This is a genomic window from Aureimonas endophytica, assembly GCF_014642635.1.
GTDB lineage: Bacteria > Pseudomonadota > Alphaproteobacteria > Rhizobiales > Rhizobiaceae > Plantimonas > Plantimonas endophytica.
Map to the genome: position 1 here is coordinate 281,820 of NZ_BMIQ01000002.1, position 56,218 is coordinate 338,037.

50 protein-coding genes and 1 tRNA gene (2 of these 51 only partly in view) are annotated in these 56,218 nt (G+C 69.3%); 15 read left to right on the forward strand and 36 right to left on the reverse strand.

The features are described 5' to 3' along the window. Positions 1-95, forward strand: the end of a protein-coding gene (locus IEY14_RS07635) for an ABC transporter permease (protein ID WP_188907624.1). It extends 736 nt beyond the left edge of the window; only the last 95 of its 831 coding nucleotides appear in the window; the start codon falls outside the window, past its left edge; the stop codon is at positions 93-95. Positions 96-111: 16 nt separating this feature from the next. Here the strand turns inward: IEY14_RS07635 and IEY14_RS07640 are convergent, their stop codons facing one another. After that, on the reverse strand, positions 112-1,221 hold the full coding sequence (locus IEY14_RS07640; protein ID WP_188907625.1) for a hypothetical protein: 1,110 nt from the start codon (positions 1,219-1,221) through the stop codon (positions 112-114). Between the two features lie 180 nt (positions 1,222-1,401). Between IEY14_RS07640 and IEY14_RS07645 the strand changes: the two genes are divergently transcribed. After that, positions 1,402-3,354, forward strand: a complete 1,953-nt coding sequence (locus IEY14_RS07645) for an acetoacetate--CoA ligase (RefSeq protein ID WP_188907626.1) — start codon at positions 1,402-1,404, stop codon at positions 3,352-3,354. A 314-nt stretch (positions 3,355-3,668) separates the two neighbouring features. Here IEY14_RS07645 and IEY14_RS07650 read toward each other — a convergent pair whose 3' ends face one another. Further along, on the reverse strand, positions 3,669-6,992 hold the full coding sequence (locus tag IEY14_RS07650; protein WP_188907627.1) for a PAS domain S-box protein: 3,324 nt from the start codon (positions 6,990-6,992) through the stop codon (positions 3,669-3,671). A 229-nt stretch (positions 6,993-7,221) separates the two neighbouring features. On the opposite strand from IEY14_RS07650, the gene IEY14_RS07655 reads away from it, so the two are divergent. The 3 genes from IEY14_RS07655 to IEY14_RS07665 all read left to right on the forward strand — a co-directional run bounded on the left by IEY14_RS07655 (position 7,222) and on the right by IEY14_RS07665 (position 8,537). Next, complete coding sequence (locus IEY14_RS07655) at positions 7,222-7,722, forward strand: phasin (protein ID WP_244639383.1); 501 nt, start codon at positions 7,222-7,224, stop codon at positions 7,720-7,722. Positions 7,723-7,825: 103 nt separating this feature from the next. Continuing rightward, positions 7,826-7,902: transfer RNA gene (locus IEY14_RS07660), tRNA-His, on the forward strand. A 296-nt stretch (positions 7,903-8,198) separates the two neighbouring features. Beyond that, positions 8,199-8,537: a type II toxin-antitoxin system PemK/MazF family toxin gene (locus IEY14_RS07665; protein WP_210318308.1), complete on the forward strand. Its 339-nt coding sequence runs from the start codon at positions 8,199-8,201 to the stop codon at positions 8,535-8,537. Between the two features lie 247 nt (positions 8,538-8,784). Here the strand turns inward: IEY14_RS07665 and dinB are convergent, their stop codons facing one another. Both dinB and IEY14_RS07675 read right to left on the reverse strand, forming a co-directional pair. Further along, entirely contained in the window at positions 8,785-9,921 is a 1,137-nt protein-coding gene (gene dinB, locus IEY14_RS07670) for a DNA polymerase IV (RefSeq protein WP_188908104.1), read from the reverse strand. Between the two features lie 172 nt (positions 9,922-10,093). Further along, entirely contained in the window at positions 10,094-10,528 is a 435-nt protein-coding gene (locus tag IEY14_RS07675) for a hypothetical protein (protein WP_188907628.1), read from the reverse strand. Positions 10,529-10,661: 133 nt separating this feature from the next. Here IEY14_RS07675 and chrA point away from each other — a divergent pair, with 133 nt between their 5' ends. After that, positions 10,662-12,035 carry a chromate efflux transporter gene (gene chrA, locus IEY14_RS07680; RefSeq protein WP_188907629.1) on the forward strand — a complete coding sequence of 458 codons (1,374 nt, stop codon included), beginning with the start codon at positions 10,662-10,664 and terminating at the stop codon, positions 12,033-12,035. 9 nt (positions 12,036-12,044) lie between these two features. Here the strand turns inward: chrA and xseA are convergent, their stop codons facing one another. Next, complete coding sequence (xseA, locus tag IEY14_RS07685) at positions 12,045-13,628, reverse strand: exodeoxyribonuclease VII large subunit (protein WP_188907630.1); 1,584 nt, start codon at positions 13,626-13,628, stop codon at positions 12,045-12,047. 5 nt (positions 13,629-13,633) lie between these two features. Further along, the gene (locus tag IEY14_RS07690) at positions 13,634-14,584 is read right to left on the reverse strand and encodes a LysR family transcriptional regulator (protein ID WP_188907631.1); all 951 of its coding nucleotides are present in this window, start codon (positions 14,582-14,584) and stop codon (positions 13,634-13,636) included. A 180-nt stretch (positions 14,585-14,764) separates the two neighbouring features. On the opposite strand from IEY14_RS07690, the gene IEY14_RS07695 reads away from it, so the two are divergent. Further along, positions 14,765-15,034, forward strand: coding sequence for a YjiS-like domain-containing protein (locus tag IEY14_RS07695; protein WP_244639384.1), 270 nt, complete (start codon positions 14,765-14,767; stop codon positions 15,032-15,034). An 81-nt stretch (positions 15,035-15,115) separates the two neighbouring features. Here the strand turns inward: IEY14_RS07695 and IEY14_RS07700 are convergent, their stop codons facing one another. From IEY14_RS07700 to IEY14_RS07715, 4 genes are all read right to left on the reverse strand, one after another. Further along, positions 15,116-16,441 (reverse strand): hemolysin family protein, encoded by a 1,326-nt coding sequence (locus IEY14_RS07700; protein WP_188907632.1) that lies wholly within the window; start codon positions 16,439-16,441, stop codon positions 15,116-15,118. 306 nt (positions 16,442-16,747) lie between these two features. Then, a complete protein-coding gene (locus IEY14_RS07705; protein ID WP_188907633.1) occupies positions 16,748-17,668 on the reverse strand; it encodes a hypothetical protein in 921 nt (306 codons plus the stop codon). A gap of 54 nt (positions 17,669-17,722) precedes the next feature. After that, a complete protein-coding gene (locus IEY14_RS07710; RefSeq protein WP_188907634.1) occupies positions 17,723-19,096 on the reverse strand; it encodes a glutamate--cysteine ligase in 1,374 nt (457 codons plus the stop codon). Between the two features lie 103 nt (positions 19,097-19,199). Further along, positions 19,200-19,964 (reverse strand): 16S rRNA (uracil(1498)-N(3))-methyltransferase, encoded by a 765-nt coding sequence (locus IEY14_RS07715; RefSeq protein WP_188907635.1) that lies wholly within the window; start codon positions 19,962-19,964, stop codon positions 19,200-19,202. 87 nt (positions 19,965-20,051) lie between these two features. On the opposite strand from IEY14_RS07715, the gene IEY14_RS07720 reads away from it, so the two are divergent. From IEY14_RS07720 to IEY14_RS07740, 5 genes are all read left to right on the forward strand, one after another. After that, positions 20,052-20,849 carry an SDR family NAD(P)-dependent oxidoreductase gene (locus IEY14_RS07720; RefSeq protein WP_188907636.1) on the forward strand — a complete coding sequence of 266 codons (798 nt, stop codon included), beginning with the start codon at positions 20,052-20,054 and terminating at the stop codon, positions 20,847-20,849. A 77-nt stretch (positions 20,850-20,926) separates the two neighbouring features. After that, a complete protein-coding gene (locus tag IEY14_RS07725) occupies positions 20,927-21,697 on the forward strand; it encodes a sulfite exporter TauE/SafE family protein (protein WP_188907637.1) in 771 nt (256 codons plus the stop codon). A 100-nt stretch (positions 21,698-21,797) separates the two neighbouring features. Further along, a complete protein-coding gene (locus tag IEY14_RS07730; RefSeq protein WP_188907638.1) occupies positions 21,798-21,983 on the forward strand; it encodes a CsbD family protein in 186 nt (61 codons plus the stop codon). Positions 21,984-22,121: 138 nt separating this feature from the next. Next, the gene (gene fumC, locus IEY14_RS07735) at positions 22,122-23,513 is read left to right on the forward strand and encodes a class II fumarate hydratase (RefSeq protein WP_188907639.1); all 1,392 of its coding nucleotides are present in this window, start codon (positions 22,122-22,124) and stop codon (positions 23,511-23,513) included. Positions 23,514-23,662: 149 nt separating this feature from the next. Next, a complete protein-coding gene (locus tag IEY14_RS07740; protein WP_188907640.1) occupies positions 23,663-24,547 on the forward strand; it encodes a glycosyltransferase family A protein in 885 nt (294 codons plus the stop codon). A 40-nt stretch (positions 24,548-24,587) separates the two neighbouring features. Here IEY14_RS07740 and hisG read toward each other — a convergent pair whose 3' ends face one another. The 4 genes from hisG to IEY14_RS07760 all read right to left on the reverse strand — a co-directional run bounded on the left by hisG (position 24,588) and on the right by IEY14_RS07760 (position 29,237). Then, positions 24,588-25,289, reverse strand: a complete 702-nt coding sequence (gene hisG / locus IEY14_RS07745; RefSeq protein ID WP_188907641.1) for an ATP phosphoribosyltransferase — start codon at positions 25,287-25,289, stop codon at positions 24,588-24,590. Further along, complete coding sequence (locus tag IEY14_RS07750) at positions 25,286-26,392, reverse strand: ATP phosphoribosyltransferase regulatory subunit (protein ID WP_244639385.1); 1,107 nt, start codon at positions 26,390-26,392, stop codon at positions 25,286-25,288. Before IEY14_RS07750 ends, hisG begins: the two co-directional genes overlap by 4 nt. Positions 26,393-26,397: 5 nt before the next feature. Then, a complete protein-coding gene (gene hisS / locus IEY14_RS07755; RefSeq protein ID WP_188907643.1) occupies positions 26,398-27,894 on the reverse strand; it encodes a histidine--tRNA ligase in 1,497 nt (498 codons plus the stop codon). A gap of 734 nt (positions 27,895-28,628) precedes the next feature. Beyond that, entirely contained in the window at positions 28,629-29,237 is a 609-nt protein-coding gene (locus IEY14_RS07760; RefSeq protein WP_188907644.1) for a DNA-3-methyladenine glycosylase I, read from the reverse strand. Positions 29,238-29,413: 176 nt separating this feature from the next. Here IEY14_RS07760 and IEY14_RS07765 point away from each other — a divergent pair, with 176 nt between their 5' ends. Both IEY14_RS07765 and IEY14_RS07770 read left to right on the forward strand, forming a co-directional pair. Then, positions 29,414-30,292 carry a L,D-transpeptidase gene (locus IEY14_RS07765; protein WP_188907645.1) on the forward strand — a complete coding sequence of 293 codons (879 nt, stop codon included), beginning with the start codon at positions 29,414-29,416 and terminating at the stop codon, positions 30,290-30,292. Between the two features lie 181 nt (positions 30,293-30,473). Continuing rightward, complete coding sequence (locus IEY14_RS07770; RefSeq protein WP_188907646.1) at positions 30,474-31,193, forward strand: L,D-transpeptidase; 720 nt, start codon at positions 30,474-30,476, stop codon at positions 31,191-31,193. Between the two features lie 52 nt (positions 31,194-31,245). Here the strand turns inward: IEY14_RS07770 and glcF are convergent, their stop codons facing one another. Beyond that, entirely contained in the window at positions 31,246-32,568 is a 1,323-nt protein-coding gene (gene glcF / locus IEY14_RS07775) for a glycolate oxidase subunit GlcF (RefSeq protein WP_188907647.1), read from the reverse strand. Between the two features lie 248 nt (positions 32,569-32,816). Here glcF and IEY14_RS07780 point away from each other — a divergent pair, with 248 nt between their 5' ends. After that, the gene (locus IEY14_RS07780; RefSeq protein ID WP_188907648.1) at positions 32,817-32,999 is read left to right on the forward strand and encodes a DUF2934 domain-containing protein; all 183 of its coding nucleotides are present in this window, start codon (positions 32,817-32,819) and stop codon (positions 32,997-32,999) included. Positions 33,000-33,052: 53 nt separating this feature from the next. Here the strand turns inward: IEY14_RS07780 and kdsA are convergent, their stop codons facing one another. The 21 genes from kdsA to IEY14_RS07885 form a co-directional block, all read right to left on the reverse strand. Further along, entirely contained in the window at positions 33,053-33,889 is an 837-nt protein-coding gene (gene kdsA, locus IEY14_RS07785) for a 3-deoxy-8-phosphooctulonate synthase (RefSeq protein WP_188907649.1), read from the reverse strand. A gap of 437 nt (positions 33,890-34,326) precedes the next feature. Next, on the reverse strand, positions 34,327-35,664 hold the full coding sequence (locus tag IEY14_RS07790) for a nucleotide sugar dehydrogenase (RefSeq protein WP_188907650.1): 1,338 nt from the start codon (positions 35,662-35,664) through the stop codon (positions 34,327-34,329). Positions 35,665-35,771: 107 nt separating this feature from the next. Continuing rightward, the gene (locus IEY14_RS07795; RefSeq protein WP_188907651.1) at positions 35,772-37,187 is read right to left on the reverse strand and encodes a mannose-1-phosphate guanylyltransferase/mannose-6-phosphate isomerase; all 1,416 of its coding nucleotides are present in this window, start codon (positions 37,185-37,187) and stop codon (positions 35,772-35,774) included. A gap of 129 nt (positions 37,188-37,316) precedes the next feature. Continuing rightward, positions 37,317-38,147: a DUF2793 domain-containing protein gene (locus tag IEY14_RS07800; RefSeq protein ID WP_188907652.1), complete on the reverse strand. Its 831-nt coding sequence runs from the start codon at positions 38,145-38,147 to the stop codon at positions 37,317-37,319. Between the two features lie 68 nt (positions 38,148-38,215). Next, complete coding sequence (locus IEY14_RS07805) at positions 38,216-38,971, reverse strand: endonuclease III domain-containing protein (RefSeq protein WP_188907653.1); 756 nt, start codon at positions 38,969-38,971, stop codon at positions 38,216-38,218. 63 nt (positions 38,972-39,034) lie between these two features. Further along, a complete protein-coding gene (locus IEY14_RS07810) occupies positions 39,035-40,252 on the reverse strand; it encodes a TIGR03862 family flavoprotein (RefSeq protein WP_188908106.1) in 1,218 nt (405 codons plus the stop codon). Next, positions 40,249-41,487, reverse strand: coding sequence for a cytochrome b/b6 domain-containing protein (locus tag IEY14_RS07815; RefSeq protein WP_188907654.1), 1,239 nt, complete (start codon positions 41,485-41,487; stop codon positions 40,249-40,251). Before IEY14_RS07815 ends, IEY14_RS07810 begins: the two co-directional genes overlap by 4 nt. A 63-nt stretch (positions 41,488-41,550) precedes the next feature. Next, entirely contained in the window at positions 41,551-42,159 is a 609-nt protein-coding gene (locus IEY14_RS07820; RefSeq protein ID WP_188907655.1) for a YceI family protein, read from the reverse strand. A gap of 373 nt (positions 42,160-42,532) precedes the next feature. After that, on the reverse strand, positions 42,533-43,519 hold the full coding sequence (locus IEY14_RS07825; RefSeq protein WP_188907656.1) for an aldo/keto reductase: 987 nt from the start codon (positions 43,517-43,519) through the stop codon (positions 42,533-42,535). A 114-nt stretch (positions 43,520-43,633) separates the two neighbouring features. Further along, positions 43,634-46,825, reverse strand: coding sequence for an efflux RND transporter permease subunit (locus tag IEY14_RS07830; RefSeq protein ID WP_188907657.1), 3,192 nt, complete (start codon positions 46,823-46,825; stop codon positions 43,634-43,636). 8 nt (positions 46,826-46,833) lie between these two features. Further along, positions 46,834-48,057, reverse strand: a complete 1,224-nt coding sequence (locus tag IEY14_RS07835) for an efflux RND transporter periplasmic adaptor subunit (RefSeq protein WP_188907658.1) — start codon at positions 48,055-48,057, stop codon at positions 46,834-46,836. Positions 48,058-48,190: 133 nt separating this feature from the next. Next, the gene (locus tag IEY14_RS07840; RefSeq protein WP_188907659.1) at positions 48,191-48,775 is read right to left on the reverse strand and encodes a Dps family protein; all 585 of its coding nucleotides are present in this window, start codon (positions 48,773-48,775) and stop codon (positions 48,191-48,193) included. A gap of 88 nt (positions 48,776-48,863) precedes the next feature. After that, entirely contained in the window at positions 48,864-49,457 is a 594-nt protein-coding gene (gene phnN, locus IEY14_RS07845; RefSeq protein WP_188907660.1) for a phosphonate metabolism protein/1,5-bisphosphokinase (PRPP-forming) PhnN, read from the reverse strand. Further along, positions 49,450-50,583 (reverse strand): alpha-D-ribose 1-methylphosphonate 5-triphosphate diphosphatase, encoded by a 1,134-nt coding sequence (locus IEY14_RS07850; RefSeq protein ID WP_188907661.1) that lies wholly within the window; start codon positions 50,581-50,583, stop codon positions 49,450-49,452. Before IEY14_RS07850 ends, phnN begins: the two co-directional genes overlap by 8 nt. A 50-nt stretch (positions 50,584-50,633) precedes the next feature. Further along, positions 50,634-51,440: a phosphonate ABC transporter, permease protein PhnE gene (phnE, locus tag IEY14_RS07855; RefSeq protein WP_188907662.1), complete on the reverse strand. Its 807-nt coding sequence runs from the start codon at positions 51,438-51,440 to the stop codon at positions 50,634-50,636. Between the two features lie 70 nt (positions 51,441-51,510). Next, positions 51,511-52,506: a phosphonate ABC transporter substrate-binding protein gene (phnD, locus tag IEY14_RS07860; protein ID WP_188907663.1), complete on the reverse strand. Its 996-nt coding sequence runs from the start codon at positions 52,504-52,506 to the stop codon at positions 51,511-51,513. 35 nt (positions 52,507-52,541) lie between these two features. Then, the gene (phnC, locus tag IEY14_RS07865; protein ID WP_188907664.1) at positions 52,542-53,390 is read right to left on the reverse strand and encodes a phosphonate ABC transporter ATP-binding protein; all 849 of its coding nucleotides are present in this window, start codon (positions 53,388-53,390) and stop codon (positions 52,542-52,544) included. Positions 53,391-53,500: 110 nt separating this feature from the next. Beyond that, positions 53,501-54,115 carry a DapH/DapD/GlmU-related protein gene (locus IEY14_RS07870; RefSeq protein WP_188907665.1) on the reverse strand — a complete coding sequence of 205 codons (615 nt, stop codon included), beginning with the start codon at positions 54,113-54,115 and terminating at the stop codon, positions 53,501-53,503. Continuing rightward, positions 54,115-54,828, reverse strand: a complete 714-nt coding sequence (gene phnL / locus IEY14_RS07875) for a phosphonate C-P lyase system protein PhnL (protein ID WP_188907666.1) — start codon at positions 54,826-54,828, stop codon at positions 54,115-54,117. The genes IEY14_RS07870 and phnL overlap by 1 nt, the downstream gene beginning before the upstream one ends. A gap of 1 nt (position 54,829) precedes the next feature. Beyond that, entirely contained in the window at positions 54,830-55,618 is a 789-nt protein-coding gene (gene phnK, locus IEY14_RS07880; protein WP_188907667.1) for a phosphonate C-P lyase system protein PhnK, read from the reverse strand. Further along, positions 55,615-56,218, reverse strand: the 3' portion of a protein-coding gene (locus IEY14_RS07885; RefSeq protein ID WP_188907668.1) for an alpha-D-ribose 1-methylphosphonate 5-phosphate C-P-lyase PhnJ. 266 nt of this gene lie beyond the right edge of the window; 604 of the gene's 870 nt are visible here — the last part of the coding sequence; the start codon falls outside the window, past its right edge; it ends in the stop codon at positions 55,615-55,617. Before IEY14_RS07885 ends, phnK begins: the two co-directional genes overlap by 4 nt.

Here is a 56,218-nt window from a genome sequence, read left to right on the forward strand (position 1 = left end):
TCGGCGTCGTGATCTCGGGGATCGCCAGCAAGCGGCAGGTGATGCGCCGCGAGCGCGACGAGCGCATGGCCGCGGCCGCCGCCGCGACCGAATAGGATCCCGCCTCGCCCCTTACGGGGCGCAGGTGCATTCGGCGGCGTGGGCGGTCTCGATGTCGTCCAGCGTCCGGTGCAGCGCCGTCGCGACCGGATCGGCGGCCGGCTCCTTCGCCTCCAGGAGATAGGTGAGCATTTCCAGATCGGCGAAGGCGGCCAGCACCTTCAGCCGCGCCGGCTGGTCCTGGATCAGCGGCCGGGCCGAGACGACATAGGGCTTGACGCTCGCGAGCTTCGCCAGGACCGGATGGGCGGCCGGATCGATCGGGGCGGGGGCCGGCTGGGCCGCCGGCGCGTCCTGTTCGACCACGAGATGGGCGGCGCGCGCCTGCGCGACAAGGCCGTCCACGGCGGCGAGCATGTCGCCCGGCCCGGCGAGCTGCGCCGGCAGCGGCGGCGGGACATCGGCCGGGGCCGGATTGGCGGCGGCGGCGTTGGTCGCGACGGGCGCGGCGGTCGGCGGCGCGGCCTCGGCGCCGGGCGGCGGCACGGGCGCCGCCGGGGCGATCGAGCCGGTGACGACCGGCTTGCCGCGCCGGATCGCCTCGGCGGCGGCGACGAGGGCTCGCTCGGCGGATTTTTGCTGCGTCGCGATCCAGCGGGCGCGCTGGTCGGGCGCCGGGCCGAGCTTGGCGGCGAAGCTGCGCAGGGTGCGCAGATAATCGGCGACGCCGCTGCAGAGATAGGGCGTCGGTTTCTGGTTCAGGTAGTCGGAGAGATCCTCCCGCAGCCGCGCGGCGATCGGCCCCTTGTCGCTCGTCACGACGGCGGCGGAGCGGCCCTTGCTGCGCGCCAGGGCGACGGCGGCGGTGAGCGCGCCGATCTCGGCCGGCGAGCGCGGGCGCGGCTGCGCGACGAAGAGCAGCGTGCCCGGCAGCGACGGATCGCCGATCTGGGGCTCCGGGGCCGGCGCCGCTCCGGCGGGCGCCGCCTTCGCGGCGGCCACGATCGGCCCGAGATCCTCGGCGCCGATTCGCTTCAGCGCGGCGCCGTAGCGCGCGGCGCATTCGCCGGCCGCCGGCTGAACCGCGCCCGCCTTCGTCTTCGGGGCGGACACGTCCTCGGCCCCGGCGGGAACGGCGGCGAGCGTCGCGGCGGCGAGCACGAGGAGGGCGGCTTTGGACATGGATGCGGGAACTCTCGGCGGTCGGGCGGCTTCGATCGCCGCATTCTTCGGCATCATCGTGGCAAGGGGTTGCCTCTGCCTTGAGCGGCGGCGCGCCGAGCGCCCTGAAGCGCCGCTCGGCGCGATTGATCGCGTCGCCGGCTCGTGCCACCAGGGAAGGACGCAACGGGGAGCGGTGTCATGAATGGGCGCGTGCTTTGGACTCCTTCGCCGGCGAGGATCGCCCGGCAGCCGCTGACGCGCTTCGCCGAGGCCGCTCGCGCCGCGACGGGGCGCGAGCTTGCCGATTATGCCGCGCTCCATGCCTGGTCGATCGAGGATCGCGACGCCTTCTGGTCGCATGTCTGGGATTTCTGCGAGGTGGTCGGGGCGAAGGGCGGGGCGGCCCTTCGCGACGAAGGCGACATGCGCGACGCCCGCTTTTTCCCGGAGGCGCGGCTGAACGTCGCCGAGACGCTCCTGCGCCGTTGCGGGCCGGAGGAGGCGATCGTCTTCCGCAGCGAGGACAAGGTCGAGCGGCGCCTGTCGGGCGACGAATTGAAGGCCCTGGTCTCGCGCCTGGCGCAGGGCCTCGCGGCGGCGGGTGTCGCCTCCGGCGACCGCGTCGCGGCCATGCTGCCCAACATGCCGGAGGCGGTGGCGCTGATGCTCGCCTGCGCCTCGCTTGGCGCGATCTTCTCCTCATGCTCGCCGGATTTCGGCGAGCGCGGCGTGCTGGACCGGTTCGGGCAGATCGAGCCGAAGCTGTTCTTCGCCTGCGACGGCTATCACTATGCCGGCAAGGTGATCCGCGTCGCCGACAAGCTCGGGCCGATCTCGCGGGCGCTGAAGCCGGAGCGCACGGTGATCGTGCCCCTGATCGGCGAGGCGGAGGCGGTGGCGGCGGGAACCTGGAACGGCGCGACGCTCGACGCCTTCCTCGCCCCCTTCGCGCCGGCGCCGCTCCGCTGCGAGCCGCTGCCCTTCGCCCATCCGCTCTTCATTCTCTATTCCTCCGGCACGACGGGCGTGCCGAAATGCATCGTCCATTCCGCCGGCGGCGCGCTCCTGCAGCTGATGAAGGAGCACCGGCTCCATTGCGGCATCACGCCCGGCGCCCGCGTCTTCTACTTCACCACCTGCGGCTGGATGATGTGGAACTGGCTGGCCTTCGCGCTCGGCTCCGGCGCGACGCTCCTCCTCTACGACGGCTCGCCCTTCCATCCGAACGGCAATGTCCTGTTCGACTATCTCGCGGCCGAACGGGCGACGCTGTTCGGCACCTCGGCGAAGTTCATCGACGCGGTGCGCAAGGAAGGGCTGCGGCCGATCGAGACGCATGACCTCTCCGCGATCGAGACCATCACCTCCACCGGCTCGCCGCTGTCGCCGGAGGGCTTCGACTTCGTCTATGACGGCATCAAGCGCGACGTGCATCTCGCCTCGATCTCCGGCGGCACCGACATCGTCTCCTGCTTCGTGCTGGGCGTGCCCTGGCTGCCGGTCCACGAGGGTGAGATCCAGGGGGCGGGGCTCGGCATGGCGGTGGACGTCTACGACGACGACGGCCGGCCGGTGCGCGGCGAGAAGGGCGATCTGGTCTGCACCAGGGCCTTCCCCTCGATGCCCGTCGCCTTCTGGAACGATCCCGGCGGCGAGCGCTATCGCGCCGCCTATTTCGAGCGCTTCCCGAATGTCTGGTGCCATGGCGATTTCGCCGAATGGACCGGGCATGACGGCATCGTCATCCATGGCCGCTCGGACGCGACGCTGAATCCGCAAGGCGTGCGCATCGGCACGGCGGAGATCTACAACGTGGTGGAATCCCTGCCCGAGATCGCCGAGGCGATCTGCGTCGGTCAGGATTTCGACGGCGACGTGCGGGTGGTGCTCTTCGTGCGCCCGAAGCCGGGCTTCGATCTGGACGAGGCGCTGACGCGGCGCATCCGGGACGAGATCCGGCGCAACACCTCGCCGCGCCATGTGCCGGCCAAGGTGCTGGCCGTGCCGGACATCCCGCGCACCAAGTCCGGCAAGATCGTCGAGCTCGCGGTGCGCGAGGTGATCCATGGCCGCCCGGTGAAGAACAAGGAGGCGCTCGCCAATCCGGAAGCGCTCGACCATTTCGCCGACCGGGCCGAACTGAAGGATTGAAGCGACGGAAGGGAACGGGCGCGGGCGCCCGTTCCGGCCGGACCCTGGCTCATACCGACGCGCCCTTGAATTGACCTGTTTCGCCGGAGCGGCCTTCGTCGTGGACAAGGAGGGCGACGGGAGTGGCCTTTCGGCCACGACCTGAGCCCGACGACGCTCCACGGCGGAGGAGGCCCGGCCCTTCGGGTGGGCCTTGGACGCCGTCCGGAGTGCGTCGCGGAGCTTGGCCATGCCCCCGGCACGCCCGGCGCACCGCTCCTTCCCGGACGACGTCCAAGGCCCACGAAACAGGTCAATTCAAGGGCGCGTCGGTATCAGTCCACCAAAACGCGCTGCGCCGGGAAGGCGATCTCCACCAGCGTGCCTTCGCCGGGGGTCGAGCGGATGGTGAACCTCGCCCGGTTCGCCTCGGCCATGGCCTTGGTCAGCGGCAGGCCGAGGCCGGTGCCCTGGCCGCGCTCCTCGCCCGGCTGATGCACCTGCTGGAACGGCGTCAGGGCGATCTCGATCTCGCGCTCCGTCATGCCGATGCCGCTGTCACGCACCCGCAGCAGCACGTCGCCCTCCGCCGTATAGGCGGTGGAGGCGATGATCTGGCCGCCGGCCGGGGTGAAGCGTACCGAATTGGAGAGGAGATTCAGTGCGATCTGCCGGATGGTGCGGCGGTCGGCCACCACCTGCGGCACGGAGGGCGGCAGGTTGGAGCGCACGATCACCCGCTCGCGATTGGCCTGCGGCTGCATCACCGAGACGACCTCGGCCAGCACCTCGTTCAGCGAGACGGGCTCGAAGGTCAGCTCCATCTTGCCCGCCTCGATCTTGGAAATGTCGAGCAGGTCGTTGACGAGATCGAGCACGTGATGGCCCGAGCGCTTGATGTCGCCGAGATATTCCAGATAGCGCTCGTTGCCGATCGGCCCGAAACATTCCGAGGCCATGACGTCGGCGAAGCCGATGATGGCGTTCAGCGGCGTGCGCAGCTCATGCGTGATATTGGCGAGGAAGCGGCTCTTGTGCAGGCTCGCCGCTTCGGCCGCGCGCCTCGCATTGACGAGATCCTCCTCCACCCGCTTCCAATGGGCGATGTCGCGGATGACGACGCACCAGCCGCGCCCTTCCGACAGGGGGCCGATCGTGATGAAGAGCGGGATGAGCCCGCCCTGCGCGACGCGGCCGGTGACCTCGCGCCCGTCATTGAGGACGGCGGCGATGCCCTTGTCCTTCAGGGATTCCAGATAGTCCTGCACCGCGCGTTGCGAATCCCCGGCGAAGAGGCTGGCGAGCGGCTTGCCCTCCATCGCCTCCGGCTCCTGTCCGAACAGTGCCTGGGCCGAGCCGTTGACGGTGCGGATCTGCGCCTCGGCATCGACCAGGATGACGCCGTCCGTCGCGATGTCGAGCACGGCGCGCAATTCGGCGATCCCCCGCCGCAGATCCTCGGCTTCCGTCCGGTCCTCGACCTCGGCCTCAGCCTCGGCCGGACGCGGCGCGGGCTCGAAGGTCATGAGAAGGGACGAGCGGCCGCCGAAGCTGATCCGCTGCATGCGCACGCGAGCCGGCACGGTCGCGCCGTCCGCCCGGCGCAACGCCATCTCGGCGCCTTCGGTCTCTTCCGGCCGCTCGGCGAAGAGCGCGTCGAGACCCCCGGCGGCATTGAGGGCGGCGATGTCGGCATGGCCCGCCATCTCCAGGAAGGCGGCATTGGCATAGACGATCTCGTCCCGGCCCTGCACCAGGAGCGGCAGCGCGAGCGCGCCGAGAATATTCGTCTCGTCCGCCGAGGGCCGCAGCGCGGCGCCCGCCTCGGGCGCTGCCGCGCCGGCTTCCGCATCCGGTGACGGATCGGCGATGCGCAAGGCGGGCGGAATCTCGGCGCCCGCATCCTCGCCAAGCTTGGCGCCGATGGCGCGGAAGGCGGCTTCCTCGGTTTCGGACAGCATGCCCTCGCGCGCCCGGCGGCGCTCGCCGAGACGCACCACCTTCGGCTCGCCCGCATCCGCCGGGGCGGGCGGCGCCTGCCGCCGGCCGAAGGACACGCCGGGAAGCTCCGCCTCGAAGCTGCGCAGCGTCAGCCCCGTCGCCGGCGACTCGATCACGGGCGGGGCGGGGGGCGGCGCCGGCTCGCCCGGCCGGACGGCGAAGGGATCGCCCATCGCGAGGGCGAGGCCGATGGCCTGCGGGTCCTTTTCCGCATCGGTGGCGCGCAGGATGCCGAAGCCGCGAAAGCCGTCGAAGCTGCGGTCGCGCGCATAGGTCGGCAGAGCCGCGAGATCGATCGGCACGCGCCGGTCCGTGCCTTCGACCGGCCAGGTGATCGTCCGGCCCGACCAGGTGTCGCGCCGGTCGAGCAGGCGGCGGATCTCGCCGCTCGCATCGAGGTCGAAGGCGGTCGCGACATCCACGAAGCTGCGGCCGATGACGTCGGCGGCGCGCGGGCCGACCACGCCGGCGAATTCCGGCGACAGCGAGCGGAAGCGGCCGTCGCGATCGATCTGCCAGACGAAGCGCATCGGCGCGCGGGAAAAGTCCGGCACGAAGCCGGAGGGCGTCGTCCGGGCGGCGGCGGGCGGGGCGGCGGCGGCCGTCTCGGTCGGCTGCGCCGGCACGGATCGCTCCTCGGTGCCCGGAACGAGTTCCTCGGCCTCCGGCCGCTCCTCGTTCTCGACGAGCGGCGCCTCGATCTCCTCCGCCGCGTCCTCGGGCAGATCCGGCAGCGTCACGACATGCGGCTGGTCGGTCGGCTGTTCCTGCGGGGCGCGGGGCGCTTCCGGGTCCTCCGTCGGCGTCGCGGGCCGGTTCTCGGAAGGAGCGTCGCCCGAAGCGACGGATGCCGGCGCACCCCAGAGCGAGCGTAGGGGCTGCTTCAGGCCGCTGGCCGGATCGGCCGGATCGGCCGGACCGTCGCCCTCCCGCCGGCCCTGCCAGCGCTCCACCATCGCGGCGATGTTCGGCGCCGCCGGCTGCGCCGGTATTTCAGGGTTCGCCTCGCCGGGCGGCGCTGGCGGGACTTCGGCCGGCCGCTCGCTCCGTGCGGAGAAGAGGGCGAGAACCAAATCGTTCTCGATGCGCAGCAGCCGGACATCGCTGGATTGGGTTGCGAAGCGGCGCTCGCTGCCGTCCTCGGCAAGGAGGGCGCGCGCCTCGCCGGCCAGCGCCTCGTCTTCCGCGGGAGCGGTCGCGGCGAGACCCGTGCCGGCCGCGATCCGGCCGCCCGCGTCGAAGAGCGCCGCCGGTGCGGCCGAGAGGCCGAGATCGGCGAGGCGGCCTCGGGGATCGGGTTGCGTGTCGCCGGGGGCGAGAGGCGCCGTCAGCAGCGCGGCCCGCGTCTCGCCGTCGGAAAGGCCGATCAGCATGGCCGCGAGGGGATGCAGGCTGCGGCCGGCCGCGACGCTGAGGAGCACGGAGACAGCGCCGCCCTCGGCGACGCGCCGGGCGCTGGAGCGCAATTGCCGCGCGAGGAGCGGGGGCAGCGTTTCGCCGTCGGCACCGAGGCCGAAGGCGCGCCGTCCCGCCGCGTCGCCGAGAAGGATGCGCGTCAGCCCGGCATCGAGCAGCAGCCACGCGCGCCCATGCCGGGCCGAACGTGATTCGGCACTCGCCAGAAGCTCGGGGAGAATCGATCCGGGCGCAGAACTCATCAAACCATACCGCCAAAACACGGCGACTCGCGCAAGCCGCGTTCATTAACAATCGATTAATAACGGCGAGGAAAGGGCTAAGCCAGGAGGTCTGTCATGTCGGCGCGAAATGGTTACGGTAAAGGTTAATCGCCGGCTGCAACGAAGTCGGATGGCGTATCGTTGCTGAGGCGAGAAGGGGCGGCGCCGATTCGGGCGGTCGCAGGCAGGCTATCGAAGGGAGAAGACCATGTCGGATACCGATCAGAATCATGAGACCCCGATGGATGACATGCAGCGCACCGCCGAGGACGCGTTCCGCAACGCCCAGAGCGCGCTCGGAATGGACCCGGCCAAGATGACCGAGACCTTCCGCAACATGACGCAGAAGTCGATGGAACAGTCGCGCGAGGCCTATGGCCGGATGAAATCCGCCGCCGAGGACGCGACCCGCACGCTCGAATCGACCATGGAAAACGCGCATCAGGGCTCGCTGCAGATCTCCAAGCGGGCGATCGACGCGATGCGCCGCAACGCCGATCTCGGCTTCTCGCATCTGGAAAAGCTGATGTCGGCCAAGTCCTTTGCCGAGGTCATCGAGTTGCAGACGAGCTATGTCCGCCAGCAGATCGAAGCCGCGACCGACCAGGTGAAGGAAATGCAGGCGCTGACGCAGTCGCTGGCGCAGGACATGCTGAAGCCCGGCCGCGAGGCCTTCCAGCGCGCGACGGAAGCGACGCGGAACCTCTGATCCGCCTTTGCCGTGGATTGAGGCCGGCACCACGCCGTGCCGGCCTTGCCTTGCGGCGCGAAAAGCATTACTGCGAGCCCCGGAGACGGACTGATGTCCGCATGCGGTTGTAGCTCAGCTGGTTAGAGCGTCGGATTGTGGCTCCGAAGGTCGGTGGTTCGAACCCACCCAACCGTACCATTCCCATTCATTCAGATGACATCGGTCGACCGAGGGCGAAGCCGGTTTCGGTGGTCGAACGGTGAGCAGCATGCTGCCGGCTTGTCGGGTCTGATCGGTGGATCGGCGCGTTCGCAAGTCGGGCTGGCGCGTGCCGAGGCTGGGGGAAGCATCGAGTAAGCCTCGTTCAGAAGGCTTCGCGGAGACCTTTTCCGAGAAATATTGATCGCCTAATGGTTGTAAATGGCTTTGCTCTACCATCCGCAACCGGGCGCCATCGTCCGCGTCGACCTCAACGAAGGTTTCGCCCGCCGGAAATGGTCAAGCGGCGGCCCTGTATCGTCGTATCGCCTAAACTCCCCGACCGGGACAAGCTCTGCACGATCGTCCCGTTGAGTACCACCGCGCCAGCCAAGCCGCGTGCCTATAACTGCGAACTCGTATTGGATCCGCCTTTGCCTGCCCCCTACGATGCGCCGAGCATGTGGGTGAAGGCGGATATGCTGCAGACGGTCGCCTTCCACCGCTTGGCCTTGCTCACCCGAGGGAAGGACGGATCGGGCCAGCGAGTTTACGATACTCGTGTGCTGCCTGCGGATAAGCTGGCGGAGATCCGTGCCTGCATCGCCCATGCTCTCGGCTTCGACGGTTGGTGAGCTTGACACACTGACAGGTAGAACTTATCTTCAAGCCCGGCCCGAGGTTGCACCTCGGATTTAAGTCCTGTCGGTATCGGCAGGCCTCCGTAGATGGCGAAGCAAGCTTTGTACGGTGACAGATGAGGGCCTCGCTTCGGCGGGGCCCTTTTCGTTTCGGGTCTATGTTGCTCTGGCACTATCGTGGCATCGGACGCCGCACCTTGCGGTGTTCATGCCGCGAGGCATCGATCGATTCCCCTGTCCCTCACAAAGGCAGGCTGAATTGCAGCGCGGGCGTTTCCGCCTGCGCGTCGGCGAGGGCCGAGAGGGTGATGCCGAGCAGCCGGACGCCCTTCGCCACCGGCATCAGCGGCTGGAGCAGGCCGAGGCCGAGCCGTTCGAGTTCCGCCCGGTTCGAGACGGCGAGGGGCACGGACTGGCTGCGGGTGATCTGCTGGAAATCGGCGAACTTCACCTTCAGCGTCACCGTGCGGCCGCGAAGGCCGCTCGTCTCGCAATGGCGCCAGACCTTGTCGAGGATCGGCTGGAGGGCGCTCGCCATCGCCTCAAAGGCGAAGAGATCCTCGCTGAACGTGTTCTCCGCCCCGACCGACTTGCGGATGCGGTTCGCCCGCACCGGCCGCTCGTCGATGCCGCGCGAGATCCAGTAGTAATAGGGCCCGGCCTTGCCGAAGCGCTCCTGCAGGAAGGGCAGGGACTTCGCGCGCAGGTCCCGGCCGGTCTGGAGACCGAGCCGTTCCATCTTGGCGGCCGTCGCCGGGCCGATGCCGTGGAAGCGCCCGACCGGCAGGTCCTCCACGAAGGCGGCGCCCATCGCCGGGGGAATGACGAAGAGCCCGTCGGGCTTGCGATGGTCCGAGGCGAGCTTGGCCAGGAACTTGTTGTAGGAGACGCCGGCCGAGGCGGTGAGGCCCGTCACCTCGCGGATGCGCTGGCGGATCGCCTCGGCGATGGCGGTGGCGGACGGGATGTCCTGCAGATTTTCGGTGACGTCGAGATAGGCCTCGTCGAGCGACAGAGGCTCGATGATCGGCGTATGTTCGGCAAAGATCGCCCGGATCTCGGCCGAGACGGCCTTGTAGACCTCGAAGCGCGGCTTGACGAAGACGAGTTCCGGGCAGCGGCGTCTGGCGGTCACCGAGGGCATGGCGGAGCGCACGCCGAAGACCCGCGCCTCGTAGCTCGCCGCCGCGACGACGCCGCGCTGCGACGAGCCGCCCACCGCCACCGGCCTGCCGCGCAGCGAAGGATCGTCGCGCTGTTCCACCGAGGCGAAGAAGGCATCCATGTCGATATGGATGATCTTGCGCGGCCGCGCCGGAGCGGACGCGGCTTCAATCCCGCCGGCCGGCAAACTGCCGGGCCGCTGCGCCGCGTCCATCGCGCTTTCACCGTCCCGCAGCATCATCGCCGGGTGTCCGCCCAAGCCCTTCGTCCCTCCCGTTCCGCCGCGCGGCGCGCCAGCTCGATGCCGGATGGGGCCGACTCGACCAGGAACGGATTAGGAACATAGCGCCAAGCGGCGCCGCATCCAAGAGCGGGACGGGCCGGGATCAGCCGGCCTTCAGGGTCGCGTCGGTGCCCGTCACGGTGCCGAGGCCGTTGTCGCCCGCCTCGATGGCGGTGATCGTGCCGAGACCCGTCACGACCGAGCCGACCTTGATGCGGACGAGCTTCAGCCGGGTCGCCAGGATCGCCTCGTTCTCGAAGATGGAGACGATCGCGTAATCGGCCGGTTGCAGGGGCGCGGCGTCGGTCAGCACGGCGACGGCGAGCGGGCCCTTGTTCTCCTTCTTCGCGGCGGCATGTTCGGGGGCGGGGCTTGCCTCAGAGGCGGTGCCGAAGGCGAAATAGCCGCCGGCACCGGCGCCGCCTGCCAGAACGAGGGCGGCGGCGGCCGCGATGATGCCCTTCTTCTTGCGCGATCTGGCGGGCTTCGCCTCGCCGCCGTCTTCCGGCTTCGGCTCGGCTGTCTTCGCTTTGGCCACGGGGCAACCCTCCTTGCGGATGACGGAGCCAACATGGCGGGCGGGCATGGAGATCGGGTGCAGGAAAAGCCTAAACTTCGAGGCGATTCGCGAGAATGAATTCGGGAAGCCGTCGGGCAGGGGAGAGGGCGCCATGCGAGGGAAAGCGATCTCGACCGGGGCGACCGCGCCAGCGCCGGCGCCAGCACCGGCGGCGGCGGTCGGTTTCGGCGAGGCCCTCAGGGTCTGGATCCGCATCGCCTGCCTGTCCTTCGGCGGGCCGGCCGGGCAGATCGCGCTGATGCATCGCATCCTGGTCGATGAGAAGCGCTGGATCGACGAGGCGCGCTTCCTTCATGCGCTGAATTTCTGCATGCTCCTGCCCGGCCCCGAGGCGCAGCAGCTCGCGACCTATATCGGCTGGCTGCTCCACGGCACGAAGGGCGGCCTGGCCGCCGGCATCCTCTTCGTGCTGCCCGGCGCGGTCTCGATCCTCGCCCTCTCGCTCGTCTATGTCGCCTATGGCGATGCCGGCCTCGTCGCCGGGCTGTTCTTCGGCCTGAAGGCGGCGGTTCTCGCCGTCGTGCTCGAAGCGGTGCAGCGGATCAGCCGGCGGGCGCTCCGGAACGGCGCGATGCGGGCGATCGCCGCCTTCGCCTTCGTCGCGATCTTTCTCCTGCACGTGCCCTTTCCGGCGATCGTCTTCGGCGCCGCGCTGGTCGGCTGGCTCGGCGGCCGCCTCGACCATCCCGCCTTCGCGCCGGGCGGGGCGGAAGCACCCGCCGGGCCGGACATCGCGCAGGCGCGCGCCGGGAGTCTCGAAGCCTTCCGGCTCGGCGCGATCCTCCTTCTCGTCTGGCTCCTGCCGGTGGCGGCGCTTCTGGCGCTTCTCGGCCCGGGCGACACCTTCACCGCGATCGGCCTCTTCTTCAGCAAGATGGCGGTGGTCAGCTTCGGCGGCGCCTATGCCGTCCTCGCCTATGTCGCGCAGCAGGCGGTGGAGCATTACGGCTGGCTGCGGCCGGGCGAGATGCTGAACGGGCTGGGCCTCGCCGAAACGACGCCGGGGCCGCTGATCATGGTCACGCAATTCGTCGGCTTCCTGGCCGCCTTCCGCGACCCGGGCGGGCTGAACCCCTATCTCGCGGGAATCCTCGGCAGCCTGCTCACCACCTGGGTCACCTTCGCGCCCTGCTTTCTCTGGATCTTCCTCGGCGCGCCCTTCGTCGAGCGGCTGCGCGGCAACCGGGCGCTCGCGGCGGCGCTCGCCGCGATCACCGCCGCCATCGTCGGGGTGATCCTCAATCTCGCCGTCTGGTTCGGGCTGCATGTCCTGTTCCGCGAGCTGCGCGTCGCGCGGCTCGGACCCTTCGCCCTCGACCTGCCGGTGCCGGGCAGTCTCGATCCGGCGGCGCTGCTCCTGGCGCTCGCCGCCGGCCTCGCGCTGTTCCGCTTCAAGCTGGGCGTGGTGCCCGTGCTCGTCGGCTGCGCGGCGGCGGGCGCGCTGCGCGTTCTTCTCGCCGGATAAGAAGAGCGGCTAGAACAGCGAGCCCTGATCGACCTTGACCGCGCCGCGCTTGCCGCGCGGCGACTTGGCCACGCTCGGGCGCGGCGCGGCCGTCGTCAGCGCGCTGCGCCGCCCGTCGGCGAATTCCAGATCGAAGGCCATGCCGGGCGACAGGGCCTCGGCGCTGGTGATCGGCGCGTCCTTCGCCTGCGGGTCGCGCACGATGGCATAACCGCGTTGCAGGACTTGGCGCCAGTCGAGGCTCGCCGCGACGCGGGCGATGGCGGAGAGGCGATCGGCGCGGCGCGCATGGCCGTGGGCGAAGGCCCGCTCCAGCCGGTCGGCCAGCACGTCCAGCTTCATGCGCCCTTCCTGGCTGCGCGTGGCGATGCCATGCGGCCGAAGGTCGGAGACGGCGCGCTCGAAGCGCTGCCGGCGCCGCGCCAGGAAACCGTCCAGCGCATGGCGGCTGCGCGTTTCGCCGAGCCGCAGATCGTTGCGCTTGTCGCGCAGGAGCGCATCCAGCCGGTGCGGCGCCAGCCGGCCGCCGGCCTCGCCGAAGAGCCGCCGCTTCTCGCCGACCGCGACGCGGAGCGAGCGGCCGAGCTGGCTCGACGCGTCGTCCAGGCGCCGGCGCGGCAGGGCGAGCAGCATGTCGATCGAGGGAATGGCCCGGGCGAGGCCGGCGACCAAGCGCCGCCCGTCGCCGAGCCGGCGCGAGACGCCGGTGCCGAGCCGCGCGTTGAGGCTGGCGAGCATCAGTTCGAGCTCGGCCTTCACCGGCACCGCCATCTCGGCCGCCCCGGTCGGCGTCGGCGCCCGGCGGTCGCTGGCATGGTCGATCAGCGTCCAGTCGGTCTCGTGGCCGACGGCGGAGATCAGGGGAATGGCGGAAGCGGCCGCGGCGCGCACCACCGCCTCGTCGTTGAAGCCCCAGAGGTCCTCGAGACTGCCGCCGCCGCGCGCGACGATGAGGAGATCCGGGCGCGGGATCGGCCCGCCCTCTTCCAGCGCGTTGAAGCCGGCGATCGCCGCCGCGACCTCGGCGCCGCAGGTCTCGCCCTGGACGCGCACCGGCCAGACGAGGAGATGCAACGGAAAGCGGTCGGCGATGCGGTGGCGGATGTCGCGGATCACCGCGCCGGTCGGCGAGGTGACGACCCCGACGACGCGCGGCAGGAAGGGCAGGGGCCGTTTACGCTCCGCCGCGAAGAGGCCTTCCGCTTCCAGCCGGCGCCGCCGTTCGTCGAGAAGCGCCATCAGCGCCCCGGCGCCCGCCGGCTCCAGATGGTCGATGACGATCTGATATTTGGAGGAGCCGGGATAGGTCGTCAGCTTGCCGGTGGCGATGACCTCCAGCCCCTCCTCGGGCTTGAAGGGCAGCTTCGCCATGGCGGTGCGCCAGACGACGGCTTCCAGCCGGGCCTTGTCGTCCTTCAGGGCGAAATAGGCGTGGCCCGAGGAATGCGGGCCGCGATAGCCTGAAATCTCGCCGCGCACCCGCACATGCTCGAAGGCACTCTCGACCGTGCGCTTCAGGGCGCCCGAGAGTTCGGAAACCGTGTATTCGGCGGCGTTCGATCCGGAAGGCGCCGCATCGGCGAGAGCGCTCAAGCCCGTCACCAGCCGGCGAGCGCGAAGCCGCCGCGCTGGCGCTGCGCCTTGCCCCGCGCCTCGCCGGCCCGCAGCGACGGCTCCATCAGCGTCGGCGCCCCGAGATTGTTCTGGAGGCTCTCGCGGATATGGGCGATCAGCGCCTCGACCACCGGCCGGTCGGCATTCTTGCCGCGCAGCATGCCGATCTCGGCGTCGCGCAGCGTCGGAAAGCCGTCCGCCTCGGTGAGGACGCGCATGCCGGAGCGCAGCGCGCATTCCGGCAGCACGCTGACGGCGAGGCCCGCCAGCACCGCCGAGGCGACGATCGTCGCCGACCAGGAGGTGAAGAGGACGCGGTGCTCGCGGCCGATGCCTTGCAGGGCCTCGATGCACTGCTTGCGCCAGATGCAGTCGGCCCGGCCGATGGCGAGCGGCAGGATGGGCTCCTCGTGTACGCAATGGGCGGCGGAGGTGACGAAATGCAGGGGCTCGCGCCGCACGATCTCGGCATTGCCCGCCTTGCTCGGACAGACCAGCACGACGTCGAGCTGGCCCTTGTCGATCTGCTCCATCAGATTGACCGAGGGCTCGCAGGCGATCTGCAATTCGACGCGCGGATTGGAGCGGGAAAAGCGCGCCATGATCTCCGGCAGGAGGCGCTCGGCATAGTCGTCGGGCAGGCCGATCCGCACATGGCCCTCGATCATGTCCTCGTCGAAGGCGGTCAGCGTTTCGAGGCTGAGGCTCATCAGCTTCCGGGCATAGCCGAGCAGGCGGTCGCCGTCCGGCGTCAGCTTCACGCTGCGCCCGGTGCGCTCGAACAGGGCCGTGTCGAGCCGCTCCTCCAGCTTGCGCATCTGCATGGAGACGGCGGACTGCGTCTTGAACACTTCCTCCGCCGCGCGGGTGAAGCTGCCCGTGTCGACGATGGCGAGAAAGGTGCGGAGCTGGTCGAGATCGAGAGGCGTCGGCATCGCGGCAATCCATCATCCACGGTGATGGACAGTATAAGCAACATTCGTTGGTTTGATCAATCACCGAGGCCTATCTTGGGATCATCGAGACGAGCCGACCGCTGACGGCGCCGAAACCCTCCCGTTCCGGCGAAGGGCGGAGCCTTGTCCGACGAAGCCCGATGAGAGGAGTCCGCCCCCGTGTCCCTGTTTCCCAGAACCTTCGCCGACGAGGTGCTGTCCGGCCTGCCGCGTCCCGATCTCAGGCTCGCCGCCGCCGCGCTCGGCGCGATGGTCCGCACGTTCCGCAACCGCCGCGCCGCCGACCGCGTCGCCGATCTGCCGGACTATCTCCTGACCGATATCGGCCTGAAGCGCGACGACGTCCACGAGGCCCTGTCCCTGCATTGGCGGGAAGACCCGACCTTCCGGCTCGCCCTTCGGGCGGCGGAGCGTCGGCGGGGACGATGAATGCCGACAAAAGCGACATGATCTGAACGGCCCGTCCTCACCGGCGGGCCGTTTTAGTTTCGGGCTCTGGAATCCCGGCCGTCAGAAGGACGTGCCGCCGTCCTCGTCCTCGTTCGCCGCCTCGCGCCGCCGCTCGGCGAGGATCTTGTCGATGCGCCGCCCGTCGAGATCCACGACCTCCAGCCGCCAGTCGCCCCAGTCGGTGCTTTCCCCGACATCCGGGATATGGCCGAAGCGGTCCAGCATGAAGCCGGCCAGCGTCTCGTAGTCGCGATCCTTCGGAAATTTCAGCGGCGCCAGCGTGCGCTCCACCGCGTCGATCGGCAGGCCGGCATCGATCAGCCAGGAGCCGTCGGTGCGCTGGACGATGGAATAGTCCTCGTTCTCGCCTTCCGGCAGCGAGCCGCCGATCGCGGCCAGAATATCGGTCGGCGTGACGATACCCTCGAAGGAGCCGTATTCGTCGAGGACGATCGCCATATGGAGATTGGCCGAGCGGAAGCGTTCCAAGAGCTTCAGGACCGGCATCGTCTCGTTGACGAAGAGCGGTTCGCGGATCGCGGCCGACAGGTCGACCCTGCCGTTGTTGCGCACCTGTTCCAGAAGGTCCTTGGCTTGCACGACGCCGACGATGTCGTCGGAATCCTCGCCCATCACCGGGAAGCGCGAATGGCCGGCCTCGCGGATCTCGTCGAGGATCGTGTCGGCCGAATCGCCCATGGCGAGCCAGTCGGCATCGGGGCGCGGCACCATGATGGAGCGCACGTTGCGGTCGGCGATGCGCAGCACGCCTTCCAGCATTTCGCGCTCCTTCTCCTCGAAGACGCCGGTCTGCGTGCCCTCGGCGATCATCGCCTTCACGTCCTCTTCCGTCACCATGTTGCTTTCCTCGGTCGAGGTGCCGAAGAGGCGGGAAACCGCGACGGTGGAAACGGTGAGGAGCCAGACGACCGGGGCGCCGATCGTGGCGAGGCCGCTCATCACCGGCGCGACGAAGACGGCGATCGCCTCCGAGCGCTTCAGGGCGAAGCCCTTCGGCACGAGCTCGCCGAAGATCAGCGACAGATAGGTGATGACGACGATGACGATCGCGAAGGCCAGCGCGTTGGCCGAGGCGGCCGTGATGCCGGGCATCGTCTCGAGGATGGCGGCGAGCGGCTCGGAGAAGACCGAGCCGCCATAGGCGCCGGCGATGATGCCGACGAGCGTGATGCCGACCTGGACGGTGGACAGGAAGGCGGTCGGGTCCTCGGTCAGGCGCAGCGCCGTCCGCGCCCGCTTGCTGCCCTCGTCGGCGAGCTGCTGGAGCCGGGAGCGCTTGGCCGAAACGAGGGCCAGCTCCGACATCGAGAAGAAGCCGTTGAGCAGGATCAGGAAGATCAGGATCAGCGTGTTGACGAGAAGCATCTAAAACGAGGGGTTGTGGAGGAGAAACGGTCCGCGGGCGGCCGTGGGGCGAAAGAAGGGGCGGGGAGGCACGGAGCCCCCGTCGGTATGATGGGCCCGCGCGGGGCGGGGTGTCGGCAAAGGGTGACGGCCGTCGAAGCGGCCGGGCGTTCCGCTCATCGCATTGCGCTTTGTGTCACCGATCCGAACCGTCCATTCCTGTTTCGCAGAGGCGGAGATAGCACAAACGCGAGGGCTTTCGACAGGGGAACCTGTCGGCGGGGCGGTCGATCCCGCCGCGCCGGCCTCGAAAGGGCGCGGCGCCCGTCAGCCGTTCGCGGCTCCCTTGTCGGAAAAGCGGTCGAAGAGCGCGGCCATTTCCCGCGCATAGTCCTCCTGCATCCGCCGGCCGGTCTGCAGGAAATTGCCGACGAGATCGTCCTCCGGCCGCGGCGGCCGGCTGGCCGCGCCGGGGGCCGGCTGCGGCAGGGGCAGGCGCGTCGCGTCCGCCGCCGCGCGCATGCCCTTGGCGAAGGCGTCGAACATCATGGCGAAGGGCGTGACGGGGTCGGCCGCCGGCCCGCCCCGCGCGGCGAAGCTCGCCGGCGGCGGCGCGACGGGCTTCGCCACGCCGGCCGCCTGGCCCCAGAAGTCGAAGCCGCTGCGCATCGCCTGCGCGAAAGCGTCCGCGAAGAAATTGGCGGGCATCGGCAGCGTGGCGCCCCGCGACGGGCGGCCCTCGTCGGAAGGGCGCGTCAGCGCCTCCACGGCATTGGCGCCGCGCCGCATCATCTCGGCCGTCGCCGCGCCGAGATCGCCGCTGGCGAGCCCCGCCGGCTGCAGCCGGCTCCATTCGGCGAGCGCGCCGCGCATCATCGCCTCCATGCCGATCGTAGCCATCTGCGGCATCATGCGCGACAGGATGTCGGGGGCGATGCCGGTCAGCGCCGCCGCCTGGCGGGAGACCGCGTCGCGCAGGCCCGGCGCGCCGAAGATCGCGCCGAGAAAGGTCTCGCCCGCCGCGCGGGCCGAGGCGTCCGGGCGCGGGGTCATCGCCATGAAGGCCTTCGAAAGTTCCGCCCAGCGCGCCGGGCTTTCGAGCGCCTGGCGCATGCCGAGCGCGAAGGCGGGCTCCAGCGCGGCGCGGGCCTTCTCGAACTCGGCCTGGGTCAGCCGGTAATGTTCGGCGAGGCGGTCGGCGACGAAATTGCCGTCCTCGGCCGCCGGCCGCTCGTCCTGATTCGTCATCCCGCCGTCCACGCGCCTCGCATCCCGTCAGAATGACGGCAGGCGGGCGAGGCTTCAATAGGTCAGATGGCGAAACAGCTCGGGAATGCGCTTTTCCCAGCGGCCGTCGAAGAGCCTGACAAGCTCCTCGGCCGGCGTGCGGCCGCGCGCCAGTGCCTCTTCGAGCGGGGACAGGAAGACCGTCTCGTCGAAGCCCTCGTCGTTGAGCCGGGCCCGGGCGGCCAGACCCTTGCGGGCGATGGCGACCGCCGCCCGCGCCAGTTCGAGCACCGTCCCGTCGCGGAAGCGCGTCGAGAAGCCCTCGCGCGGCACGGCGGCGCGCAGGGCCGCGACCTCCTCGAAGCGCCAGTCCTTCGTCAGGTCGTCGGCTTCGGCGAGCGCCGCGTCGTCGTAGAGGAGCCCGACCCAAAAGGCCGGCAGCGCGCAGATCTCCCGCCACGGGCCGCCATCGGCGCCGCGCATCTCCAGGAAGCGCTTCAGCCGGACATCCGGGAAGAGGGTGGAGAGATGGTTGGTCCAGTCGCCCATCGAGGGCGGCTCGCTGCCCAGCCGATCGGCCAGCGCCCCGTCGAGGAACTGGCGGAAGGTGACATGGGTGGCGTCGATATAACGGCCGTCGCGGATGACGAAATACATCGGCACGTCGAGCGCCCATTCGGCATAGTCGCGATAGGAAAAGCCCGGCTCGAAGACGAAGGGCAGGAGCCCGGAGCGCTGGTTGTCGACATCCGACCAGACCTCGGAGCGCCAGGAGACGAGCCCGTTCGGCCGGCCCTCGGTGAAGGGGGAATTGGCGAAGAGCGCCGAGGCGACGGGCTGGAGCCGCATGCCGATGCGCATCTTGCGCGCCATGTCGGCCTCGGAGGAGAAGTCGAGATTGACCTGGATCGTCGTCGTGCGGAACATCATGTCGAGGCCGCGCGTGCCGACCTTCGGCATGTAGCGGCGCATGATCTCGTAGCGCGACTTCGGCATCATCGGCGTTTCGGCGAGCGTCCAGAGCGGGCTCGAACCGATGCCGAGAAAGGCGATGCCGAGCGGCTCGGTCACCGCCTTCACGTCGGCGAGATGCCGGTTCGATTCGGCGCAGGTGCCGTGGATCGATTCGAGCGGCGCGCCGGAAAGCTCGAACTGGCCGCCCGGCTCCAGCGAGATCGCGCCGCCGCCGGAGCCGCCGGCCAGCCCGATCAGCCGCCCCTCGTCGAGGATCGGCTCCCAGCCCGTGCGCTCCTGCATGCCCTTCAGCACGGCCTCGATGCCGCGCGGCCCCTCGTAGGGCACCGGCGCCAGCGTGTCGCGGTAATAGCCGAACTTCTCGTGCTCGGTGCCGATGCGGAAGGCCGCCTTGGGCTTCTCGCCGTCCCGCAGATGGCCGACGAGGTCGTCCATCGAGGCGATCGGGGTCAGATCGGTCGTATCGCGCGCCATGCCTCTCCTCGACCGGTCGCTGCCGACGCGGCTGTTCCGGATGCGTGTGCTGTCTGCGGCTTTTCCGCGGCGCGCGCAAGGCGGGCGCCGGTGAACAGGCCGGTCATTCCGCCCCGCCTCCATCACGGGCGCCCCAGTCGCCGACCGCCGCCTGGAGCACCGCCAGCGCCGCGACGGCGGCGGTGTCGGCGCGCAGAATGCGCGGCCCGAGCGAGATCACCGTGACGAAATCGCGCGCCCTGAGCATCGCCCGTTCCTCGGCCGAGAAGCCGCCTTCCGGCCCGACGAGAAGATCCGCCGGGCCCGCCGCCTCGGCCCGCAGCACCTCGATCGGGCTCGCCGCGTCCTCGCGCTCGTCGCAGAAGACCAGCCGGCGCCCGGCCGGATAGGCGGCGAGAAGCTCGCCGAGCTTCACCGGCGGATGGCATTCGGGAACATGCAGGATGCCGCATTGCTCGGCCGCCTCCACCGCGTTCGCCCGCATGCGCTCGAGATTGAGGCGCGAGGCCTGGACATGCTGCGTCATCACCGGCTGGAGCCGGCGGGCGCCCATCTCCACCGCCTTCTGCACCATGTAGTCGAGCCGGGCCGATTTCAGCGGCGCGAAGAGATAGCCGAGATCGGGGGCGGCGGGCTGCGGGCGCAGAGGCGTCTCGACATGGAGGAGGACGCGCCGCTTGCCTTCCCGGCCGAGCCGCGCCCCCCATTCGCCGTCGCGGCCGTTGAAGAGGAGCACGCCCTCGCCGTCGCCGAGCCGAAGCACGTTCGCGAGATAGTTGGCCTGCGCCGGCTCGGTCTCCAGAACATGGCCGGCCTGAAGGTCGCCCATCACGAACAGCCGGGGGGTGCGGAAATCATAGGTCGGCATCGATTCGTCACAGCATGGCTTCGGCGGAAACCTAAGATGTTTCGCCCCGTTGTCACTCGCAACGCAACGCGGATGAAGGCACGACCCATGGATCTCGGCATCAAGGATCGCGTCGCGATCGTCACCGGCGCCGATGGCGGCATGGGCCTCGCGACGGCCAAGATCCTGGCCGGGGAGGGCGTGAAGCTCGTCCTGTCCGACAAGGCGACGGCGGGTGTCGAGGCCGAAGCCGCGCGGCTTTCGACCGAAACGCTCTGTGTCGCCGCCGACGTCACCGACCAGGGGGCCGTCGACGCGCTGGCCCGGGCGGCGCTCGACCGGTTCGGCCGGATCGACATCGTTGTCCATACGAGCGGCATCACCGGCGCCAAGGGCGATCCGCTGGACCTGTCCGACGAGGACTATCGCGAGGCCTGGGACACGGACTTCTTCTCCGCCGTGCGGATGGCCCGCGCCACCTTCCCGGCGATGCGCCGGGGAAAATGGGGGCGCTTCGTCTGCATCGCCTCCGAGAACGCCGTCCAGCCCTATTGGGAGGAGGCGACCTACAACGCGGCGAAGGCCGCGCTCGCCGCCTTCGTGAAGAACCTTTCTTACCGCTCCGCCTCGGACGGCATCCTCTGCAACACCGTCTCGCCCGCCTTCATCGCGACGCCGATGACCGACGAGATGATGGGGAAGCGTGCCGAGGAGAAAGGCGTCTCCTTCGACGAGGCGATCGCAAGCTTTCTCGACGAGGAACGGCCGGGCATCGCCCTGAAGCGGCGGGGCCGGGCCGAGGAGGTGGCGGCGGTGATCGCGCTTCTCGTCTCCGAGCGCGCCTCCTTCGTCAACGGCGCGAATTACCGGGTCGATGCCGGTTCGGTCCTGTCCGTCCAGAACTGACGGCGATCGCGGGAGCGGCGCCCCTGGCGATCGGGCGCGCGAAATGCAGATAGTGCGCGCTCGCTTCCGGGGACCGCATGTCTGATTTCCTTCTGTTCCTACTCGTCGGCGGTCTCGCCCAGCTCGTCGACGGCGCCCTCGGCATGGCCTATGGCGTGATCTCCTCGACGGTGCTGATCGCCTTCGGCATTCCCCCGGCCCAGGCCTCGGCCTCCGTCCATGCGGCGGAGCTCTTCACCACCGCCGCCTCGGGCACCGGCCATATCGTCAACCGCAATATCGACTGGAAACTGTTCTGGCGCCTCGTGCCCTTCGGCGTCGTCGGCGGCGCGCTCGGCACCTTCGTCCTCACCGGCATCGACGGCGAGGTGATGAAACCCTTCGTCGCGCTCTATCTCGGCCTGATCGGCCTCTTCCTTCTGGTGCGGTCCTTCCGCCGCGCGCCGCGCCGCCAGATCGGTCCGCGCGTCGTGCCGCCGGTCGCGCTCGCAGGCGGCTTCCTCGATTCGATCGGCGGCGGCGGCTGGGGGCCGATCGTCACCTCAGGCCTGCTCGGGGCCGGCGGCCAGCCGCGCTATGTCATCGGCACGGTGAACACGGCCGAGTTCCTGGTCGCGCTCACCGTCTCGCTCTCCTTCGTCTTCGCGCTCGTCACCGGGCATTGGGAGGACGCGCCCGATCTCACGGCCAATCTGACTGCGGTCGGCGGCCTCGTCGCCGGCGGCATCGTGGTGGCGCCGGTCGCCGGCTATCTCGTGCGGATCATCCCGGAGACGTGGCTCCTGCGGATCGTCTCCGTCCTGATCCTCTGCCTTTGCGGGACGCAGGTCTGGGGCTTGGTGAAATAATCGTAATCTTTCGTGAGCCGGGAACAGGATGACCGCCGCCTCGTTTCTTCCCCGACACCGCGCGAATGAGCGACGCGGACCAGGATGTGAGGTAGGAACCATGGCGATCGAGAAGGAACAGGCCTCGGGCGGTCTCAAGGAAGTCGGCGGCAAGATCAAGGAAGCGGCCGGCAAGCTCGTCGGCAACGAGCGCCTCGAGGCCGAAGGCAAGCTGGACCAGGCCGAAGGCAAGACCGAGAAGAATTACGGCAAGGTCAAGGGCGCCGTGAAGGACCAGCTCCACTAACCGGTTCTTATCCTTGTTGCGTCGGACGGCCGCCTTCGGGCGGCCGTTTCGTTTGGGAAAAGCCTCCCGCGCTTGCGAAGCACGGCGCCGGCATGCCAAAGCGGCGGCCAGCGAAGCTTGCGAAACGGGCGCTTTCCCATGGCCAACACGCGGCGTGAAACCGACACCTTCGGCCCCATCGAGGTCGAGAGCGACAAGTATTGGGGAGCGCAGGCGCAGCGCTCGCTCGGCAATTTCAAGATCGGCTGGGAAAAGCAGCCGCTGCCGATCGTGCGTGCGCTCGGCATCGTCAAGCGCGCCGCCGCCGAGACGAACATGGCGCTCGGCCGCCTCGACCCGAAGCTCGGCCAGACGATCGTCGCCGCCGCGCAGGAAGTGATCGAGGGCAAGCTCGACGCGCATTTCCCGCTCGTCGTCTGGCAGACGGGCTCGGGCACGCAGTCCAACATGAACGCCAACGAGGTGATCTCGAACCGGGCGATCGAGATGCTGGGCGGCGAGATGGGCTCGAAGAAGCCTGTCCATCCGAACGACCACGTCAATATGAGCCAGTCGTCCAACGACACCTATCCGACGGCCATGCACATCGCCTGCGCCGAGGAACTGGTGCACCGGCTGATTCCGGCGCTCCAGGTGCTGCGCAACGCATTGAACGACAAGGCGCAGGGCTTCGCCCATATCATCAAGATCGGCCGCACCCATACCCAGGACGCGACGCCGCTGACGCTCGGCCAGGAATTCTCCGGCTACACGACGCAGGTCGAGAACGGCATCGCCCGGATCGAGCAGACGCTGCCGGCCCTGATGCAGCTCGCCCAGGGCGGCACGGCGGTCGGCACCGGCCTCAACGCGCCGATCGGCTTCGCCGAGAAGGTGGCGGAGCACATCGCCGCGATCACCCAGCTGCCCTTCACCTCCGCGCCCAACAAGTTCGAGGCGCTCGCCGCCCATGACGCGATGGTGTTCAGCCATGGCGCGATCAACACGGTGGCGGCCTCGCTGTTCAAGATCGCCAACGACATCCGCTTCCTCGGCTCCGGCCCGCGCTCCGGCCTCGGCGAATTGCAGCTGCCGGAAAACGAGCCGGGCTCCTCGATCATGCCGGGCAAGGTCAACCCGACCCAGTGCGAGGCGATGACGCAGGTCTGCGTCCAGGTCTTCGGCAATCACGCCGCCCTGACCTTCGCCGGCAGCCAGGGTCATTTCGAGCTGAACGTCTTCAACCCGGTGATGGCCTACAACTTCCTCCAGTCGGTGCGGCTCCTGGCCGACGCGGCGGTCTCCTTCACGGAGAACTGCGTCACCGGCATCGAGGCGCGCGAGGACAACATCAAGGCGGCGCTCGGCCGCTCGCTGATGCTGGTGACGGCGCTCGCCCCGACGATCGGCTACGACAACGCGGCCAAGATCGCCAAGACCGCGCACAAGAACGGCACGACCCTGAAGGAAGAGGCGTTGGCGACGGGCCTCGTCTCGGAAGAGGACTACGACCGCATCGTCGATCCGGCGACGATGACGCGGCCGGGCTGATCCCCGTAGCACGCTTCTCCACGCCGCCATGATCGAGCCATCTCGGATCGTGGCGGCTGGAGGACGTCGTATCGGGCAAACCGTTTGCCGCAAAATAATTTGCCGTCTAACGAACGATCGGGATATTTGGCGCGAGGCGAGTCGCGCCGATGGTTTCTCGTTCCGAGTTCCGCAGATTGCAGCGTATCATCTCGCTTTCGACGATCCCGCCCCGTTTCCGGCTGATCGAACCGACCCTGCGAAGCCTTCTCCGGCAATCCATGCCGGCCGACGAGGTCAGGCTCTACATTCCCCGCTCCTACCGCCGCTTTCCGGACTACGATGGCAGTCTGCCCGATCTGCCGCCGGGCATCACGCTCTGCCGCCCGGCCGAGGATCTCGGACCTGCTTCGAAGATCCTCTTCGCTGCCGACGAGCTGCGTGAACGGGACTGCCAGATCCTTTTCTGCGACGACGACCGGATCTATCAGCCGGACTGGGCTCGATTTCTTTTCGAGCATCAGGCACGCCGTCCGAGGGAATGCGTCAGCCTCGTCGGCAAGCCCATCCATCGGCCGAAGACCGCTGCGGGCCGACGCCGCCGCCGAAGAGAGGAACGGCGGTCGCCGCAAAAGGCGGGCTTCGCCAAGCCGCTGCTCAATCCGCGCCGCGCCGCTCTCCATATCGCTGATTTCTTTGCCCGAACTTGGAAGCCGGCCGATGCCAGGGTGCTGCAACGCTCCCGCATCTATCGCGCCGGCCATGCGGAAATCCTGCAAGGCTATGGCGGGGTGGCGGTACGGCCGCATTTCTTCGATGCGAGCGCGAAGGTCATCCCGGACATCATCTGGGCCGTGGACGATTACTGGTTGTCCGGTCTCCTCGCCAGTCGCAACATTCCGATCTGGCTGCCGGCGCACGCGCCGATGCCGCTGAAATCGGCGACGTCGGGTGTCGAATCGCTTTTGGAAAGCGAGATCGACGGCAGCGGACGCACGGAGGCCAACCAAGCCTGTATCGACTACATGCGCGCCCGCTACGGCATCTGGAACTGACGGGGGACCGGCGGCCGGCGCATTGCGCGCGGCGCCTGTCTCAGCGGGGAAGGGTCGAAAAGCGCCGCCGAACCTCGTCCGCCGTGTCCGCCTCCACCGCCTCGCGCGATTTCCTTGCCATCAGGAGGCAGGCTTCGGATCGCAGGATCAGCCCGTCCGAGAGGATCTTCAGCCGGTTGGCCTTCAGCGTCGAGCCGGTGGAGGTGATGTCGACGATGATGTCGGCGGAGCCGGCCGCCGGCGCGCCTTCGGTGGCGCCGAGGCTTTCGACGATCCGGTAGCTCTGGATGCCGTGGCGCCGCGTGAAGAAGCCCTGGCTCAGGCGCCAATATTTCGTCGCGATGCGCAGGCGGCGGCCGTGCCGGGCGCGATAGCCCGCCGCGACGTCGCCGAGATCCGCCATCGTGTCGACATCGACCCAGGCCTCCGGCACCGCGACGATGACATCCGCCGCGCCGAAGCCGAGCCGCGCCACGAAATCCAGCCGCGCCTCCGGCTCGGCGATGGACTCACGGATGAGGTCCTCGCCGGTGACGCCGAAATCCACCGCGCCGTCGCGCAGTTCGCGAGCGATCTCGGAGGCGGACAGAAGCAGGACGTCGAGCCCGTCGATGCCGGAGACGCTGGTGCGATAGGAGCGGGCGTCCGCTGCCGGCTCGACCCGGATGCCGGCGCGCCCGAGCGCGGCGACGGCATCGTCCTTCATGCGGCCCTTGGAGGGAATGGCGAGAGTCAGCGTCACCGGCGCGCTCCGATGCGGTCGAGCCAGAGGGAGAAGCCGACGGCCGGCACCGGCGCGCTCGCGCCGAGATAGGCGAGAAGATGGTCGTAGCGCCCGCCGCCGGCGACCGGTTCCGGCGCGCCGGGCGCCCGCGCCTCGAAGACGAGGCCGGTATAGTAGTCGATCGCCCGACCGAAGGCGGCGCGGTAGCGGATGCGGCCGAGCGGGACGCCGGCCGCGCCGAGCGCCGCCGCCCGGGCCTCGAAGAAGCCGAGCGCCCGGCCAAGATCGATGTCGTCGCCGCAGACGGCGGCGAGCCGGCCGGCCGCCGCGTCGAGCGGGCAGTCGATGGCGAGGAAGTCGCGTAAGCGGCGGAGCGAGGCCTCCGACAGGGCGGTGGCGGCGAAGGCGACCTTTTCCACGAGCCGCGCCGCGATCTCCGACGCCATGCGCCCGGAATGCGGCGGCAGCCCGCCTTCCGCCTTGAGCCCGTCGATCGCCTCTTCCAGCGCGGCCATGTCGCGCCGCATCGCCAACCGGCGGAGTTCGGGATCGAGGCCCTTCAGCGAGCGCCCGTCATGGCGCGCGAGGTCGTCGAGCGCCGCCTTCAGCGCCGCCTCGTCGCCGAAGGTGCGGATCAGCCGGCGCTGCCAGCTTTCCGGCAGGCCGAGGCCGGCGAGAAAGGCCTCGAACAGGCCCTGGTCGCCGAGGACGACATCGAGGCCGTCCAGCGCGAGGCCGCAGGTGGCGAGCCCTTCCAGCGCATCGGCGAGGACGCGGGCGTCGGCCGCCGCCTTGTCGGCATGGCCGAGATCCTCCAGCCCGGCCTGCCGGAATTCCGGCACGCCCTCGCGGCCCTGGCGGAACACCGTGCCGAGATAGGAATAGCGGCGGGGCAGGGGATTGGTCGCCGCGATATGGGCGAGACAGACCGGAATGGTGAAGTCGGGGCGCAGGCACAGGACCTCGCCCGCCTCGCCGCGCGTCAGGAAGATGCGGCGGCGCAGCGCCTCGCCGGTGGCGTCGAGATAGGGCTCGGCCGGCTGGAGCAGCGGCACGTCGACGGGCCGCGCGCCGAGGCGGTCGAACAGCGCCAGCAGCGCGGCGTCGGGTTCGGCGCTCACGGAAATCAGGCGCCGGCGCGCCGCGCGAGGATGCGGCGCACGGCGTCCACCAGCTCCGCTTCCGGCACGAGGTCCTGGCCGGCGCGCATCGCGCGCCATTCGGCATTGTCCTCGACCCCGGCGGAGAGTTCCTTGCCGAGCGCCAGATCCTTCACCTGCACTTGGCCGGCCGCCTTCTCGTCGCCGCCCTGGATGATGACGCAGGGCGACTGGCGCCGGTCGGCATATTGCAGCTGCTTGCCGAACTGCTTCGGATTGCCCTGGAACACCTCGACCGGCACGACCGGCCGGCCCGGCGCGTTCAAGGCGTTGCGCAGGAGCGTCGCCATCGCCTGGTAATCGGCCATGCGGTCGCGATCCATGACGGTGACGATGACCGGCCCCGGACGCTCCGCGACATCGAGGCGGCCGAGATTCTTCAGCGCCGTCATCAGGCGCGACACGCCGATGGAAAAGCCCGTCGCCGGCACCGGCTGGCTCATGAAGCGCGAGACCAGCCCGTCATAGCGCCCGCCGCCGCCGACCGAGCCGAAGACGACCTTCTCGCCCTTCTCGTTGACGACGGGAAAGAGCAGTTCGGCCTCGAAGACGGGGCCTGTGTAATATTCGAGCCCGCGCACGACGGATGGGTCGATCTGAATGCGTCCTACATAACCTGCTGCAGAACAATAAGCCGCAATCTCGGAAAGTTCTTTGAGCCCTTCCCCAAAACGGCCATCACGGATTTTTCCTTGGAATATCTCCCATAACTCTCCGATCTCTGGAGTATTGAGAAAGCGAACGAGTGTTTCGATGGCGTCTTGTTGGAGCTCCGCGCCCTTCGTGAAGTCGCCGCTCTCGTCCTTGCGGCCGGCGCCGAGCAGCAGGCGCACGCCGTCCGCGCCGAACTTGTCGAACTTGTCGAGCGCGCGCAGCACGGTGAGGCGGCGCGGCTGGTCGCCTTCGAGGCCGATCGCGTCGAGAATGCCGTCGAGCACCTTGCGGTTGTTGACGCGGATCACGTATTGGCCGCGCGGAATGCCGAGCGCCTCCATCGTGTCGGCCATCATCATCGCCATCTCGGCATCGGCCGAGACGTTCGGCGCGCCGACGATGTCGGCGTCGAACTGCATGAACTGGCGGAAGCGGCCGGGGCCTGGCTTCTCGTTGCGGAAGACATAGCCCGCCCGATAGGAGCGATAGGGCTTCGGCAGGTCCTCGAAATTCTCGGCGACATAGCGGGCGAGCGGCGCGGTCAGGTCGTAGCGCAGCGACAGCCATTCCTCGTCGTCGTCCTGCAACGAGAAGACGCCCTCGTTCGGCCGGTCGCTGTCGGGCAGGAACTTGCCGAGCGCATCGGTATATTCGAACATCGGCGTCTCGACCGGCTCGAAGCCGTAGGTCTCGTAGACGCGCCGGATGACGCCGAGCATCCGCTCCTGTGCAATCAGATCGGCGGCGGTGCGGTCGACGAAGCCGCGCGGCTGACGCGCCTTCACTCGTTGAGGCTTCTTGGAGGCCATGATTGCCCGTGTCTACTCGGAACCGGCGGGGACCGTCGAAGAGGCGCCCGGAGCCGGTCATTGGTGATCAATCTGCGCGCGTCGTAGCCGATTTCGCCTCGTCAGGGAAAGGGTGACGACGGCGCCGCCGCGATTCCTCTCCCCGGCGGGGAGAGGGTGGCCGCGCAGCGGCCGGGTGAGGGGCCTGCGGCGGTGGAAAATAAGCGCCGGTGCCGCCGCTACGCGCCCCTCATCCCCTGCCGGACCTTCTCCCCGCAGGGGAGAAGAAGGCTGATCGTCCGTCGTCTGCGCCAGCGGCGCGACGGTCGTCCGTCGAGAACCACCAAAGAGCTTCGAAGGACCTTTGTTCCTGTGAGCTTCAGGAACCGGGAGCGCCGCCGCGATTCCTCTCCCCGGCGGGGAGAGGGTGGCCGCGCAGCGGCCGGGTGAGGGGCCTGCGGCGGTGGAAGATAAGCGCCGGTGCCGCCGCTGCGCGCCCCTCATCCCCTGCCGGACCTTCTCCCCGCAGGGGAGAAGAAGGCTGATCGTCGGCTTATGGAGCCCGGGAAGAGAAGGCGTTGCCGTCGCCACCGCGTCCCTCTCCCGAGTCGGGAGAGGGTGCCGGCAGGCGGGTGAGGGAGCCGTGGGGCGCTGAAATCAGTGATCGGCGCCGTCGGGCGCCCTACGCTTCCCTCATCCCCCTGCCGGGACCTTCTCCCGACTCGGGAGAAGGATGCGGCTTTGCCGCTATGCCCTCACTTCGGGCGGATGAAGGCTTCCCGCTCCGCCTCGCAACCGGCCCGGCAGAAGCAGGTGTCGAGATGGTCGTTGACGATCCCCTCCGACTGCATGAAGGCGTAGCAGGTGGTCGGGCCGACGAAGGCGAAGCCTTTCGCCTTCAGCGCCTTCGACAGGGCGGCCGAGCGCGGCGAGATCGGGTTGGCGCGCAGCCAGTCCGCCGTCATCGCGGCGGGGCGTTCCTCCGGTGGCGGCTCGAAGCTCCAGGCGAGCGCGGCGAGGCTCTCGCCCTTCTCATGCATGGCGCGCAGCGCCCGCGCATTGCCGATGGCGGCGAGGATCTTCGCCCGGTGCCGCACGATGCCGGGATTGCCGAGCAGGCGCTCCACCTCCGCCTCGCCGAAACCCGCCATCCGCTCGGCCTCGAAGCCGGCGAAGGCCTCGCGGAACCCCTCGCGCTTCCTGAGGATCGTCGCCCAGGAGAGGCCCGACTGAAAGCCTTCGAGACAAAGCTTCTCCAGAAGCTTCGTCTCGTTCCCCTCCGGCCGCCCCCATTCGCGGTCGTGATAGGCGAGATAGGCCGGCTCGCCATTCGCCCAGCCGCAGCGCGCCGGGGCTTCCGTCATGGCATCATCCATCGCGGTCGATTCGTCCCTAACCCTTCGTCAACCATAACCGAAGCTTTCCGAAGATGGTTGACGGATCGCGCCCCGTCTTCACCATTCGCTTGCCGTCCCGGTGCCACTTTTGGCTCGGCCCGCTGTCCAGGCGGGCGACTTGCCGAGAGGGTCCCCTGTCCGCCATGTCGATCGCCGCCTTCCGTCTTCGCCGCCCGGCCCCCGCGCTGCTTGCCGCGCTTCTCCTTCTCGCCGCCGCGCCGCCGAGCCTCGCGCGCGACCGCGCCGGTGCGATCACCGGCGTCCAGGTCGCGCCGGACCTCGAACGCGAATGGCTCTTGCAACTCGCGCCCGGCAGCGGCGTCGTGCCCGGCTATCGCCGCCCCGAGCTCCGGCGCAATGCCGGCTATGCCGATCCCTCGACCATCCGGGGCACGGTCGGCTATTCCCGCCTGCCGGAGATGCAGGCCTCGATGGCGAGCCCGGCAAAGGCGCGCGATACGGCGGAACCGCCCGTCGCCCGCCCGGCCGCGACGCCGGTGGCCATGGCCGCCCAGGCGCCCGTGCGCGCCGCCAAGCCGGCGAAGGACGGCGCGGGACGCGGCCTCGATCCGCGCTTCCTGCCGCAGGATGTCGATTACACGTCGCCCGAAAGGCCCGGCACGCTGATCATCGATACGAATCAGCGCTTTCTCTATCTCGTCCAGGGCGACGGCAAGGCGCGGCGCTACGGCGTCGGCGTCGGCAAGCCGGGCTTCGAATGGGCCGGCCGGCATCAGGTGACGCGCAAGAGCGAATGGCCAGTCTGGACGCCGCCCGAGCAGATGCGCGAGCGCGAGCGCGCCAAGGGCCGCATCCTGCCGGTGCGCATGGAGGGCGGCCCGGAAAACCCGCTCGGCGCCCGGGCGATGTATCTCGGCTCGACGCTCTACCGCATCCACGGCACGAACCAGCCCTGGTCGATCGGCAAGGCGGTGTCCTCCGGTTGCATCCGTATGCGCAACGAGGACGTCATGGATCTCTATGGGCGCGTGCCGGTCGGCACGACGGTGATCGTGCTCTGAGGGCAACAGTCGCGTCCGAAACGCATCGGGTGGCGATCACAGCTCGCGGAGGCGCGCGCCGATCGTCCACGGGCGCCTTGCCGAAAGGGTGAGCGCGGCCAAAGCTTTGTTCATGACGGCCGAAAGGGTGACAACCCCATGGAGCCGATCCGCGTATGAGGAAAAGAGGGGACAATCGCATATGAGGACGTTGCGAATCACGCTTGCGCTCGTCGCCGGGCTGGCCGGCCCGGCGCTGCTCGCGCCCGCCGCCGCCAAGGCGGAGGAGATGCGCTACAACTATATCGAGAATCGCTGGGAGCCGGCCTCGGCCGCGCAGCGCCGCATGTCCTCGGCGATGATGCGCAAGCCCGCCAAGGAATTCATGCGCAAGGAGGTGCGGATCGGCACCAACGAGGCGCCAGGCACGATCATCATCGATTCGGAGCGCCACTTCCTCTACTTCGTCGAGGGCAACGGCCGGGCGACGCGCTACGGCGTCGGCGTCGGGCGCGAGGGCTTCGGCTGGTCGGGCACCGCCAAGGTCGGCCGCAAGGCGGAATGGCCGGACTGGTATCCGCCGAAGGAGATGATCGTCCGCGAGCGCGTGCAGAACAAGCGCGAGATCCCGGCCTATATGCCGGGCGGCCCGGACAATCCGCTCGGCGCGGCGGCGCTCTATCTCTACCAGAACGGCCGCGACACGATGTTCCGCATCCATGGCACCAACCAGCCCTGGACGATCGGCCAGAGCATGTCCTCCGGCTGCATCCGCATGATGAACCAGGACGTGCAGGATCTCTACACCCGCGCCGGCCCGGGCACGAAGGTGGTGGTGATCGACGCCAACGGCGCCGGCCGCAACGCCGTCTATGCCGAAGCCGGCCCGCGCGGCATCCTCGACGCGATCTTCGGCGGCTGAATCCGCCTCCCGGAACGGACAGGACGAACGGCGGCTTCGGCCGCCGTTCCCGTTATTCGGCTGCGACCGGCATCGGCTGCGGAGCGAGGCCGGCCAGCGCGGCCGGGCGCTCGCCGCCATAGGCCCAGTCGAGAAGCTGCACCGTGTGCAGCACCGGCAGGTCGAGGCCCGACCCGATCTGCGTGATGCAGCCGATATTGCCGGTCGCCACGCAGTCCGGCGCCACCTTCTGGATATTCGCCACCTTGCGGTCGCGCAGCCGCGCCGAGATGTCCGGCTGAAGGATATTGTAGGTGCCGGCCGAGCCGCAGCAGAGATGGCCTTCCGGCACGTCGCGCACGGTGAAGCCGGCGCGGGCGAGCAGCGCCTTCGGCTGGCGCGTCACGCGCTGGCCGTGCTGCATGGAACAGGCCGAGTGATAGGCGACGACGAGCCCGCCCGGCCGCTCCGGCGCCGGCGGGTCGAGCAGCGCCAGATATTCCGTCACGTCCTTGGCGAGCCCGGCGACGCGGGCGGCCTTTTCGGCATAGGCCGGGTCGAGCCGCAGCATATGGCCGTAATCCTTCACCGTCGTGCCGCAGCCCGACGTGGTGACGAGGATCGCCTCGATCCCCTCCGCCTCGATCAGCCGCGTCCAGGCATCGACATTGCGGCGCGCGAAGTCGAGCGCCGCCGTCTCGCGGCCCATGTGATGGACCAAGGCGCCGCAACAGCCCTCGCCGGGCGCCGGCACGATCCCGACGCCGAGGCGCCCGAGCAACCGCGCCGTGCTGGCATTGATCTCCGGGTCGAGCACGCGCTGGGCGCAGCCGCCGAGAAGGGCGACGCGGCGGCCGGCCTTGGCCGGGACGGCCTCCGGCGCCGCCGCCACCGGCAGGCGGCCGGGGGCGAGGCGCAGCATGGCGGCGAGCGGGCGAAGCGGCTTCACCTTATCGAGGACGGGCGCGAGCGGCCGGGCGAGACGGGCAAGGCCGAGGCTGGCGCGAAAGCGTGCCGGATAGGGCAGGACGGCGGCGAGCAGCGCCCGGATCAGCCGATCGGGCAGGGGGCGGCGATAGGTGCGCTCGATATGGGTGCGGGCATGATCGACGAGATGCATGTAGTTCACGCCCGACGGGCAGGTCGTCATGCAGGACAGGCAGGACAGGCAGCGGTCGACATGCGTCACCACCGTCTCGTCCGCCGGCCGGTCGTTCTCCAGCATGTCCTTGATCAGATAGATCCGGCCGCGCGGCGAATCGAGCTCGTTGCCGAGCGTCACATAGGTCGGGCAGGTGGCGGTGCAGAAGCCGCAATGGACGCATTTGCGCAGGATGCGTTCGGAATGCGCCACCTCGGGGTCGGCGAGCTGGTCCGGCGAGAAGGTCGTCTGCATGGCGTGCCGAGGATCATGTCGAAGGGACGGGGCGGACAGGGTCGCGCCGCGCCTGGAATTCGAAGGGTTCGAGCGGCGATCCTAGCACCAAATTAACGCTTGTGGCCTCCAATGGCGCATATTCCCCGCGAACGAGCGCCGAGGCGACCATGGAAAATGTGTCTTCCGCCATTTTCAACGCTCAAGACACTTTTCGCGCGAGCGTTTCCCTTTACATTCAACCGGGAACGCGGATCGGGAGAAATGCCATGCAGGCGAGAACGGATACTGACGAAGACGTGCGTCGCCTCGCCTATTTCCTCTGGGAGAAGGCCGGGCGCCCGAACGGCAAGGAACATCACTTCTGGGCGGAGGCCTCGCGCGAGATCGAGGGCGAGCTGAAGTCCAAGGACGCCCCCAACGGCGTCGAGCGGCGTTCCGTCGCCCGCTGAGACGAGAGCCGGCGGCGCGCCTTATGGCTTGCCGCCGATCCTTGGGGCCGCCTTTAGCCTTTGCGCACGGCGTCGAGGCGCTTCATCGTGTCGAGGAAGCCGGGCATCCAGTCGAGCGGCAGCATGTTCGGCCCGTCGCTCGGGGCATTGTCCGGGTCGTCATGGGCCTCGACGAAGAGGCCCGCGACGCCGACCGCGACGGCGGCGCGCGCCAGAACCGGCGCGAAGCGGCGATCGCCGCCCGACGAGCCGCCCTGGCCGCCCGGCTGCTGCACCGAATGGGTGGCGTCGAACACCACCGGATAGCCGGTCTCGGCCATGATCGGCAGGCCACGGAAATCGGTGACCAGCGTGTTGTAACCGAAGGAGGCGCCGCGCTCGCACAGCATGATGCGCTCGTTGCCCGAGCCCGCGATCTTGGCCGCGACATTGGTCATGTCCCACGGGGCGAGGAACTGACCCTTCTTCACGTTGATCGCGCGGCCCGTCTCGGCGGCGGCGACGAGAAGGTCGGTCTGGCGCGACAGGAAGGCGGGGATCTGCAGGATGTCGATCACCTCGCCGGCGGCCTTGGCCTGCGGGATGTCGTGGATGTCGGTGAGGACCGGGCAGCCGAAGGCGTCGCGGATGGCTTCCAGGATGCGCAGGCCCTCGTCGAGGCCGATGCCGCGCCGGCCCTTCAGCGAGGTGCGGTTGGCCTTGTCGTAGGAGGCCTTGAACACGAAGGGCACGTCCGCCGCCCGCGTCATCGCGGTGAGGCGTTCGGCCACCATGAAGGTATGGTCGCGGCTCTCGATCTGGCAGGGGCCGGAGATCAGCACGAACGGCAGCGCATTGCCGAAACGGATCTCGCCGACCGCGAAGTCCTTCGCCTCTACCGTCCCGCTCATGTCTCGCCTCCCTTCGGCCGGAAGGGCCGCTCGGCGCGGGCGTAACGGCTCACCGGCGCCAGCGCAAGCCGGGGGCGGGCGGCAGAGCTTCTCCCGATTTCTGCTCGGTGCGCAGTTCGAGCCGTTGTCGATCTTGCGCGAAAAGGGGATTGCAGCGTCGAGATGCCGCTTTTCCTACATCGAAAGCGATGTGGGGCACCCACGCCGGAGATTGGCCTGATCTCCCCCCTTGAGGGGGGATGCCGGCAGGCATAGGGGGGTGCGAAGGCGCAAGCCTTCGATCGTCGCGGCGGTAGAAAAGGGGGGCCTCGCTATCGCTCGGCAGCCCCCTCTGGGCTGCCGCCCATCTCCCCCTCAAAGGGGGGAGATCACGCAGTTTTGCGGTCTCGCAATTCCTGCGTCCGAAGCAATGCCAGGCGCTACCCTCCGCGTAACGCTCAGGCCTTGACGATCCGCGCGCCCGTCAGCCCTCGTCGTCCCAGCGCGTTGCGGGTGTCGACGACGAGCGGCGCGGTTCTGGCGACGAGGGCGTAGTCGACCGCGTCGTGATCGGTCGCGATCAGCACCGCGTCGCAGGCGCTGAGCGTCGCCTCGGTCAGCGGCTCGGAGCGCCGGCCGGCGAGGCGGGGATAGGCGCGGGTGCGGCCGATCACCGGCACGTGCGGATCGTGATAGGAGACCGCCGCTCCGCGATCGTCGAGGATGTCCATCAGCCTGAGCGACGGGCTTTCGCGCGTGTCCTCGATATTCTTCTTGTAGGCGAGGCCGAGGACGAGGATGCGCGCGCCCTTCAGGCCACGGCCGCTGGCGCGGTCCAGCGCCTCGGCCAGCCGATCGACCACGTAATGCGGCATGCCGGTATTGATCTGGCCGGCGAGTTCGACGAAGCGCGTCGTCACGTCGAACTCGCGTGCCTTCCAGGTGAGGTAGAAGGGGTCGATCGGCACACAATGGCCGCCGAGACCCGGCCCCGGATAGAAGGGCATGAAGCCGAAGGGCTTGGTCTTGGCGGCATCGACCACTTCCCAGATGTCGATGCCCATCTGGGCGTAGATCACCTTCAGCTCGTTGACGAGCGCGATATTGACGGCGCGGAAGATGTTCTCGGTCAGCTTCACCGCCTCGGCGGTCGCGGCCGAGGAGACCGGCACGGTGCGCTGGACGAGGGCGTCGTAGAGCGCCAGCGCCAGTTCGCGCGCCGGCCCGTCGTCGGCGCCCACCACCTTCGGGATGGACGAGGTCGAGAAGTCGCGGTTGCCGGGATCCTCGCGCTCCGGCGAGAAGGCGAGGAAGAAGTCGGTTCCGCAGATAAGGCTTGAAGCTTCGAGGCGCGGCCGCACCACTTCCGCCGTGGTGCCGGGCCAGGTGGTGGATTCGAGGACGACGAGATGGCCGCGCCTCAGGCGCGGTGCGATCGTCTCCGCCGTCGTCTCGACATAGGAAAGATCGGGCTCGCGCTGGCGCGACAGCGGCGTCGGCACGGCGATCAGGATGGCGTCGACCTCGCCGAGGCGATCGAAATCGGTGGTCGCGACGAAACGGTCATTCGCCGCCGCCTCGGCCATCGCCTCGGTCGGGATATGGCTGATGACGCATTCGCCGGCATTGATCTGGGCGACGCGCGCCGCGTCGATGTCGAAGCCGGTGACGCGGAAGCCGGCGCGGATCGCCGTCAGCGCCAGCGGAATGCCGACATAGCCGAGGCCGATCACGCCGATGGCGTAGTCGCGGCGGGCGATGCGGCGGATGAGGTCGGCGGCGAGGGCTTCGGTCATGCCGTCCCTTCTAATGCAGGCCGGCGAAAAGGGCAGGGGCCCTCACGCGAAGGGGCGGGTCCCGAAAGACCCGCCCCTCCGTCTCGCGAAACCAGCGTCGCCGGGCCTCAGCCCCGCGCGTAGACGTCCTCGATGCGCACGATGTCGTCCTCGCCGGTATAGGAGCCGACCTGGACCTCGATGATCTTCAGGTCGATCTTGCCGGGATTGTGCATGCGATGGACGCAGCCGATCGGCAGATAGGCTGCCTCGTTCTCGTGGTAGAGCTTGACCTCGCCGTCGATCGTCACCTCGGCCGTGCCATGGACGACGACCCAATGCTCGGCGCGGTGATGGTGGCGCTGCAAGGACAGCGTCGCGCCGGGCTTCACCGTGATGTGCTTGACCTGGAAGCGCGGGCCGATGTCGATGCGCTGATACCAGCCCCAGGGCCGGTGGATGCGCAGATGCTCGCTCGCCTGCGGGCGCTTCTCCGCCTTCAGCTTGGTGACGAGATCCTTGACGCTGGCGGCGCGCCGCCGGTCGGCGACCAGCACCGCGTCATGCGTCGCGACGACCACGACATCCGACAGGCCGACCACCGTCGTCAGCATGCCTTCCGAACGCACCAGCGAATGGGTGGTGTCGAGCACCGCCGCGTCGCCTTCGAGGACATTGCCCGCCGCATCTTGCGGCTTCACCGCGTGGAGCGAGCCCCAGGAGCCGATATCGGACCAGTCGAAGGCGGCGAAGAGCACGCCGGCCCGCGCCGTCTTCTCCATCACCGCATAGTCGATCGAGATCTTCGGCGCGGCGGCGAAGGCGGCGGGGTCGAGGCGGATGAAGTCGAGATCGCGCACGCTCTTCTGCACCGCCGCCTCGGCGGCTTCGACCACGGCAGGCGCCAGCCGCGTCAGCTCCTCCAGCATCGCGCCGGCGGAAAAGGCGAAATTGCCGGAATTCCAGACATAGCCTTCCGCCAGATAGCGCTCGGCCGTCGCGCGGTCGGGCTTCTCGACGAAGGCGTCGAGGACATAGGCGTTGTCGCCGATCGATTCGGCGCCGACGCGCACATAGCCGTATTCGGTGGAGGGCTCGCTCGGGCGGATGCCGAGCGTCATGATGCGTCCGTCCTTGGCGAGGCGCGCGGCGGTGCGCGCATCGGCGACGAAGGCGGCCGCGTCGCGGATCAGATGGTCGGCGGCGAGCGCCAGGCAGACGGCCGCCTCGTTGCGGGCCTTCGCCAGCACGGCGCCGACCGCGACGGCCGGCGCCGAATCCTTGCGCTCGGGTTCCAGCACGATATCGGCCTCGACGCCGATCGCCGCCAGCTGCTCGGCGCAGATGAAGCGGAAGTCGTTGCTGGTGATGACGATGGGGCGGCCGAAATCCGCCCCGGTCACGCGCCGGATCGTCGCCTGGAAGGTCGACTCGCCCCCTTCGAGCAGGGAGATGAACTGCTTGGGCATCGTGTCCCGCGACACCGGCCAGAGCCGCGTTCCGGCGCCGCCCGCCATGATGATCGGTATGATCTCGCCTGCCATGCCACCCTGCCGCGAATCGTTGACTGCTTGTCGCTCTCTTTACGGCAGAATGGCGGTAAAGTCCTAGCGAGCCCCGACAATCCTCGGCTTAGGCTTAACCGCGCCGCCCGGCGTCGGGGCCTCGCGGCTTCAACCGAGTGTTGCGCGATCGGTGACGCGCCGCCAGGCGGCTCCGTCGGAAAAGGCCAGAACGGCGCCGCCCACCTCGTCCGACACGAAGATCACCGCGCCGGCGCCCGTCGCCGCCGCGTCCGGCAGCGCCGCCTTGGCATAGCGTCCGACGCGCACCGGTCCGGCGACGTCGAGCGGAGCGGTCGGGTTCGTCGTGCCGAGGCCGAGACGCCCGGTTCCCGGTTCCACGAACAGCGCTTGCCGCCAGGTCGCGCCATCGGCCGAGACCTTGACGCTCAGCGCCTCGTCGCCCGCAAGGCCAATCTCGGCCCGGCCGGAATAGTTTGTCTGGAAGACGAGGCTCGCCGTGTCGCCGGCCTTCGCCTTGTTGATCGCGACGCGGGAATGGTCGCCCTCATGATCGAAGAGAACGGCGCGGCTGGCGACCTCCAGCCGGTTGTCGCCGCTCGCCGCGCGGGTCTCGCCGATCCCGAGCCGTTCGGCCCGGCGCAGCACCGCGTCGCGCCAGGCGGTGCCGTCATGGACGAGGCCGAGACGCTCGCTTTCCAGCCAGAGCGCCCAGCCGGCGCGGGGCTTCAGGAACTGCCAGGCCTCGCCCTGGCGCAGCGCGATCTCGCCGCCATGCCCGGCGAACTCGCCGCTGGCGGACGCCGCGACCAGCAGGCGGTCGCCTTCCACCGGCGCGGCGGGCGGGGCGGCGGCGCGATCGCGGGCGGCGAGATGGACGAGCGCGTCGAGGGCGAGAAGCGCCTCGTTATGGGTCAGGTGCTTCTGCGCCTGGGACGGCATCAGGAGCGGCAGGGCGAGGCGGCTCGTTTCTTCGGTCATCGGCGGGCTCCGGTTCGGGTCGGAGCCAAGCTAAGCCGGTCGGCGCCGGCGGGGATAAGTTCCGCCGCTCAAGCGACCTCGAAGGCGCTCGGACAGATGCCCGCCAGGACGCAGCGGTCGCAGGCGGGCTTGCGGTGATGGCAGACCTTCTGGCCGTGCAGCATCAGGATCTCGTGATTGTCGTAGAGCTCCTGCGCGCCCCAGTCGGCCGGGAGCTGTGCCCTGAGGACGACATGCGAGGGGCCGACATCGACTTCGGGGCCGATCAGCCCGAGGCGCTGGGCGACGCGGTGATGGTGGCTGTCGACCGGCAGGGCCGCCATCCGCAGCACGGAGAAGGAGAGGACGGCGGCGCTGGTCTTCGGTCCGATGCCGGGCATCTCCTGGAGCCAGGCCCGCGCCGCCTCGACGCTCATGTCCTTCAGGAAGTCGAGCGACAGGCGGCCGGTGCGCTCGCGGATGGCGGCGAGCGAGGCCTGGATGCGCGGCGCCTTCTGTTCCGGCCAGCGCACGCCGGCGATCGCGGCCTCCACCTCTTCGGTCGGCGCGTCGATCACCTCGCTCCAATCGGGAAAGCGGGCGCGCAGGGCCTTGAAGGCCCGGCCGGAATCGGCGTTGCGCGTGCGATGCGACAGGAGCGAGGAAACGAGTTCGCTCAACGGATCGAGCGAATGGAAATAGGGGATCGGACAGCCATAGACCGGGCAAAGCCGGTGATGGATCTCCAGCGCCTTCTCGGCCAGCGAGGGATCGGCGGCGGGAGCCGGGGCGCGGCGCCGGGCCGGGCGGGGTTCGAGCGGCAGCGAGGGGTGAAGACTGGCCATGGAGACCCGAATCCACGGCGATTCGGCGGGTTCCGCTTCCCCGGCCGGGCCGGCTGCGGCATTTCAGCCGGCGGGCTCCTCCAGCCAGCGCGCGAGGCCCATGGCCGCCGCGCGCCCGGTGGCGAAGCAGGCGGTGAGCAGATAGCCGCCGGTCGGGGCCTCCCAGTCGAGCATCTCGCCGGCGGCGAAAAGGCCCGGCCGGTCGCGCAGCATGAAGTCCGGCGTCAGGCCGGCGAAGTCGAGGCCGCCCGCCGAGGAGATCGCCTCGTCCAGCGGGCGCGGCCGCAGGACGTCGAGGGGCAGCGCCTTGATCGCGGCCGCGAGCTGGACCGGATCGGGCGTGGGCGCGCCGAGCACCTCGCGCAGCAGCGCCGCCTTGACGCCGGCAAGGCCGGCCCCCTTGCGCAGCCGGTTGGCGAAGCTCGCCTTATCGGGCTGGCGGGCGAGGCTTCGCTCCAGATCCGCCTGCTGCCGGCCGGGCGCGAGGTCGAGCGTGAGCGCGGCCGCGCCGTCGCGCTCCAACCGGTCGCGCAAGGCCGCCGCATGGGCATAGACGAGACTGCCCTCGATCCCGTGCCGGGTGACGACGAATTCACCCTGGCTCCGGCCGGCATCGGAGAGGGCGGCGACGGCCTTCACCGGCTCCCCGGCGAAGCGGGTGGCGAAATCCGCGCTCCAGTCGCGATCGAAGCCGCAATTGGCGGGGCGGAACGGACGGGCCGGGATGCCCTCCGCCGCGAGACGCGGCAGCCAGGCGCCATCCGAGCCGAGGCGCGGCCAGCTGGCGCCGCCGAGCGCCAGGAGGACGGCATCCGCCCGCGCCTCGATCTCGCCCTCCGGCGCCTGGAGGCGCAGCGCCCCCGTCTCGGTGAAGCCGAGCCAGTGATGGCGCGGGCGAAGGGCGACGCCGAGGCCTTCGAGGCGCCGCAGCCAGGCGCGCAGCAGCGGCGAGGCCTTCATCGCCGTCGGAAAGACGCGGCCCGAACTGCCGACGAAGGTCTCGCTGCCGAGGCCCGCCGCCCAGGCGCGGACATCCTCCGGCGTGAAGGCGGCGAGCGCCGCCTGGAGCCGGGGCGAGGCGGCGCCGAAGCGCGTCGCGAAGCGGGCGAAGTCTTCCGAATGGGTCAGGTTGAGGCCGGACTTGCCGGCGAGCAGGAACTTGCGCCCGAAGGTCGGCATCCGCTCGTAGACCGTGACGGCATGGCCGATCTCGGCGAGCCGCTCGGCAGCCGCGAGGCCCGCCGGGCCGCCGCCGACGATCGCGACGCGCCGCCCGGTCAGCTGGCCGGCGACGCGGTCTCCGCCGGCGCGGGGCTGGCCAGAAGGTCCAGAATGACGGTCACGTCCTTGCCGAGCCATTGGGCCGTCCCGTCGTTTCCTGTGCCGAGGCCGAGCGCCAGCCGGTCGAGGACCGCCTTGCCCGCGACATGCGCCTTGCCATTCTCCTCGGCAAAGGTGAAGGGCACATCGACCGGCACCGTCTTGTCCTTCACTGTCAGCGTGCCGTGCCCGACGAAGCCGGCACCCGCCGCCTCGAACCGGTCGAGCGCCAGCGAGACGGTCGGATGGGCCGCGACGTCGAAGCCGTCCGGGCCGGGCACGTTCGAGGCGACGAAGGGATCGTCGATCGCGATCGAGGCGGCGTCGACCGTCACCTTGGCCGAGCCGGCGGCCGGGTTCTTCGGGTCGAAGAGGATCGCCGCGTTCCAGGCGCCGATCGTGCCGCCGACCGTCTTGCCGGAGAATTCCACCTCGTAGCGCAGCGTCGAGGCCGCCTTGTCGATCGCCCAGCCGGACGGGCCGGCGCTCGCCGCCAGCCCCGCGCCGGAGCCAGCCGGACCATGCGCCTCGCTCTGGCCGATCGCGACGCCGCCGCCGAGGAAGACGGCGACGAGCGCGACGGCGAGCGGGATGGCGACGAGCGCCGTCGACTGGCGGTGGAGATGGCCGGCGGGCAGCATGCGCGAGAAGGAGGGCACGCGGTCGATCATGGAGTGCTTCGCCGCGCCCGCGACATGGAGGACGAGAAGCCCGGCCGTCGAATAGGCGAGCCAGGCATGCGCCAGCGAGGCGTAGCGCTCCGGCGCTTCCCCGACCCAGCCCACCGGCAGGGGGAGGTGCGGCCAGGGCAGCGTGGCGGACATCGCGAGAAGGGTCGGGATCGCCGTCGGCGAGACGGAAACGAGCAGCCAGCCGGACAGCGGCACGGCGAGCATCAGGACATAGAAGAGGAAATGGACGAGATGGGCGAGGCCGGTCTCGACCGTCGACATCGGCGCATGGGCCGGCGGCGGGTTGAAGACGCGCCAGGCGATGCGGGCGAGCGTCAGGGCGAGGACCAGGAGGCCCACCGTCTTATGCCATTGGAAGAGCGGGAAGCGCAGGCCGTCCGGCAGGATGTCGAGCCGCATCATCGCAAAGCCGAGGACGAGCTGGAACAGGATCGCGAGCGCGATCGTCCAATGCAGCAGCATGGCGCCGGCATTGTAGCCGCGGATATCGCGGGTGCGGATCATCGGGACCGTCTCCGGCTGTCGCGGCAGGCGAGGGCGACGGTTCCGCCGCCCTCGCGCCAGGGCTTATTTCGGGGAGAATTCGGTCTCGATGGTCAGCTTCACCTCGTCGCCGACCGGGCCGACCAGCGCCGCGACGCCGAAGTCGGAGCGCTTGAACGAGCCGGTGGCCGAGAAGCCGACGACCGGCTTCTTCGACATCGGATGCGGGTTCAGCGCGGCGTTCATCTTGACGTCCAGCACGACGGGCTTCGTCACGCCGTGGAAGGTCAAGTCGCCGGTGATCTTGCCGGTATCGTTGCCGGTGGTCTCGATCTTGGTGGAGACGAACTTGATCGTGTCGAACGTCGCGGCATCGATGAACATGTTGCTCTCGATTTCCTTGTTGAAGTCCTTGTCCTTCGCCGGATAGTTCGTATCCACCGAGGCCGGGTCGATCGTGGCGGTCAGCTTCGACTTCGCCGGCTCCTTGGCGTCGAGCTCCAGCGTCGCCGCGATCTTCGAGAAGCGGCCGATATAGTTCGACGTGCCGAAATGGCTGACCGTCCAGAGGACGTTGGTGTGGAGCGGATCGGCGACATAGGTGCCGGAGGGAACGCCGACGGTCTGCGCCGAGGCGGCGGACAGGCCGAGGAGCATGCTGCCGGCGATGACGAGGGACTTCAGGGGCGACATTGATCTTCCTTCGCTTCCGATCTGGAATGCGCAGGACCCTAGACAGCCGTGCGGCGCCGCATAATCCCCCATGCTGCGACGCACTGTTTACCGAAAGCCGCCTTATCGGCACCGTCATGGTGAACGGTCGCGGTGCCGAGCAATGGTTTCAGACTGAACGCGTCGCCCTCAGTCTTCACTAACTCGTTTCAGTTTCGTCATCCCGGCCTTGAGCCGGGATCTATGCCTCGACGGTGCCGCTTCGCTCAGGACGATAATCAGCGTTCGTCCGTACCGCTTACCGCCTGTCGTCTCTGGCTTGGAATGGATCCCGGCTCAAGGCCGGGATGACGAAGCGACGAGGTGGCGGATTATACGAAACGGTGCAACAGTCTCAGCGGTCGATCATCGCCATCATCTTCTCGGTATAGCGCGGCCCGGAGGTGCGGCCGGGACCGAGCGCCTCGTCCAGCTTCGCGAGATCCTCGGGCGAGAGGGAAAGGCCCGCCGCCGCGACGTTTTCCTCCAGATAGCTGCGGCGCTTGGTGCCCGGGATCGGCACGATGTCCTCGCCCCGGTGCAGCAGCCAGGCAAGGGCGATCTGGCCGGGCTTGGCGCCGCGCTCGGCCGCCAGCGCCCGCACCGCCTCGGCGGCGCGCATGTTGGCGTCGAAATTCTCGCCCTGGAAGCGTGGGTCGCTGCGCCGGAAATCGCCTTCCGGATAGTCCTCCGCCCGCTGGGCGGTGCCGGTGAGAAAGCCGCGCCCGAGCGGGCTGAAGGGCACGAGGCCGATGCCGAGCTCGCTGAGGAGCGGCAGGATCTCCTCCTCCAGATTGCGCTCCCATAGCGAATATTCGCTCTGGAGCGCGGAGACCGGATGCACGGCATGGGCGCGCCGGATCGTCGCGGCGCCGGCCTCCGACAGGCCGAAGAAACGCACCTTGCCGGCCGCGACGAGATCGGCGACCGCGCCCGCCACGTCCTCGATCGGCACCTTGGGATCGACGCGGTGCTGGTAGAAAAGATCGATATGGTCGGTCTTGAGCCGCCGCAGCGAGGCATCCGCCACGGCCTTGATATGCTCCGGCCGGCTGTCGGTGCCGGACGACTTGCCGTCCCGGATGTCGAAGCCGAACTTGGTGGCGATCAGTACCTTATCGCTCCGGTCGGCGAGCGCCCGGCCGAGGAGTTCCTCGTTGGTGAACGGTCCGTAGACCTCGGCGGTGTCGAAGAAGGTGACGCCGAGCTCGATCGCCCGATGCAGCGTCGCAATGGATTCGGCGTCGTCGAAGCTGCCATAGGACTGGCTCATGCCCATGCAGCCGAGACCGAGGGCCGAGACTTCGAGGCCCTGTCGGCCGAGCCTGCGTTTCTCCAGCATGGCGATTCTCCCGCGTGTCGTGGCGAGGCTGCGATATACGCCGCCCGGCGGCGAAGGGAACGGGCCGGCCGGCTGTTCCGGGGCGGGAAGCGCTCGGCGGCTACGCGTTTCTAGTCATTCCGCCGGCTGGACATGGGGCGCGGCTTCGCGCGGCTTTTGCCTCGCCGAGCCGCCGACGCGGCGCTTCAGCCATGTCTGGAGCCCGTCGAGATAGAGATAGATCACCGGCGTCGTGAAGAGCGTCAGCGCCTGGCTGACGATCAGGCCGCCCACCATCGCATAGCCGAGCGGCTGGCGGATCTCGGCGCCCGTGCCATGGCCGATGGCGAGCGGAATCGCGCCGAGGATCGCCGCCATGGTCGTCATCATGATCGGGCGGAAGCGCAGGATCGCCGCCTCGCGCACCGCTTCCGCCGGCGGCTTGCCCTCCTTTTCCAGCATGATGGCGAAGTCGACCAGCATGATGCCGTTCTTCTTCACGATGCCGATGAGCAGGATCACCGCGATCATCGCGATCAGGCTGAACTCGTAGCCGAAGACCATCAGCGTCGCGAGCGCGCCGACGCCGGCCGAGGGCAGGGTCGAGAGGATGGTCAGCGGATGGATGTAGCTCTCGTAGAGGATGCCGAGGATGAGATAGACGGCGACGAGCGCGGCGACGATGAGGAGCGGCACCGTCGCCAGCGATTTCTGGAAGGCCTGGGCGCTGCCGGAGAAGTCGGTGCGCAGCGAGGAGGGCAGGCCGAGCTTGGCCACCGCGTCCTGCGCGGCGCTTGTCGCCGTGCCGAGCGCGACGCCGGGTGCGAGGTTGAAGCTGATCGTCGTCGAGGGAAACTGGCTCTGATGGCTGATGGTCAAGGGCCGGACCGGCACCATCGACCATTGCGCGAAGGCCGAGAGCGGCACCAACGCGCCGCCTTCCGCCTTCACGTAGAGCTTGTCGAGCGTCGCCGCCTCGCCCTGGAGGTCGGGCAGCACTTCGAGGATGACGTGATAGCTGTTCAGCTGCGTGAAATATTGCGCGATCTGCCGCTGGCCGAAGGCGTTGTAGAGCGTCGCGTCGATCGCGTCCGGCCGGATGCCGTAGCGCGCCGCCTGGTCGCGGTCGATCGCCAGCGTCAGGGTGGTGCCTTCGGTCTGCTGGTCGGAGGCGACGTCGGCGAGTTCGGGCAGCTGGCGCAGCGCGTCCAGCACCTTCGGCGCGGCCGCGTTCAGTTCTGCCGTTTCCGGCGTCGTCAGCGTCAGCTGGTACTGCGTGCGCGATTGTCGGCCGCCGACGCGCAGGTCCTGCGCCGCCTGGAGGAAGACGCGCGCGCCCATCACTTCGCCGAACTTGCCCTGCAACCGGCGGATCACCTCGTCGGCGCTGGCGTCGCGCTCGCCGCCCGGCTTCAGGGTGATATACATCGTGCCGACATTCAGCGCGTCGCCGCGCCCGCCGACGCCCATGGCGACGGAGGCGACGGCCGGATCCTCCTGGACAATGCGGCCGACCTCCTCCTGCTTGGCGCTCATCGCCGCGAAGGAAATATCCTGCGCCGCCTCGACCTTGCCGGTGATGAGGCCGGTATCCTGCTGCGGGAAGAAGCCCTTCGGGATCGCGACGAAGAGCACGACCGAGGCGGCGAGCGTCGCGAAGAAGACGAGAAGCGTCGCGAGCCGATGGCGCAGCACGAGGTCGAGGCCGCGCGCATAGCCGCCGGCCATCGCGTCGAACATCCGCTCCGACCAACGATAGATCCGGCCCTGTTCCTCCTTCGGCCGCTCGGGCCTCAGGAAGCGCGAGGCGAGCATCGGCGTCAGCGTCAGCGCGACGAAGGCCGAGATCAGGATGGTCATCGCCAGCACCACGGAGAATTCGCGGAACAGGCGGCCGATGATGCCGGTCATCAGGAGAAGCGGGATCAGCACCGCGACGAGCGACAGGCTGATCGAGAGAATGGTGAAGCCGATCTCGCCGGCGCCGCGAAAGGCGGCCTCGCGCGGCTTCATGCCGTTCTCGATATGGCGCTGGATGTTTTCGAGGACGACGATCGCGTCGTCGACGACGAAGCCGACCGCGATGGTGAGCGCCATCAGCGAGAGATTGTCGAGCGTATAGCCGAAGCCCATCATGGCGGCGCAGGCGCCGAACAGCGCGAGAGGCACGGTGACGCTCGGGATGATCGTGCCGCGCAGCGTGCGCAGAAAGGCGAAGATCACCGCGACGACCAGGGCGACGGTGATAAGGAGCGTCAGCTGCACGTCGGCGACCGAGGCGCGGATCGTCTGCGTCCGGTCGCTCTGCGTCCAGAGTTCGATCGCCGGCGGCAGGCCCTCCTTCAGGCGCGGCAGTTCGGCGTTCACCCGGTCGACCACGTCGATCACATTGGCGTTCGGCTGCTTGAAGACGATGAGATAGACGCCGCGCTTGCCGTCGACCCAGCCGGCCTGTTTCGTGTCCTCCGGGCCGGACACCGCCTGACCGACGTCCCGCACCCGGACCGGCGCGAGATCCCGATAGGTGATGATCGTGTCGTTCCAGCCCTCCGCCTCGGTGAGCTGGTCGTTGGAATAGATCGTGAAGCTGCGATGGGTGCCGTCGAGCGAACCCTTCGGGCTGTTCGAGGTCGTGCCTTCGAGGCCGAGGCGCACGTCTTCCAGCGTCATGCCCTTGGCATGGAGCTTGGCTGGATCGAGCTGGACGCGCACGGCCGGCTTCTGCTCGCCGCCGACGATGACCTGGCCGACGCCGGCGATCTGGCTGAGCTGCTGCGACACCTTCGTCTGGACCGCATCGTCCACCTCGGTGAGCGGCATGGTGTCGGAGGTCGCGGCGAGGATGAGGATCGGCGCGTCGGCCGGGTTCACCTTGCGATAGGTCGGCGGGCTCGGCAATTCGTCCGGCAGGTCGCCGCCGGCGGCATTGATCGCCGCCTGCACGTCGTTGGCTGCCGCGTCGATGTCGCGGCCGAGATCGAACTGCAGGGTGATGCGGGTCTGGCCGAGCGTCGATTCCGAGGTCATCTCGGACACGCCCTCGATCTGGGCGAATTGCGTCTCCAGCGGCTGGGCGACGGAGGAGGCCATGGTCTCCGGGCTCGCGCCCGGCAATTGCCCGGTGACCTGGATCGTCGGGAAATCGACCTGCGGCAGCGGCGCGACCGGCAGGAAGAGATAGGAGACGATGCCGACGAGAAGGATGCCGATCGACATCAGCGAGGTCGCGACCGGATAGCGGATGAAGGGACCGGACAGGCCGCCCCGCGCCGCCGCGCCGCTTGAAGAGACGCCCGACCGGTCGGGCTCGCGCGTCGCCTCGGTCATGGCGGGTTTCACTCCTTGGTCGTCGCGGCCGGCTGGCCCGGCTCCGCCGCCGAGGCGATCTTGTCGCCCGCCGCCTTGCGCTCCTTTTCCTTCGGGTCGAGCAGCGTTCCCGGCTTCACGCGATACTGACCCTCCACCACCAGCTTCTCGCCGGGCCGCACGCCCTCGCGCACCATGGTGAGGCCGCCATAGGTCTCGGCCGTCGTCACTTTCCGCATCTCGGCCTTGCCGTCGCCGCCGACGACATAGACGAAGAGCCCGTCCGGCCCGCGCTGCACGGCGAGTTCGCTGATCACCACCGCCTGCGGCTCGGTCTTGAGGAGAAGGCGCGTCGTCACCGACATGCCGGGCCAGAGCACGCTCTTCTCGTTGTCGAAGACCGCCTTCAGCCGCACCGTGCCGCTGGCGGCGTCCACCGTGTTGTCGAGGAGGCGGAGCGAGCCCTTGGCGAGTTCCCGGTCGCCGGCCGTCGTCAGCGCGGCGACCTCCGGCCGCCCTTCGCCGAGCGAGGCGGTCAGCGCGGCCAGTTCGCGCTCCGGCTCGGTGAAGACGACGGCGATCGGCGTCACCTGCTGGATGGTGACGATGCCGCCCGTATCGGACGGGCCGACGAGATTGCCGAGATCGGCGAGGCGGAAGCCGACACGGCCGGCGATCGGCGCGCGGATCGCGGTATAGTCGAGCTGGGTGCGGGCATTGTCGATCGCCGCCTTGTCGCCCTCGATCTGGGCGTTCAGCTGGTTGACGGTCGCCTGCTGCGTCTCGAACTGCTGGCGCGTCGTGATCTGCTGCTGCGACAGGGTGCGGTAGCGCTCGAGGATCGTCTGCGCGTCGGCAAGGCTCGCCTGATCCTGCTGGAGTCTGGCCTCCGCCTGGTCGAGCGCCGCCTGGAAGGGGCGGGGGTCGATCTCCACCAGGAGATCGCCGGCCTTGACGATCTGGCCCTCGTGAAAGGCCACCTTCGTGATCTTGCCGGAGACCTGGGCGCGGACGGTGACGGTGTTCAGCGCCTCCACCGTGCCGAGGCTTTCTCTATAGACCGGATAATCGCGGCTTTCCGCCGTTTCCACCGTCACCGGCACCTTGTCCGGCGCCTTGGCTGCGGCCTCCGCCGGCGCGCCGCCGGGGCCGAAATGCCGCCAGACGGCATAGGCGCCGCCGCCGAGCGCGGCGACGAGGACGAGGGCGATGACGGCGCGGCGAACAGGGCGGCGCGGCGGGACAGTCGGCATGCGGGCGATCTCCGTCGACCGCCATGAACGGGCGGAAGCGCCGCTTCGTTCAGTCACGACCGCGCGACCGATGGACGCTCCGAAACGGAAACGGGCGGCCCCTCGGCCGCCCGCGTCGCCTCGTTTCGAAGGATCAGCCCTGGCGGTCGGGGCGGACGAGCTGGGTTTCGGCCAGATGCTCGGCGATGAACCAGACCTGCGGCTCGTTGGCGCGGATCACGTCGCTGACGAGAAGGTCGTTCGTGCCGTCGTCGCCCGACTCGTCGGCGGCATCGGCGCCCTCGTGGGATTCGCGCAGCACGATCTCATGGGCCTCCAGGAGGCGGGCGAGCTGCGAGGGCACGTCCTCGCGGCCCTTCGGCGGGCGCGGGATCTTGGTCAGCTCGACCACGTCATGCGGCATGGCGATGGAAATGCCGCCCAGCGCCATGATGCGCTCGGCGATCGTGTCGACCAGAGCCGACTGGATCTTGAAATGCTCGTCCAGCAGGAGATGGAGCTGGTAGAAGGTGGCGCCCGACATCTGCCAATGGTGCTTCTTGTACATGTCGCGCAGCGTCATCGTGTCGGCGAGGACCTGGTTGAGGATCTCGATGCTCTGCTTGCGGGCATTGTCCTCCAGGGCCAGCGGAAGCTGCTTCAGCGTGCCATAGGGCTGAATCTCCCTGTACTCGACATGGTACTGCGGCTGCGCAACGGATTCCGGCTTCTTCGCCATCGAATGCTCCTTTGACCTCGGCATCGCTCGAACGGTTCAGCCGCCGCCCCGTTCCTTCGCAGCCGCGAAAGCTCCGCGGAAATCGCCGCTAGAGAATGGTCGCGGGACGCGGCTCCGCCGCCCGTTCGAGACAGGCGAGGAAGCGTCCGACCGCCTCCGCCACCGCGCCGGAATTGTCGATGCGGGTGACGCGGCAGAAGCCGTCCGGCGGCTCGACCGGCACCTGGCGCGCCAGCCGGGCGGCGACCTCCGCCGCGCTTTCGCGGCCGCGCGCGGCGATCCGCTCGGCGAGAAGGCGCGGCTCGGCGCTGATCTCGACGATCTCGATCGGCCCGAAGGCGCGCGCCGCGTCGCCGAGCGCCCGGCGCGACAGGTTGGCGACGACCGTCAGCCCGGCCGCGAGCTCGTCGCGGCAGGTGGCCGGAATGCCGTAGGCGAGGCCATGCGCCCGCCAGGTGAGGGCGAAGGCGCCCGCCGCCTCGGCGGCGGCGAAGCCGGCCTCGTCCAAGGAGTCGTGGTCCTCGGCGCCCGCCTGGGCAGGGCGGGTGACGACGCGGCGGGCGAAGCGCACGGCGGAATGGGGGCCGAGCGCCCGCTTCGCCCCGTCGAGCACCGTGTCCTTGCCGGCGCCGCTCGGGCCGACGACCGCGACGAAGAGCCCGGCGCGGTGCGTCTCAGGCAACGCGGCGGCCCTCGCGATAGACGGCGCGCACCAGCGGCGGCTCGCCGGCCGGCGCCTCGACCCGGACGAGATCGGCGCGGCGGCCGATCGCGATCGCGCCGCGATCGGCAAGGCCCACCGCCTCGGCTGGATGGGTGGCGACGAGGCGGATGGCGGCGGGCAGGTCCGCGTCGCCACGCTCCACCATCAGGAAGGCCGCCTGAAGCAGGCTCGCCGGCACGTAGTCGGAGGACAGGACGTCGAGCACGCCGGCGCGCATCAGCTCGATCGCCGAGACATTGCCGGAATGCGAGCCGCCGCGCACGACGTTCGGGGCGCCCATCAGGACATGCAGGCCCGCCTCGCGCGACAGGCGCGCCGCGTCGAGCGTCGTCGGGAACTCGGCGACCGCGACGCCGAGCGCGATGCTCTCGTCCACATGGGCGGCGGTCGCGTCGTCATGCGAGGCGATGGCGATGCCGGCGGCGTGGCATTCGGCGGCGATCGCCCGGCGATGCCTGTCCGAATAGGTCTCGGACTGCTCGATGCGCCGGGCGCAGAAGGCGGCGAAGACCGGGTCCGTCATGCCCTTCTTGCCCTGGTAATAGACGCGATAGGCGTCGAGGCTGGCGAATTGCCGCTGGCCCGGCGCGTGATCCATCAGCGAGGCGAGGCGGACGCGCGGATTGTCCTTCATCGCCAGGAAGCATTCCAGCGTGTCGGGCGCGGAGACCTCGCAGCGCAGATGGATGAAATGCTCGGCGCGCAGCCGGTCGGCGGCGACGGCGGCGGCGATGGTGCGGCCGAGTTCCGCCATCTCGCCCGTGTCGTCCGCCTCGTCCTGGCCGACGCGCAGCGCGTCGAAGACGGTGGTGATGCCGGAGCCGGCGATTTGCACGTCATGCGCCTGGAGCGCGGCGGCCGGGTTCCACTGCACCTTCGGGCGGGGGCGCGAATGGTTTTCGATATGGTCGGTATGCAGCTCGACGAGGCCCGGGATCAGATAGTCGCCGCCGAAATCCTCGCCGCCCGTCGCCGGACCCTCGCCGATCTCCGCGATGCGCCCGTCGCGCAGGAGAAGATGCCCGTCGAGAATGCGGTCGGCGAGCACGATCCGGGCGTTGCGGAAGAGGGTCTCTGAAGGCATGAGGCGCGGACTTTTCGAAGCGATGGCGGAGCGGGACGGGCGGCGGGCGATCAGGTGGCGAAGCGCCGCAGGCGTTGCGACAGGAGATCCAGGAGCGTCACCGACAGGATGATGATGATCAGAAGGGCGGCGGACTTGCCATAATAGAAGCCCCGGATGCATTCGAACAGGACCTGGCCGATGCCGCCGGCGCCGATGACGCCGAGAATGGTGGCCGAGCGAATGTTCGATTCCAGCCGGTAGAGCGAATAGGAGATCCAGAGCGGCATGACCTGCGGGATCACGCCATAGACGATCTCCTGGAGCTTCGAGGCGCCGGTGGCGCGGATCGCCTCGACCGGGCGCGGATCGATCGCCTCCACCGCCTCGGAGAAGAGCTTGCCGAGGACGCCGATCGTATAGACGAAGAGCGCCATGACGCCGGCGAAGGGTCCGAGCCCGACGGCGACGACGAAGAGCACGGCGAAGACGAGCTCGTGCGTGCCGCGAAACACGTCGAGCAGGCGCCGGACCGGATGGAGCACGTACCAGGGCGCCATGTTGCCGGCCGAGAGGATGCCGAGCGGCACGGAGAGGACGACGCCGAGAAAGGTGCCCCAGAGCGCGATCTGGATCGTCACCACCATCTCGGACAGGTAGTAGCGCCAGTCGCTGAAATCGGGCGTCAGGAAGCCGGCGAGATAGTCGCGCATATTGCCGGCATCGGTGAAGAGATAGGTCCAGCGGCCGATCTCGACCGGCCCGGCGCTCCAGGCGAGGACGAGCACCAGGGCGAGAAGCCCGGCATAGCGCAGGAGCGGCCCCGACCGGTCGCGCTCGGGCAGGGCGGTCTCGGCATTCGCGGCGGCGTCGGTCATGGTCGCACTCCCCTCGCGGAAAAGCGAAGGGCACGGCGGTCCGGCCATGCCCTCGCGATCGGCGGTCGCCTCAGCCCTGGGCGGCCTTGGCGAGCTTCTCCGACAGGTCCTTCTTCTGCGCTTCGAGCTTGGCGATCTCGGCCGCTTTGTCGGCCTCCGACTTGTTCGCGTCCGCCTTCACGGCGCTGATCTTCTTGCTGATCTCCATGACGCGGATCGGCAGGAGCTGGTCGTCGCCGGAGGCCTTGAACGGCGCCCATTGCAGGCCGGCGAGCACCTTCTTCTCCGTCGCCGCATCGCCCTTCGACTTTTCCGTGCCGTAGGTGAGGAAGAAGGTCTTCAGCTTCTCCTTGGTGGCGGCCGAGAGATCCTTGCGCCAGACGATCGGATCGGACGGGATCAGCGGCGATTTCCAGATCACCTTGATCTTCTTGAACGCCTCCGGAGCGTTCTTCTCGATCTTCGCCAGGTTCTCGGTATTGTTCGCCGCCGCGTCGACCTGCCTGTTGGCGACCGCCATCGCGTTGGTCTCGTGATTGGCGTTGGTGACGGTCTTGAAGCAGGACTTCGGGTCGATGCCGCGCTCGCCGAAGACGAAGGTCATCGGCACGAGATAGCCCGAGGTCGAGTTGGGATCGCCGAGACCGAAATTCAGCGACTTGTCGCATTTCAGAAGGTCGTCGAGCGAGCCGAGCTTGGAATCGGCCGGCGCGAGGATCAGCGAATAATAGCCCGGCTCGCCATTGGCGGCGACGGTCTGCACGAAGACCTCGCCATCGGCGCGGTCCACCGCTTCCATGGCCGACTTGTTGCCGTACCAGGCGACCTGCACCTTGCCGAAGCGCATGCCCTCGATGACGCCGGCATAGTCGGAGGCGAAGAACGGTTTGATGTCGAGGCCGGTCTCCTTCTTCATGTCGGCGATGAAGGGCTCCCAGACATTGCGCAGATTCGACTGCGACTCGGTCGAGATGATGCCGAAATTGATCTCTTCGGCCTTGGCCGCGGCGGGCAGCGCGGCGCCGAAGGCGAGCGCGACGGCCGCGAGCTTCAGAAGGGACTGCATGGCGGATCTCCGGTTCGATGGGAGGGAAGGGGTGTTCAGGTCGAGGCCAGGACGGCCGGCGGGGCCGCGATCCGGTCGGTCGGCCGCTCGGCGCGCGCCGGCTCCGCCGGACCGTCCGGCAGGATCAGCTCTTCCGACGCCGTGCCGTAGAGTTCGCGCAGGAAGGCGTTGCTGAGGGCCTGCGACGGCCCGTCGAAGACGATCCGGCCGTCGCGCAGCGCGATGGTGCGCCGGCAATAGCGCCGGGCATATTCGACCTGGTGCAGCGAGACGACGGCGGTGATGCCGTCGAGCCGGTTGATCTCGGCGATCGTGTCCATCACCCGCCGCGCCGAGGACGGGTCGAGCGAGGCGATGGGCTCGTCGGCGAGGAGGATGCGCGAGCGCTGGACGAGGGTGCGGGCGATGGCGGCGCGCTGCTGCTGGCCGCCGGAAAGGGTGGAGGCGCGCTGCCAGAGCGTCGCCTCGATGCCGACGCGGCGCAGCGCCTGCCGCGCGAGATCCTTCTCGGCCTTCCGGAACAGGCCGAGCGTGCCGCGCCAGCGTGGGATGCGGCCGAGAAGACCGGTCAGGACATTTGTCATCACCGACAGGCGGGCGACGAGATTGAACTGCTGGAAGACGACGCCGATCTCGCGGCGCAGCTCGCGCGCCCGGGAGCCCAGCATCCCGTTCTGCTGCATCGGCCGGCCGAGGATCTCCACCCGGCTGCCCTGGTCGCCGAGTTCGAGCCCGGCGACGATCCGCATCAGGGTGGACTTGCCGGAGCCGGAGGCGCCGATGAGGGCGACCATCTCGCCCTCGCCGATCTCCAGCGAGAGCCCGGCGAGGGCCGGTCGACGGCCGAAGGTCTTGGTGAGATCGGTGACGCGGATCGCGGACATGGGCCTCTCCGCCGCTGGTCGATAACCGTTGCTTAAGACCCGCCGATGTGATCGCGATGACGGGTCGGTGACGATTGGGTAACGATGGAAAGAGACGGCGGAATAGAAACTTAGTCGGCGTGGCGGGCGAGGAACTCGGCCGCGTCGAGATGGCGGAAGTCGTCCAGCGCCGCCCGCAGCCGGTCATGCGGCCAGTCCCACCAGGCGAGGCGATCCATGCGCGCGCCGAGCTCGGCCGAGAAGCGCTCGCGGATCAGCCGGGCCGGCACGCCGCCGACGATCGCATAGGGCGCGACATCCTTCGAGACGACCGCGCCGGCGCCGACCACCGCGCCGTTGCCGATCGAGACGCCGGGCAGCACCGTCGCGCCATGGCCGATCCAGACGTCGTGGCCGATCGTCACGCGCCGGGCGCGGCGCGCGGCGAAGAAGGGCGCCTCGTCCTCGGCATCGTCGAAATAGTCGCCGGCGCGATAGGTGAAATGGTGCAGCGTCGCGCGCTCCACCGGATGGTTGGTGGCATTCAGCCGCACGGTGGAGGCGATGTTGACGAACTTGCCGATCGTCGCGCCCCAGACGGCGCAATTCTCCATCAGATAGGAATAGTCGCCGAGCTCGCTCTCGGCGACGCGGCAGCCTTCGGCGATCTCGACATAGCGGCCGAGCCGGCAGTCGGTGACCTTCGCCGTCGTATGGATCTGCGGCGTTTCGGAAAGCTTCGGCATCAGGCGGCGTCCCTGCGGGCGGAAAAGGCGGCGACGTCGATGATCCGCGTCGCGACGCGGGCGCGCACCACCTCGTCGTGGAAGATGCCGAGGATGGCCGTGCCCCGCGCCAGCTTCTCCTCGATCATGCCGGCCACCGTGTCGCGGTTCTCCGCGTCGAGCGAGGCGGTCGGCTCGTCGAGGAGCAGGATCGGATGGTCGGTGACGAAGCCGCGCGCGATGTTGACGCGCTGCTTCTCGCCGCCGGAAAAAGTGGCGGGCGGCAGGCCGAACAGAGCCTCCGGCAGGCGCAGGCGGTGAAGAAGCGCGGCGGCGCGCCGGCGTGCCTCGTCCTGGCCCAGCCCGCGCTGGAGAAGCGGCTCGGCGACGACGTCGAGCGCCGGCACGCGCGGCACGGCCCGCAGGAACTGGCTGACATAGCCGATCGTCGTGAAGCGCAGGCGCATCACGAGGCGCGGATCGCCGGAGGCGAGATCGGCCGCCTCGCCGCCCTGGCGCACCAGGATCGCGCCCCGGTCGACGGCGTAATTGCCGTAGACCATGCGCAGGATCGAGGACTTGCCGATGCCGGACGGGCCGCCGAGCACGGCGCATTCGCCGGCTCCGAGCTCGAAGGCGACATTCGCCACCACCGGCAGTTCGAGCCCGCCGCGCAGGTGCAGCGTGAAGCTCTTGGCGACGTCGCGGACGCTGAGGAGAGGGGTGTCCGGCATCTCAGCTCTCCGGGATCGAGGCGACGAGCAGCTGCGTATAGGCATGGTGCGGGTCGTCGAGGACGCGGTCGGTGAGCCCGCTCTCGACCACGCGCCCGTCCTTCATCACGATCATGCGCTGCGACAGGAGCCGGGCGACGGCGAGATCGTGCGTGACGATCACCACGGCGAGGCCGAGATCGGCGACGAGGCCGCGCAGGAGATCGAGGAGACGGGCCTGGACGGAGACGTCGAGCCCGCCGGTCGGCTCGTCCATGAAGACGAGACGGGGATGGGTGACGAGATTGCGGGCGATCTGGAGGCGCTGGCGCATGCCGCCCGAAAAGGCGAGCGGCCGGTCGTCGATGCGCTCGCCGGCGATCTCGACCTTGCCGAGCCAGTCGCCGGCCGTCTGGCGGATGCGGCCGTAATGGCGCTCGCCGACCGCCATCAGCCGTTCGCCGACATTGGCGCCGGCCGACACGCGCATGCGCAGGCCGTCGGCGGGATTCTGGTGGACGAAGCCCCAGTCGGTGCGGGCGAGAAGCCGCCGTTCCGCTTCCGTCAGATCCTCGATATCGCGACGGGCCCCGTCGCGCATCCGATAGACCACCGCCCCGGCCGAGCGCGGCAGGCGGCCGGAAATGCAGTTCAGCAGCGTCGTCTTGCCCGAGCCGCTTTCCCCGACGATGGCCACGACCTCGCCCGGATAGACCTCGAAACACACGCCCTCGCAGCCGACCCGCGCGCCGTAGCGCTTGCCGAGATCGCGGACGGAGAGGAGGGGCTGGTCAATTTCCAGCGCGCTCATTTCGCCGTCTCCCCCTGGTCGCCGACATGGCCGGCGGCGCGGCGGGTTTCGCAATGGTCGGTGTCGGAACAGACGAACATGCGGCCGCCCCGGTCGTCGGTCACGACCTCGTCGAGATAGACGCCGCGCGCGCCGCAAAGCGCGCAGGGCTTCTCGAAATGCTGCACCGTGAAGGGATGGTCCTCGAAATCGAGGCTCCGCACCGCCGTGTAGGGCGGCAAGGCATAGATGCGCTTCTCGCGGCCCGCGCCGAAGAGCTGGAGCGCCGGGGAGCGGTCGAGCTTCGGATTGTCGAATTTCGGAATGGGCGAGGGGTCCATCACGTAGCGGTTCTCGACCTTTACCGGATAGGCATAGGTCGTGGCGATATGGCCGTGGCGGGCGATGTCCTCGTAGAGTTTCACATGCATGAGGCCGTATTCCTCGAGTCCGTGCAGGATGCGCGTCTCGGTCTCGCGCGGCTCCAGAAAGCGCAGCGGTTCGGGGATCGGCACCTGGTAGACGAGGGTCTGGTGCGCCTGGAGCGGCGCTTCCGGGACGCGGTGCCGCGTCTGGATGATCGTCGCCTCCTCCGTCCGCGTCGTCGTCGCGACGCCGGCC

Excerpts from the sequence above, each read along its gene's own strand:
- IEY14_RS07800 (WP_188907652.1), bottom strand. The coding sequence starts at position 38,147 with ATGACCGAAGAAACGAGCCGCCTCGCCCTGCCGCTCCTGATGCCGTCC.
- IEY14_RS07870 (WP_188907665.1), bottom strand. The coding sequence starts at position 54,115 with ATGCCGAAGCTTTCCGAAACGCCGCAGATCCATACGACGGCGAAGGTC.
- dinB (WP_188908104.1), bottom strand. The coding sequence starts at position 9,921 with ATGGACGCGGCGCAGCGGCCCGGCAGTTTGCCGGCCGGCGGGATTGAA.
- IEY14_RS07770 (WP_188907646.1), top strand. The coding sequence starts at position 30,474 with ATGAGGACGTTGCGAATCACGCTTGCGCTCGTCGCCGGGCTGGCCGGC.
- IEY14_RS07655 (WP_244639383.1), top strand. The coding sequence starts at position 7,222 with ATGTCGGATACCGATCAGAATCATGAGACCCCGATGGATGACATGCAG.
- IEY14_RS07820 (WP_188907655.1), bottom strand. The coding sequence starts at position 42,159 with ATGTCGCCCCTGAAGTCCCTCGTCATCGCCGGCAGCATGCTCCTCGGC.
- IEY14_RS07830 (WP_188907657.1), bottom strand. The coding sequence starts at position 46,825 with ATGACCGAGGCGACGCGCGAGCCCGACCGGTCGGGCGTCTCTTCAAGC.
- hisS (WP_188907643.1), bottom strand. The coding sequence starts at position 27,894 with ATGGCCTCCAAGAAGCCTCAACGAGTGAAGGCGCGTCAGCCGCGCGGC.
- IEY14_RS07780 (WP_188907648.1), top strand. The coding sequence starts at position 32,817 with ATGCAGGCGAGAACGGATACTGACGAAGACGTGCGTCGCCTCGCCTAT.
- IEY14_RS07825 (WP_188907656.1), bottom strand. The coding sequence starts at position 43,519 with ATGCTGGAGAAACGCAGGCTCGGCCGACAGGGCCTCGAAGTCTCGGCC.
- IEY14_RS07645 (WP_188907626.1), top strand. The coding sequence starts at position 1,402 with ATGAATGGGCGCGTGCTTTGGACTCCTTCGCCGGCGAGGATCGCCCGG.
- IEY14_RS07805 (WP_188907653.1), bottom strand. The coding sequence starts at position 38,971 with ATGGCCAGTCTTCACCCCTCGCTGCCGCTCGAACCCCGCCCGGCCCGG.
- IEY14_RS07835 (WP_188907658.1), bottom strand. The coding sequence starts at position 48,057 with ATGCCGACTGTCCCGCCGCGCCGCCCTGTTCGCCGCGCCGTCATCGCC.
- IEY14_RS07840 (WP_188907659.1), bottom strand. The coding sequence starts at position 48,775 with ATGGCGAAGAAGCCGGAATCCGTTGCGCAGCCGCAGTACCATGTCGAG.
- chrA (WP_188907629.1), top strand. The coding sequence starts at position 10,662 with ATGCGAGGGAAAGCGATCTCGACCGGGGCGACCGCGCCAGCGCCGGCG.
- IEY14_RS07815 (WP_188907654.1), bottom strand. The coding sequence starts at position 41,487 with ATGATCCGCACCCGCGATATCCGCGGCTACAATGCCGGCGCCATGCTG.
- IEY14_RS07690 (WP_188907631.1), bottom strand. The coding sequence starts at position 14,584 with ATGCCGACGCCTCTCGATCTCGACCAGCTCCGCACCTTTCTCGCCATC.
- IEY14_RS07790 (WP_188907650.1), bottom strand. The coding sequence starts at position 35,664 with ATGACCGAAGCCCTCGCCGCCGACCTCATCCGCCGCATCGCCCGCCGC.
- IEY14_RS07640 (WP_188907625.1), bottom strand. The coding sequence starts at position 1,221 with ATGTCCAAAGCCGCCCTCCTCGTGCTCGCCGCCGCGACGCTCGCCGCC.
- phnD (WP_188907663.1), bottom strand. The coding sequence starts at position 52,506 with ATGCAGTCCCTTCTGAAGCTCGCGGCCGTCGCGCTCGCCTTCGGCGCC.
- phnE (WP_188907662.1), bottom strand. The coding sequence starts at position 51,440 with ATGACCGACGCCGCCGCGAATGCCGAGACCGCCCTGCCCGAGCGCGAC.
- fumC (WP_188907639.1), top strand. The coding sequence starts at position 22,122 with ATGGCCAACACGCGGCGTGAAACCGACACCTTCGGCCCCATCGAGGTC.
- IEY14_RS07740 (WP_188907640.1), top strand. The coding sequence starts at position 23,663 with ATGGTTTCTCGTTCCGAGTTCCGCAGATTGCAGCGTATCATCTCGCTT.
- IEY14_RS07765 (WP_188907645.1), top strand. The coding sequence starts at position 29,414 with ATGTCGATCGCCGCCTTCCGTCTTCGCCGCCCGGCCCCCGCGCTGCTT.
- IEY14_RS07700 (WP_188907632.1), bottom strand. The coding sequence starts at position 16,441 with ATGCTTCTCGTCAACACGCTGATCCTGATCTTCCTGATCCTGCTCAAC.
- IEY14_RS07710 (WP_188907634.1), bottom strand. The coding sequence starts at position 19,096 with ATGGCGCGCGATACGACCGATCTGACCCCGATCGCCTCGATGGACGAC.
- IEY14_RS07725 (WP_188907637.1), top strand. The coding sequence starts at position 20,927 with ATGTCTGATTTCCTTCTGTTCCTACTCGTCGGCGGTCTCGCCCAGCTC.
- kdsA (WP_188907649.1), bottom strand. The coding sequence starts at position 33,889 with ATGAGCGGGACGGTAGAGGCGAAGGACTTCGCGGTCGGCGAGATCCGT.
- IEY14_RS07850 (WP_188907661.1), bottom strand. The coding sequence starts at position 50,583 with ATGCCTTCAGAGACCCTCTTCCGCAACGCCCGGATCGTGCTCGCCGAC.
- IEY14_RS07795 (WP_188907651.1), bottom strand. The coding sequence starts at position 37,187 with ATGGCAGGCGAGATCATACCGATCATCATGGCGGGCGGCGCCGGAACG.
- IEY14_RS07650 (WP_188907627.1), bottom strand. The coding sequence starts at position 6,992 with ATGAGTTCTGCGCCCGGATCGATTCTCCCCGAGCTTCTGGCGAGTGCC.
- glcF (WP_188907647.1), bottom strand. The coding sequence starts at position 32,568 with ATGCAGACGACCTTCTCGCCGGACCAGCTCGCCGACCCCGAGGTGGCG.
- phnK (WP_188907667.1), bottom strand. The coding sequence starts at position 55,618 with ATGAGCGCGCTGGAAATTGACCAGCCCCTCCTCTCCGTCCGCGATCTC.
- IEY14_RS07665 (WP_210318308.1), top strand. The coding sequence starts at position 8,199 with ATGGTCAAGCGGCGGCCCTGTATCGTCGTATCGCCTAAACTCCCCGAC.
- phnC (WP_188907664.1), bottom strand. The coding sequence starts at position 53,390 with ATGTCCGCGATCCGCGTCACCGATCTCACCAAGACCTTCGGCCGTCGA.
- IEY14_RS07760 (WP_188907644.1), bottom strand. The coding sequence starts at position 29,237 with ATGACGGAAGCCCCGGCGCGCTGCGGCTGGGCGAATGGCGAGCCGGCC.
- phnL (WP_188907666.1), bottom strand. The coding sequence starts at position 54,828 with ATGCCGGACACCCCTCTCCTCAGCGTCCGCGACGTCGCCAAGAGCTTC.
- IEY14_RS07730 (WP_188907638.1), top strand. The coding sequence starts at position 21,798 with ATGGCGATCGAGAAGGAACAGGCCTCGGGCGGTCTCAAGGAAGTCGGC.
- IEY14_RS07705 (WP_188907633.1), bottom strand. The coding sequence starts at position 17,668 with ATGACGAATCAGGACGAGCGGCCGGCGGCCGAGGACGGCAATTTCGTC.
- IEY14_RS07720 (WP_188907636.1), top strand. The coding sequence starts at position 20,052 with ATGGATCTCGGCATCAAGGATCGCGTCGCGATCGTCACCGGCGCCGAT.
- IEY14_RS07715 (WP_188907635.1), bottom strand. The coding sequence starts at position 19,964 with ATGCCGACCTATGATTTCCGCACCCCCCGGCTGTTCGTGATGGGCGAC.